Origin of the sequence: Streptomyces beijiangensis (assembly GCF_017315755.1) — a bacterium.
GTDB lineage: Bacteria > Actinomycetota > Actinomycetes > Streptomycetales > Streptomycetaceae > Streptomyces > Streptomyces beijiangensis.
On the sequence record NZ_JAFLRJ010000058.1, the window covers coordinates 1 to 42,711 of the forward strand.

Here is a 42,711-nt window from a genome sequence, read left to right on the forward strand (position 1 = left end):
CACCGGGGGCGCCCCGAAGCGCTGGGTGAAGCCCCACCCGCCGGGCGTGGCCTCGGCGTCGCCTTGGGGCGGTTCCCAGGGGGCGCGGGTGCGCTGAGCGGGGATGTCGTCGCGCGCGGGCGGCGGTGGGTCCTCCGGCGTCGCGGAAGCCCCGCTCACGGTGTCCGCGGCCGAGTCGAAGCGGTCGTCCAGGGTGTCGCCGCCGGTGGCGGGGCCGGTGTCGGTGGTGGCGTCGGGTGCGTCCTCGTACAGCTTGCTCCACCAGTCGTCCTCGGTGGCCGCATGCCTGTCCCCCTGCTGACTCATGCCCCTATTGTCCATCGATGGGCGGGGATTGGTACAGGGTGCGGGGAATTGACCGCCCGGCTGCACTCCCCCCACAGAAGAGCAGCCGGGCGGCGTTCGAGGGGTGACGCGTGCGGCGCGGGGCGCACGGTTCTCCGCAGAAGGACGCATACGGGGGCGAACAGAACCGGCTTACGTCAACGGTCTGTTGCATCGATGTGATCACCCTGGCAGAACCGGTCCCCGAGCAGCGATGATGTGCCGCGGCGGAAAACCGCCGTGGCACAGATCCGCCATTCCGACGTGAACGGAACGAGGTGCACCTTGCTCGGCGCCATAGGTCTCGACGACCTTCAGGAGACCGTCTACCGCGCGCTGGTGAATCTGGGCGCGGCCGAAGTCCCCGATCTCGCCCGTCGCCTCTCGCTCCCCGATTCCGATACGGAACGCGCGCTGCGCCGCCTGGAGCAGCACGGCCTCGCCGCCCAGTCCTCCGGGCGCACGGGCCGCTGGGTCGCCGCCCCGCCCGGGGTCGGTCTCGGCGCGCTGCTCACCCAGCAGCGTCACGAGCTGGACCAGGCGGAGCTGGCCGCGGCGCTGCTGGCCGAGGAGTACCGGTCGGAGGCCACCGCGCCCGCCGCCCTGGATCTGGTGGAAGTGGTCACCGGCGCCAGCGCGATCGCCCAGCGCTTCCTGCAGATGCAGCTCGGCGCGGCCGAGGAGATCTGCGGTCTGGTGACAGGGCCTCCGATCGCGGTCGCCTCGGACGAGAACGACGAGGCGGAGGAGCTGGCGACGACGCGCGGTGTGGTCTACCGGCTCGTCTTCGAGCGCGAGGTGCTCGAACTGCCCAATGCGATAGGCGAGTTGGCGGAGGCCTTGCGCCGCGGCGAGAGGCTCAGGGTGGCCGACCGGGTTCCGACAAAGCTGATCGTGGCGGACCGTTCACTGGCGATGGTCCCGATGACCGTGCACGAAGGTGTGGAACCGACGGCGATCGTCGTCCATGCGAGCGGGCTGCTCGACTCGCTGATCGGCCTCTTCGACTCGGTGTGGCGCGACGCGCTGCCGCTGCGGCTCGGTGAGGGCGGACAGGTCGTGGACGAGGAGTCGGGCGGCCCCGACTCGACCGATCTGGAGATCCTGTCGCTGCTGCTGGCCGGCATGACCGACGCGAGCGTCGCCAAACAGCTGGACCTGGGGCTGCGGACCGTACAGCGCAGGGTCAAAGGGCTGATGGAGCTGACGGAGGTCACCACCCGGCTCCAGCTGGGCTGGCACGCGTACGAAAAGGGCTGGGTGGCCCGGACCTGACCCCGGACCCGGACCCGGGGCCGGGCCCCGGCCCCGGACAATGGCCCGCCGGGCGCCCCACCCCCCACGGGAAGGACGCCCGGCGGACCGCTCGTGGCTAGCGCAACCCGTAAGCGCCCACCACGGTCTGGGTGACCGCGTTGCCTGCCGCGTCGGTCAGTTCGGTCTTCAGCGTGACGGTCTTCGTGATGTCGGCGCCCGCGTGATTCACGGTCGCCACCCACTTGCCGCCCTGCTTCGCGACCTTGGCCTCGGTCCAGGTCTTGCCCTCGTCGTACGAGTACGAGAGTGCGCCCTTGACCAGGGCACCCGGGGTGTAGCCCGCGTGACCCGTGGCGCTCAGCGTGATCTTCTGGCCGTCCTTCGCCGGGATGGTCTTCAGACCGTCCTCGGGCAGCTGGTAGACCGGGAAGAGGAGCGGAATGCCCTGCGAGTAGACGTTCTCGTCACGGTGCGAACGGAACGACCAGGTGGTGGACGTTCCGGTGGAACGCTGCCAGACCTTGGCCGGCTGCCCGAAACGCTCGGTGAAGAGGGTCAGTTCGTAGGCGCTGTCCTCGGCGGGAACCGTGAACACCCCGAACGGGTAGGGGCTGTCGCCGATCTGCTCGCCGTCGCGCTTCAGCACCATGCCGCCGATGTCGCCGAACCCACCGGCGATCCCGTCGTGCTCGCTGTCGCGCCAGAAGCCGGGGGCGACACCGATCAGGTTGTCCTGACGCTCACCGACCAGGGTCTCCTTGCCCGTGGCGGCGTCGTGCGGAGTGCCGGGGGCGACGACCCCTCCGTACCAGCTCTCCGTGACCTTCTGGCCTGCCTTGTACGTACGTTCCGGCGACACGATGGTCTCGCCGAAGGGGAGGCTGGAGGAGACCATCTGCGACCAGGCGGTCGAGCCCGGGGTGTAGTACTCGGTGCGGGTGCCCGGAGCCGGGACCCAGGCGAAGCCGGACACGTCCACGGGGGCCCCGTACGAGGGGGTGGCCTGGACGTAGTCGGAGTAGTCGGCCGCCACGCCCATGGCGCGGTAGTCGGCCTCGTTCCTGCCGAGCTTCCTGTCCTCGACCCGATAGGTGCGGTCGGAGGTGATCCGGCCGTCCTCGGGGAAGGCCAGGTTGTAGACGTACGGGCTCTTGGCGGTCGCCTTCCAGCGCAGCGTCACCGCACCGGTGGCGAGCTTGGCGATCAGCGCCTTGGCCTCGGTGGCCTCGACGGCCAGGGCGGGCAGCGGCGGAGCGCCGAAGAAGCTGGTGGCGGGCTGCCAGTTGCCTGCGGCCGCGCGGTGGGCGATGACGGCCTTGGCGCCCGCGTTCTTCGCGAGCTGAGCGACGGTCTGGAGGTTGGTGTCGTCGTCCGGGACCTCGACCAGGGCGATCTTCCCCTGCACACCGGCCGTGGCGAGCTCATCGGCCGTGCCCTTGCCTGCGTTCACCAGGGCTGCGGAGCCCGTGCCGTCCAGGTTGACCGAGCCCGTGCTCGCGGTGACCGGGTGGAGCGTGGGGCCGCCGACCGCCGAGAGGGACGAGATCTGCGGGGCGTACATGCTCCAGTAGCTGCCGAACTCGAACTTGCCGTTGCGGGCGTCCCCTTGGACGTCGGCGTAGTAGTCCTTGATGATCCCGGTCCCGGTGAGGGAGCCGGAGTGCAGCCAGTTCGGGTCCCAGGTGCGGCCGAAGGCGAGCGTGATGTTCTGGGCCTCGGACGGGCGGTCGGTCTTCACCGACAGCTGGTGGGCCTTGCGGGCGTCGAGGACGACGGTGGTGTCCTTGGTCAGCTTGAGCTGCGGACGGCCCACGAAGGAGACCGACTTGGGCAGTGCGCCCGTGGCGTCGGCCGTGTCGGGCGAGACGACGAAGGAGGAGAGGTAGTACTCGCCGGGGTGCACCTCGTACACCTGGTCGGCGGAGCCGTCGTTGTACCGGCGCTCACCGGTGCTGTCGTCGAGGCCGATCACGTCGACCGAGGAGGCGCCGGCCGCCGGCTTGCCGGTCCGGTCGATGACCTTGACCCGCAGGGTGACGGTCGTCGGCTGGACGTACAGGGCGAACGGCGTCGAGACGCTGACGCCCTTGGCGGTGGCCACGACACGGCCGGTGACGTCGCCGTACTGGCCGCCGGTCAGGCGCGCGGTCGGGTCGATACGCAGCGGGACCTTGACCGTGGCGCCGGCCGGGACAGTGACGGAGCTCTTGCCCAGCGAGGCGACGGACGACCGCACGGTGGTGCCGTCGTTGCCGGTCACCCGCTTCACCGCGAGGTTCAGCTTCACCGGCGTGGTGCCGGTGTTGGTGTAGGGGACCTCGACGGACGTCTTGTCGCTCTTGTCCTGGGGCCAGTTGAACGTGCCGCCCTGGACGGCGGGGGCGCCGAGGATCTGCTCGTCGATGGCGGCCTTCACATCGAGGCGGCCACCGCCGGTCTGCCGTACGTCGCCGGGAATGTCGGTCTGCGCGGAGGAGACCAGGGCCGCCTTGATCTGCTGGGCGGTCCACGCGGGGTGGCGCTGCTTCAGGATGGCGGCGGCGCCCGCGACGTGCGGGGTGGCCATCGACGTGCCGGACATGGACTGGTACGCGTACACGCCGCGGCCGCCCATGTTGGCCGCGGAGATGGCGACGCCGGGGGCGGCGATCTCGGGCTTGAGGGTGTGGGCGTTCAGGACCGGGCCGCGGCTGGAGAAGGACGCGGTGGCGTCTTCACTGTCGACGGCGCCGACGGTCAGCACGCTGGGGGCGCAGCCGGGCGAGGAGACGGTGTTGTTGTACGGGCCCGAGTTGCCGGCCGCGATGACGAACAGCGTGTCCTTGCTCTGGGCGAGCTGCTCGGTGGCGGCGCTCATCGGGTCGGTGCAGTCGAGCTCGCTCGGGTTGCCGAGGCTCATGGAGACGACGTCGGCCTTCTGGTCGACCGCCCACTGCATGCCGGCGATGATCCAGGAGTCCTGGCCCTCGCCGCTGTCGTTGAGGACCTTGCCGATGAGCAGGTCGGTACCGGGTGCGACGCCCTTCTCCACGCCGCCCTTGCTGGCCGCGCCCGAACCGCCGACGGTGGAGGCCGTGTGGGTGCCGTGGCCCTGGCGGTCCTCGGTGGTGGCGGAGTCGGTGAAGTTCTTGGAGTCGGTGACCCGGCCCTTGAGGTCGGGGTGCTCGAAGTCCGCGCCGGTGTCCAGGACGGCGACCTTGGTGCCCTTGCCGGTGAAGCCGGCGGCCCACGCCTGCGGGGCGTTGACCTGCTTCGTCGACTGGTCGAGCAGCGATTTGGCCTTGCCGTCGAGCCACAGCTTCTTGAGCGTGGAGACGGAGCGGGAGCGCGACGTGGTGATGTCCGCCCAGAAGTCGGCCGCCTTGGTCTTGTCGGCCTTGAGCGCGACGCCGCCGATCGAGTCGAGGACGAGTCCGCGCTGTGCGCCGCGCGGGGCGACGGGGGCGCTGCGGGCGACGTCGACGGAGCTGTTGTACGTGGCGATCAGCGGGATGGACTTGGCGTGCGCGTCGTCGTATCCCTGGGCGATGAGCCCGGTGACGTTGAAGAGCTGCTCGTCGACCTTGCCCGCGGCGATCGCGGCGGCCGCACCCTCGGGGTAGACGTACAGGTCCTTGCCGCTCTGCCGGGTCTCGACCAGCGGCCGGGTGCCGTCCTCCCGGGGCAGGGCGGTGGCGCTGCTGCGGCCCGAACTGCCCTTGGTCACCAGCACCTTGTCGCCGGTGACCAGTGTGACGGTGACGGGTTTGCCCTGCTTCTCCTGTGCGGCGTCGCTTCCGACCAGTGGTCTCTTCCCGGTCGCGTCGTCCTGCGGCGTGGCCGCTGACGGCGTGACCGCGGTGGCAGCCAGGACCGCGGCGATGGCCGCTCCCAAGGCTGTACGCGGTATCCGGCGCATCGTTCTCCCCAAGTCATTGCGGAAAATTGGGCACAAAGGCCCGTATTCCAGGTGCTGTTGGTGCTGCGGTGGCGCCACAGTGGCAGAGGGACGGCCGGTACGGAGAAGATGATCCTGGCGGGTATGCGCCGTGTCTGTTTCTCGCCGCGGCCCGCGGCGGAGCTGCGGTACGAAGGAGGGCGGCCGGGGTGCTGAAAGTGGTGGGGCTCGACGAGGGGCGCGAGTCGGCGTACCGCGCACTGGTGGTGCTGGGCTCGGCCGATGTGCCCGATCTGGCCCGGCGGCTGGCGCTCTCCGAGGCCGATACGGAACATGCGCTGCGCGGTCTGGAGCGGCAGCGCCTCGCCGCCAGGACGTCCGCCCGCTCCCGCCGCTGGGTGGCGGCGCCGCCGGAGGCCGCGCTGGGCGCGCTGCTCGCCCGGCAACGGCGCGAGCTGCAGCAGGCGGAGCGGGCGGCCGCGCTGCTCGCGGCGGAGTACCGGGGGGACCCGGCGGCGCCCGATGTGCACGATCAGGTCGAGGTGGTGACGGGTGCGAGCGCGGTCGCGCACCGCTTCCATCAGCTGCAGCAGGGCGCGGCACGGGAGGTGTGCGCGCTGGTCACGGCCCGCCCGGACGTGGTGACGGGCACGGAGAACGACTCGGAGGAGCCGGCCACCGTGCGCGGTGTCTCCTACCGGGTGGTCGTCGAGCGCGCGCTGCTCGCCACGCAGGGCGGTCGGGCCGAGCTGATGGCGGCGCTGAGCCGCGGGGAACAGGTGCGGGTCGTCGACCGCGTACCGACGAAACTGGTGATCGCGGACGGCAGCCGCGCCCTGCTGCCGCTGCTGGGGCGGAGCGCGGATCCGGCGGTGATGGTGAGCCGTGCGAGCGGGCTGCTCGAAGCGCTCATGGGGCTCTTCGAGTCGGTGTGGCGCGAGGCGCAGCCGCTGCGCATCGGACCGGACGGGCACACGCCCCGTGAGGTGACCGCCCGGCCGGACGCCACGGACCTGGAGATCCTCACGCTGCTGCTCGACGGGATGACCGATGTCAGCGTCGCCAAGCAGCTGGGCCTGGTCGAGCGGACGGTGCAGCGCAGGGTCAAGGGGCTGATGGAGCTGATCGGCGTCACCAGCCGGCTCCAGCTGGGCTGGCACGCGTACGACAGGGGCTGGGCGGCGGGCCGCCCCCGCTGAACCTGCGAGCACGCCGGACCTCCGGCACCCTTGGCAGATGAGTGTGTGGCAGCTCTTCGGCGTGGGCCTGGTGATGCTGCTCGGCCTGCTGGGCGTGCTGGCCCCCGGTGTGCCGGGCCCTGCGATGGTCTGGGCTGCCGTCGCCTGGTGGGCGCTGACCGACACCTCTCCGCTCGCCTGGGGCGTGCTGGCCGGTGCGACCGCCGTACTGCTGCTGAACCGGGCCCTGCGACCGCTCCTGCCCGCCCGCCGCCCCGCCGCCTCGGGAGCGCCACAGCGGATGCGGGCCGTCGGGACACCGGAGCGGGTGGAGCTCTACGCCTGCCTGCTGGTCGTGGGGGCATGGCTGGGCGCGCTCCTCTGGGGCTGACCGGCCGGCCTCGGAGACGAGGGCCCATAAGTCCCACACATCGGATCTCTCCCTAAGTATTGACGCTCTCTGACCTCTTGCCTACCTTCCATCCTGGGATTGCTCGGATGAATACATGGTTACGAGCCGCCAGGAGGCGCCGTGGAAAACGCACCAGTACCGTCCAGACGAACCGTTCTCGCCACCAGTACGGCGATCGGCGGCGCACTCCTGGCGGGTGGTGCCACAGCCGTCCCCGCCCAGGCCGTCCCCGCGCAGACCGCCGCGGCGCAGGAGCGGACCGGCGGACCCACCGCGGTCCGGTCGTCCGACGACAGCTGGCGCACGGTGCTCGCCGACGCCGATCTGCGCTGGCAGAAGATGCCGAAGACCTGGTACGAGGGCCCGTACCTCGGCAACGGCTACCTCGGTTCCGGCATCTACGCCGAGCCGGGCAGGAACGCCGTCCGCTTCAACGTCCAGCACTCCGAGGTCCAGGACCACCGCCCCGAATTCGGCTCCCTCTTCGGCCTGGCGCGGTTGCCCATCGGCTATTTCACCCTGGAGCCCGTCGGCACCATCACCGCACTCGACTGGCGCCTGGGCCTGCGCGACGCGGAGCTCACCGGCACCCTCACCACCGACAAGGGCACCCTCACGCTCCGCGCCCTGGTCCACAACTCGCTGTCCGTGATGGCCGTCGAGATCACCCCGAGCGAGGGCGAGAAGGACTTCCGCTGGGTCTTCCACCCGGCCGTCGCGATCAGTCCTCGCGCCGCCTCCAAGCCGCTGCCTGCCGGTTACGCGGCCAATCCCCCGGCCGTGGTCGAGGAGCACGACGGCGTGAGCGCGGCGGTCCAGTCGCTGCTCTCCGGCGGCCAGCACGTCACCGCCTGGCGCGAGCGGACGCGCGGGACCACGCGCACGCTGTACGTCACCGTCGCGCACTCCTTCCCGAAGACCACCGCCCGCGACCGCGCCGTGAAACTGGTGCGGGGTGCGGCCTCGGTCTCGTACGACCTTCACACCATGACCCACCGCGCCTGGTGGCACCGCTACTACCGCAAGAGCTTCCTCTCGGTGCCCGACGCACGGCTGCAGCGCTTCTACTGGATCCAGCTCTACAAGATCGCCTCGGCCGCCCGCGCGGACGCCCCGGTGATGGCCACCTCAGGACCCTGGCTGGAGCCGACGCCCTGGCCCGGCACCTGGTGGAACCTCAACGCGCAGCTCGAGTACTGGATGATCCACGGCTCCAACCACCTCGAACTCGACGCGCTGACCCGCTCGATCAGTGAGTACCGCCAGACGCTCGTCGAGACCACCGACCCCCGCTACCGCGCCGACTCGGCAGGCATCACCCGCACGACCGACATGACGCTCAACGCCGGTGGCCCGCTTGACGGTTCGACCTTCCCGCTGGGAATCCCCGGGCAGGCCACCCCCGTCCCCGAAGTCGGCTGTCTCACCTGGGCGCTGCACAACGTCTGGCTCAGCTACCGCCACACCATGGACGAGTCGATCCTGCGCGACACCGTCTTCCCGCTGCTGCGCAGGACCGTCAACTACTACCTGCACTTCCTGCAGCCGGGCGCGGACGGCAGGCTGCACCTCCCGCTCACCTACTCCCCCGAGTACGGCACCACGCCCGACTGCAACTTCGACCTGATGCTGCTGAACTGGGGTTGCCGCACCCTGCTCGAATCGGCCGAAACCCTCGGCATCAAGGACCCGTTGACGGCGCGCTGGCAGGAGGTGCTGGCCAGGCTCACCCCGTATCCGACCGGCCCCGACGGCCTGATGATCGGCGCGGGCACCCCTCTCGCCATCTCGCACCGGCACTTCTCGCATCTGCTCGCCGTCTATCCGCTGTACGAGATGACCGGCCGGACCGCCGACGAAATCGCCCTGATCGAGCGGTCGTTGAGCCACTGGGTCGGCTTCACCGGCGCTCTCCAGGGCTACACGTACACCGGCGCCTCGTCGATCTCCTCGCTGCTCGGCAAGGGCGAGGACGCGCTGAACTACCTCGGCGAGCTGATGACCAAGTACATCCAGCCCAACACCATGTACAAGGAGTCGGGCCCGGTCATCGAGACCCCGCTGGCCGCCGCGCAGTCGCTGCACGACATGCTCTGCCAGTCCTGGGGAGGAACCGTCCGCGTCTTCCCCGCGGTCCCCGCGGCCTGGGCCGAGCTGACGCTGCACGACTTCCGCACCCAGGGCGCCTTCCTGCTCAGTGCCGTACGGGAGAAGGGTGCGACCCGGTGGGTCAGCCTGACCAGCGAGGCGGGTGCGCCCTGTGTCGTACGCCATGGCATCGCGGGAGCGGTCGACGTCCGCGACCGGCACGGCAAGCGGCTGCGTTACGAGGACCTGGGCGACGCCACCGTCCGTATCCCGCTGCGCAAGGGCGAGTCCGCGCTCATCACCGCGGCGGGCGACCGCCCCGATCTCACGATCAGGCCCGTGGAGCCGAACGCGCCGGCGGCGGCCTGGGGACTGCCCGCCTGAAGTCCTAGGACCGATCTCCGATGCGCGGGGACGGGTACGCGCGCGATGCTGGGCCCATGAGCGAATTCAGCGAGGCGGAGCGCGCGTACCTGAAGTCCCAGCGGCTGGGGCGGCTGGCGACCGTGGACCCCAAGGGTCAGCCGCAGGCCAATCCGGTCGGATTCTTCCCGCAGGACGACGGCACGATCCTGATCGGCGGTTACGCGCTCGGGACGACGAAGAAGTGGCGCAACCTCCAGTCGAACCCGAAGGCGTCGCTGGTCGTCGACGACGTGGTGAGCCTGAAGCCGTGGACCGTGCGCGGGGTGGAGATCCGCGGCGAGGCGGAGCTGCTGAGCGGTCCCCACGACCTGGGACCGCACTTCAGCGAGGAGCTCATCCGTATCCACCCCGCCAAGATCCACAGCTGGGGTCTCGACTGAGATTCAGATGCTGTACGGCGTACGACCGCCAGGGCCGCCACGCCTCGTCGTCGGGGCCTCCCGCGGGTGCCACGTCGGGGTCGCCGAGGGCGCGCATCCGGATCAGCGCGGCGGTCTCGGAGCTCACCCCGTCGAGGGCGAGCAGGGCCTGCTCGGTCTCGTCGCGGTCTGCCCCGGGGTCCAGCCGTACGCCTTCGAGCAGTCCGAGTTCCGCCGCCTCCGGGAAGAGACGGGTGAGCCCGCCGCAGGGGTGGTCGATGACTTTCCCGTACGTCTCCACCAACTGCCCGGCGGCCTCGCGGCCCACGATCGCCCGTACCGCGAACTCCTCCGGGTCGGCGGTGCCCGGCGACCGCAGCCCAGGCCGCGCCGCCACGAGCGGGGCGAGCCGGGGGTCGGCGCCGAGGCGCTCGTCGATGGCGTACGGATCGGCGTCGAGGTCGAAGAGCCGGCGCAGACGCTGCACGGCGGTGGTGAGGTCACGCAGATCGAAGAGGTGGATGCGGGCGTCGAGCCAGCGACCGCCGGACTTCTCGTCGACGGCCGCGATGCCCGAGCCGTACGGCAGCCGCAGAGTGCGCCGGTAGGTACGGGCGCCGGGTGCGCCGACAACCTCCTCGACGCGGTCGATCGCCTCCCCGGCCAGCAGGTCGAAGGCCTCGCGCCGGGCATAGGCCCCGCGATAGGCCAGCCGCAAAGGGATGCCTGCGGAGACGCGCCCGCCCGCCCCCACCGCTTCCCGGACCTGGGGGCTTCCGGACCCCCGCTTGTCCTCAATCGCCGGACGGGCTTGGTTTCCCCTCAGCTCCGTAGGCGTGCTCGCGTAGATCTGGCGGATCGTGTCGTTGAACTGGCGCACACTCGCGAAGCCCGCCGCGAACGCGATCTCCGTGACGGGCAGCGCCGTGGTCTGGAGCAGCAGCCGTGCGGTGTGCGCGCGCTGGGCCCGCGCCAGGGCGACGGGACCGGCGCCGACCTCCGCCGTCAGCTGCCGCTGCACCTGTCGGGCGCTGTACCCGAGCCGCCCGGCGAGCCCCGGCACACCCTCCCGGTCGACGACCCCGTCACCGATCATGCGCATCGCACGCCCGACGGTGTCGGCCCGTACGTTCCAGGCCGCCGACCCCGGCACCGCGTCGGGCCGGCAGCGGCGGCAGGCCCGGAAGCCGGAGCCCTGGGCCGCCGCCGCGGTCGGGTAGAAGCGGACGTTCTTGCGCTTGGGGGTCACCGCGGGACAGCTCGGCCGGCAGTAGATCCCCGTGGTCTTCACGGCGAAGAAGAACTCCCCGTCGAAGCGCGCGTCGCGGCTGCTCACCGCCTCGTAACTGGTCTCGTCGTCCATCACGAGTCCAGTGTGCGGCAGCGCACGCGCCCCGGCTGGCGGGATTCGGACACCGCGTTACGGCTTGCGGACCTTGCCGCGCTTGGCCTCCATGTTGGCCCGCCCCTCCGCGCCCCTGGCCTTCCAGGTCTTGCGCATCTCGGCCCGCATCCGGGCGTCGGTCTTGGCGACGATGCGCCGGTTCTCGCGCATCAGCTTGCGGTAGCTCTCCATCCGCCGCACGGACAGCGAGCCGTCCTCGAGCGCGGCGAGCACCGCACACCCCGGCTCCGCCTCATGGGCGCAGTCGTGGAACCGGCATTCGGCGGCGAACGCCTCGATCTCGGAGAAGACCTGTCCGACCCCGGTCTCGGCATCCCACAATCCGACGCCACGCAGCCCCGGGGTGTCGATGAGCACTCCCCCGCCGGGCATCACGAGGAGGTTGCGGGTGGTGGTGGTGTGCCGGCCCTTGCCGTCGACGTCCCTGGTGGCCTGCACCTCCATGACCTCCGCGCCGAGCAGGGCGTTGGCGAGCGTGGACTTGCCGGCGCCGGAGACGCCGAGCAGCACGCTCGTACCTCCGGCGACGACCGCGGCGAGCACGTCGACCCCGTCACCGGTGGCCGAACTGACGGGCAGTACCTGCACACCGGGTGCCGTGTTCTCGACGTCCTCGACGAGGTACGAGAGCCCGGTGGCGTCCGGCACGAGGTCGGCCTTGGTCAGGACGACGAGCGGCTGGGCGCCGGACTCCCAGGCCAGGGCGAGGAAGCGTTCGATGCGCCCGAGGTCGAGCTCGACGGCGAGCGAGACCGCGATGATGGCGTGGTCGACGTTGGCCGCGAGGATCTGCCCCTCGGAGCGCTTGGACGAGGTGGAGCGCACAAAGGCGGTACGCCGCGGAAGCAGCGTCCGTACGTACCGCGGATCACCGGCAGGATCGACGGCGACCCAGTCACCGGTGCACACGACCTTCATCGGATCGCGCGGCACCACGAACTCGGTGTCGGCCCGCATCACGCCGTCGGCGGTGACGACATCGCACAGACCACGGTCGACCCGTACGACACGACCGGCCACCAGGCCCTGTTGGTCGTACGGAGCGAACTCGGCGGCCCAGCCCTCGTCCCACCCGTAGAGGGCGAGAGGGTGCTGAGCAGTGGAAACAGAAGACGAGTTGAACGAAGCGTTGAACAACGCGGGAAACCCTTCAAAGGGAGGTCCCGGCGAAGAAAAGGTGTCAGCCGGAGACCACAGGGATGAAAACGATGATGAACTCCTGAACGCGGGCAGCGCCCACCGCGGTGACAGTCATCAATGTCCTCACCTCCTGCTTCCTCGACGAATGAGCAGAACGATAACCCTGCCCCACGACACCGCGCCACCGAATAAATCCGGGACCTTTCGCACGACCCGCGGAGAGGGCCCCCGCGTTGCTCACCGGGGGCCCTCTCCGCCGCGAAGCTCCTCCGCCGCTACTGCTGCAGCGTGAAGGTGTCGACGTCGAAGAGTGAGCCCGATCCCCCGCTGAAGGTGAGGAACACCGGGCCGCTCGGCGTACCCGTCAGCGCGGTCGACACCGTCGCGAACGTCTCCCAGCCCCCGGTGTTCGGTACGGAGACCGACCCCACGACCGGGCCGCTCGCGGAGCCCGAGCGGATCTGGAGGGTGCCGCCCGCTCCGGCGGAGGAGACCCGTGCGGAGAACGTACGGGCTCCGGTGAGGGAGGCCTGCGCGTAGCCCGCCCAGTCGCCGTTCTCGATGTAGCCCAGCGTCCTGCCGCCGCTCGCCGGGGCGTGATCGGCGGCCTGGACGCCTTGGGACGACGTGTACGACTCGCCCTCGTACGTCGTGGCGGGAGCGGACGGACCGAGCTCCTTGATCCGGATGTCACGGAAGGAGATGTCGTCCCCGGCCGCGTGGTTCTGGATCCCGATGTATCCCTGCTGGAGGGAGCGAACGGGGTCCGTGTTGGTGAAGTCGTTGATCCTCACCCCGTTGAGGAAGACCTGGAGCCGCTCCCCCTCCACCCGGATCTCGTACGTGTTCCAGCTCCCCGGCGGGTTCAGCGCGCCGTCCCTGGCGGCCGTGTCCGCGGACTTGAAGCCGTAGACGGAGCCGGTGGTGCGGTCCGCGGAGTCGGTGGCGTCGATCTGGATCTCGTACCCCTGCTGGACCGCCGAGTTGGGATCTCCGGATGCCGGGAAGCCCACGAACACACCGGAGTTGTCGTCGCCCGGCATCCGCCAGTCCAGCTTCAGCGAGTACGACGCGTACTGCTTCGCCTGGTACCAGTACAGCCCCATGCCGCCCTGCGCGGACAGGGTCGCGTCGGCGGAGACGAATCCGCCGGGGCCGGCCTGCGACCAGCCCGCGGTCGAGCCGTCGTACAGAGGTGTGTAGCCCGTCTCGGCCCGGCAGTCGGCCTTGGCGAAGCCGGCCGCGTACCGGATGCCGCCGAGCAGGAGCGTGCGGAACGCGGGGTCCGCGTAGGACTCCTGGGTGTGGCCGAGTCCCGTGTAGAAGGAGCGGCCGGTGCCCTGCGGGTGGCACCAGGTGATCGGGTGGTCGCCCGCCATCTCGCCGCCGGAGTAGCTGCCCTCGTCGAGGCTCTGCAGGACGTGGGCGGTGGACCGCGGGTTGGTGCGGTAGTTGTACCACTCGTCGGTACGGCTCCAGGTCGGGCCCAGGTGCGAGGTGGCAGCGTGCGCGCGGTCCTCGGTTTTCACGGTGGCCTGCTGGATGGCCGGGTGGCTCTTGAACCAGGCGCCGACGAGCTGCTGGTAGTAGGGCCAGTCGTACTCGGTGTCGGCGGCGGCGTGGACGCCGAGGAATCCGCCGCCTCCGTCGACGTATCCCTGGAGGGCCGTCTGCTGGGCCGCGTCGAGGACATCACCGGTGGTGGAGAGGAAGACGACGGCCTTGAAGCGCGCCAGATTCAACGCGGTGAAGGCTGCGGAGTCCTCGGTGGCGGTGACCGTGAAGCTGTTGGCGGCTCCCAGGTCGCGGATGGCCTGGGTGGCGACCGGGATGGAGTCGTGACGGAAGCCCGCGGTCTTGCTGAAGACGAGCACCTGGTAGGCGGGGTCGGCGGCCTGGGCCTGCGGGGCGGGGCTCAGCATCGTCCCGGCGACGCCGAGAGCGAGGGCGAGCGCCGCCACGGCGCTGCGTGGTCGTGCGCGTAAGCGGTGGAACAGATGGGACATCACTGCCTCCTTCTTCGGAGTCACTTGGTGAGGGTCAGGGTGTCGATGTCGAACAGGGATCCCGAGCCGCCGGTGAAGGTGAGGAACAGCGCCCCGGAGGAGGCCGTTCCGGTCAGCGGGGCGGAGACGGTGGCGAAGGTTTCCCAGCCCCCGGTACCGGCCACCGCGACCGAGCCCAGGACCGCGCCGGTGGCGGATCCGGAGCGGATCGTGACCGTGCCGCCCGCCCCGGCCGAAGAGACCTTCGCGGAGAAGGTCTTGGTGCCGGCGGTGGCCACGGAGGCGTATCCGGCCCAGTCGCCGTTCTCGATGTAACCGAGGGTCTTGCCACCGCTCGCCGGGGCGTGGTCGGCGATCTGGACGCCCTGGGAGGAGGAGTACGACTCTCCCTCCACGGTCTGGCCCGCGCTCGCCGTGGTGAAAGTGAAGGTGTCGAGGTCGAAGAGGTTGCCCTGGCCCGTCGGCCCCTTGAAGACGAGGAACAGTTCGGTGGTGCCGGACGGCGCCCCGGTCAGGTTCGCGCTCACGTCGGCGAAGTTCTCCCAGCCGCCCGTCGGCGCCACGGTCGCGGTGCCGAGCAGCGTGCCCGTCGCCGAGCCCGCGCGCACCTCGAGGGTGCCGCCCGCACCGCCGGATGAGACCCGGGCAGTGATCTTGTTCGCGTTGCCGAGCACATACGGCTTGAAGGAGATCCAGTCGCCGTTGTCGGTGAATCCGACCGTGTTCCCGCCTTCCGCGGTCCCGTGCGCCGCGACCTGGACGCCGGACTGGGCGGAGAAGTGCTCGCCCTGCCGGTGGCGCGGCTGGAGGATGGCGGTGCTGTGGGTGGTCAGCCCGGCGCCGTCGGTGTACTCGGCGTCGAAGACCCCGTAGATGTTGGCGGCGCTGTCGTGTTCGCCGTCGGCCGGCACGGCGATGCTGCCGGAGCAGCCGGAGGTCTGGGTGATCTGGTGGCGGTGCTGGTCGTGGCCGAGAAGATAGGTGACCTTGACCTTGGAGCAGTCGACGGTCCCGTCCTCCGGGTCACTGGCGGTGACCTGGAAGGGAACGGTGTCGCCGAAGGAGAACAGCTGACCGTCCGTGGGACTCTGCAGGGTGACGGTGGGCGCGGTGTTGCCGGAGGTCACCACGAGGCTCGCTGTGCCGGTCAGGCCTTCCGGGTCCTTGACGGTGAGCGTCGGGTGGAAGGTGCCCTTGACGGTGTAGGTGTGGCTCGGGTTGGCGGAGGTGGATCCGGTGCCGTCGCCGAAGTCCCATGCGTACGTGAGGGACTTGCCCTCCGGGTCGGAACTGCCCGCCGAGGAGAACGCGACCGTCAGGGGCACACCGCCGGAGACCTTGTCGGCCGCGGCCTTGGCGATGGGGTTGCGGTTGCTGCCCGCGAGGTACTCGATGCGGTACAGGGCCTGGTTGTTGGCGCCCGTTCCGTAGTCGAGGACGTAGAGGGCGCCGTCGGGCCCGAAGGCCTCGTCCATGACCTGGGTGCCCGTCCAGGGGAAGTCCTCGATGACTCCGGGCGATCCGTCGGCCTTGACCTCGATCGCCTTGATCCATTTGCGGCCGTACTCGCCCGCGAAGAAGCGGCCGTCGAGCGACTGCGGGAACTTCACCGCGGAGTTGAGATTCGCGTCGTACCGGTAGACGGGTCCGCCCATGGGCGACTCGGAGCCGCTGCCGAACTCGGGCGGCGAGCCCGCGTCTCCGGCGTATCTGATCCAGGCGGACTTGGCCGGCGGCAGGGTGGACTGCCCGGTGTTACGGAAGGAGTTGTTGGCGGCGCCGCCCGCGCAGTTGTACTTGCCCGCCGATGGGCCGCTCGGGAAGGTGTACTCGCCGTAGGTCTCGTTGGCCGTGTTCGTGCCGGTGCAGTACGGCCAGCCGTAGTTGCCGGGGGCGGTGATCCGGTCGAACTCGACCTGCCCGCTGGGGCCGCGGGAGGCGTCGGTGGAGCCCGCGTCGGGGCCGTAGTCGCCGAGATAGACGGTGCCGGTGGCCTTGTCGACGGACATCCGGAACGGGTTGCGGAAGCCCATCGCGTAGATCTCGGAGCGCGTGTTGGCCGTCCCCGGGGCGAACAGGTTGCCTGCGGGGACGGTGTAGCCGCCGGCGGCTGTCGGTTTGATGCGCAGGACCTTGCCCCGCAGGTCGTTGGTGTTGCCGGCGCTGCGCTGGGCGTCGAACTGCGGGTTGCGGTCGGTGCGTTCGTCGAGGGGCGCGTAACCGGCCGAGTCGAACGGGTTGGTGTCGTCGCCGGTGGTCAGGTACAGATTCCCGGCGGCGTCGAAGTCGATGTCACCGCCGACGTGGCAGCACTGCCCCCGGTCGTTGGCGACCTCCAGGACGACCTTCTCGCTCGCCATGTCGAGCGTGCCGTCGGTCTTCAGGGTGAAGCGGGAGAGGTTCAGGTGCCCTTTCCAGGGCGCGAAGTCGGTGGCGGTGCCGGTGGTCGGCGCGTCTCCGGCGGGGGTGGTGAGCTTGGGCGAGTAGTAAAGGTAGAGGTAGCGGTTGGCGGCGAAACCGGGGTCCGCGGCCACACCCTGGAGCCCCTCTTCGTCATGGGTGTAGACGTCCAGCTTGCCTGCGGTCCTGGTGTTGCCTGCGGCGTCGGTGTACCGGAGCATGCCGTCGCGGGCCGTATGGACGACCGCACGGTCGGGCAGTACCGCGAGCGACATCGCTTCGCCCAACTCGGCGGATCCGACAGCGAGTTGCACCTGCTGGTAGTCGCCCGGCGGAATGACGGCGGCGGCCCGCGTCACGGGCTGGGCGGCGGCGGGCCCGGCGATGGTCCCGCCGCCCACCAGCAGGCCGAGGGCGACGAGCCACCGGGCCAGTCTGCGTCTGGAGCGGGTCGGTCGTAAGAGTTCCGACATGAGCTTCCTTCCTGACCGTGCGAGGGGGGAAGCGCGCCGGATGAGGGCATGACAAACATCGCTCTGGCGCGCCCCTGGGGGAAACTCCCTCCGGGGCGACGTCCCGTCACCTCGGAGAGGCCGTGCCGAACCGTGCGGAGGTTCTCGATACGTGCGATACGTGCGATCCGTGCGAGTTCCGCATGCTGGCAACGCGCCATTAATTTGTCAATGGCCTACACAAATCAGGGAGTTGACGCCCCTGGGTGCCCCCGCCCGGGGCGTCGCAGTCAGCTGTGGCGCCTGGCCACCGTGAGCAGGACGACCGAGTCCTCCAGGGCTTCGAGCCCATGGACGGCGTCCGGAACGGGCAGCAGGTCATAGGGGCTGCCTTCCCAGGACTGGTCCCCGGCGGTGAGCCGGACCCGCCCTCGGACGACCAGAACGGTCGCGTCACCGGGGTTCTGGTGGTCGGAGAGCGACGTGCCCGCGCCGAGCGCGATGAGGGTCTGGCCCAGCGTGCGCCCGTGTCCGCCGTAGACGGTCCTGGCGCTGCGGCCCGCGTGCGCATCGGGTGCGGCGGCCAGCAGCTCGTCGGCGAGGGGGCCCAGGGAGGCGATGTCCATGCACTCCACCGTAGGTGCGTCACCCCGGTACCGCGCGGTCAGCCCGCCCGGGTGGTGCGCATCTTCCCGTACGCGTAGACACAGCCGGCCAGCGCCAGGTCGGAGAGCAGCATGAAGCCGATGGAGTACGAGCCCTTCGCGCTGTAGATGGCGCCCATCAGCAGCGGCGGGACGAAGCCGCCCAGGCCGCCCATCGCCCCGACGATGCCGGTGACGCTGCCCACCTGCGGCTGCGGCGTCACCTGGGAGACCAGCGCGAAGACACTGCCGCTCGCCGTGCCGAGCCCTGCCGCCATCCCCAGGAAACAGATCGTGCCCATCGGGCTCAGCGTCGGGTCGAAGGCCTGGACGATCGCGAGGAGGGCGACCAGGGCAAGGGCCCAGGCGGTCACGACCGCGGGGTGGACCCGGTCCGCCAGCCAGCCGCCGATCGGCCGGAAGGCCACGGTGACCAGGGCGAAGCCGGCCGCCCTGGTGCCTGCTTCGGTGGGACTCAGGTCGTACCAGGTCTTCAGGTACGTCGGCAGATAGACGCCGAAGGCGACGATGCCGCCGAAGCCGATCGCGTACAGCACGGAGAGCTCCCAGGTCACGCGCAGCCGCCCGGCCTCACCGAGCCGGGTGCCCAGGGAGGTGGTCGGCACCGGCCGGTCCGGGCGGTCGGTGATCGTCACGGCGGCGAGCACCGCGAAGGCCGCGAGCGCGATGGCGACGATGAGGAAGGGGAGGGTCTCGCCGTGCTTGGCGATGCGCGGGGTGAAGTACCCGGACAGCGCCACACCGCCCATGCCCATGCCGAACACACCCAGCGCGAAGCCCCGCCGGGCGGGCGGAAACCACGAGTTGACGAGCGGGATGCCGATCGCGAAGGTCGTACCGCCCAGGCCGAGCAGAAATCCGACCGCCAGCATGGCCCCGTAGGAATGACGGGCCGGAATCAGCAGCAGGACGGGCACGATGGTCAGCGCGGAGACCAGCGGGAACATCAGCCGCGCCCCGTACCGGTCGGTCAGCGCACCCACCGGAATCCGGCCGAGTGAACCGACGATCACCGGGATGGCGACGAGCAGCGACTGCTGGACGGAACTCAGCCCGAGCCTGTCCTTGAAGTCGCTGCCGAGCGGCGCCACCAGATCCCACGCCCAGAAGGTCAGTGTGAAGCCGAGTGTCGCCACGGCAAGATTGCGATACGCGGCCGCCGGCGGCTTACCGTCAGCCGCCGGAGTGCCGACGATCATGGCCCCAGGACAGCATGGGGCCGATACCGTCGCAACTTCATGCACCTGCGCCCCCGGTCGGCGCATCCGGCTGAACTGATCTCCGTGGCCGCTCATACTCGGATGCGTGGACTTCAGGGTGAAAACCTTTGCGGCCGAGGCGAGCCTCCGGCTGGGTGGCGTTCTGGAGGCGCTCGGGTTCACCGGCCCCGAGGATGTGCCCAGTCGCGACCGGTATCCGCTGCAGATCACCGTGCGGTACCGCCGATCCGATGCGGTGGTCGAGACGCGCCTGACTCTGGGGTACATGGGTGAGCATGACGTCCACACCTCATTGCTGTGGATCGATGACGACTGCAAGGTCGAGGTCGGCACCACGACGGCCCACACCGGCTACCAGATGCGCCGCGGACTCGACATACACGCGCGGGCCGTTCCTGCCCTGCTCCAGGCCGGTCCGCCCTGATGTACGGGGCGGACCGGCACCGGAGTGCTGCGGGGACGGTTACGGCGTGACGACGCTGCCGCCGAACGTCACCGCGAGGTGGCCGTCCGCCGCGAAGGACCAGCCCAGGGCGCCCGCGTACGCGGAGCACCGGGATCCATTCGTACCCGACCAGAACTGGTTCGAGCTGTCGGCGTTGCCGACGGTCTTGTCGTTCGATCCGCTGACGTCGAAACGGCACGAGGTGTTGGTCCGGAACACCGAAGTACCGGCGTCGAACGAGAAGTTGCGCTCGGCGTTGTCGATGCCCACGTTGTTCGAGATGGCCATCGTGCCGGGGTTGCTGTTGTACGTGAATCCGTGGTGGCCGTTGCCGTACGCGATGCTGTGCTGGACGGCGTGGTTGACCGCGATGTCGTCGCCGCCGAGCTTGTAGCCGTTGCGGTCGCCGTTGGAGTTCACGGTGCCGTCGGAGAGCGTGCCGTTGTTGTACGACAGGGAGTACTCGATGGTCACCGGGCCGATCGCGCCCGTGTCGGTCTTGGTGTAGAGGTCCCAGCCGTCATCGATGTTGTTGTGGGAGACGTCGTACCGGAAGACGTTCCCCGTGCCGGTGGTGAGCTTCGCGGCGAACCCGTCGGCGTCCTCGCCGTCGGAGTCGGCGTTGTCGTGCGACTCGGCGCTCACGATCAGGTTGTTGGACGGCCACTGGGAGCTGGGGGTGGTGGAGGCGATCCGGCCGAGCTGCAGCCCCGAGTCGTGGTTGAAGCGCGTCACCGTGCGCTCGACGACGTTGTTGCTGCCGCCGACGTAGATCCCGTTGTCACCGGCGTGCTCGACGACGAGGCCGTAGAGGTGCCAGTACGAGGCGTTCAGCTGGAGTCCGCGGTTGGTCGAACTCTCGCTCTGCGCCGAGAAGTTCAGCACCGGGGTCTCGCCCGGATAGGCGGACAGGGTGGTGCGGGCGCCGGAGGTTCCGTCGCTGCCGACCGGGACGGTGACGGTCGAGGAGTAGCTGTACGTTCCGCCGCGCACGTAGATCGTCCCGCCGGGAGCGACGCGGCTGATCGCGGACGGGAGCGTCGTGGGGGCGGCCTGCGTTCCGGCCGCGCTGTCGATGCCGTTCGTGGCCACGTACAGAGCGGTGGACGCCGGGGGCGTGACAGCGCCCGTATCGGCGTCGAGGTAGTCGATGTTGGGCAGGCCCGCGGCGGCGGTCGGGCTGAAGCGGATGGTGTTGCTGCCCGAACTCACCGGCACCGACAGCGTCTTCGTCGTCCACGTCCCCCACGCGCCCGTGCTCTCGAACGACACCGCCGTTGCCGACCCGCCGTTCACGGTGAGGGTCGCGGGGCGTGCGGCGGTGGTCCCGTTGGCGAAGCGGGCCTTCAGTGTCGCCGTGCCCGCGGTGGCGGCGTTCACGGTGAACTGCGCGGAGGCGCCCACCGCGTTGGTGGCGTTGCAGAACCCGGTGCCGGAGTAGCCGGTCCAGTCGGAGTCGATGGTGCCGGTGCACACGGCCGGGGAACTCTCGGCCTCGAAGCGGACGGACGCGGCCTGCGCCGTGGCGCCTGGCAGTGCGAGAAGCGCACCGGCTAACAGACCGGCGCAGGCGATGGCGGCTCTCAGTCTCATCGTTCTCCTCCATTGTGACTGGTTCGACTACATGAACAAGCGGCGTGGAATGGCGTCCCATCCGGAGCTAGAAAGCGCTATCTTTGGACGCTAAATGGTCGCCATGATCACGTCAATGGTTATGTACATGATCGATGTTCATCATCATGAACTTTTGACCTGGAGAACGCGGTTCACATCTCGAACCGGTAGCCCATGCCCGGCGCGGTGATCAGATGCCGCGGATGCGACGGGTCCGCTTCGAGCTTGCGCCGCAACTGGGCCATGTAGACGCGGAGATAGTTGCTCTGCGTCCGGTAGCCGGGCCCCCAGACCTCCTCAAGGAGCCGGCGCTGGCTGACCAGCCGGCCGCGGTTGCGGACGAGTACCTCGACCAGGTGCCACTCGGTCGGGGTGAGCCGGACGTCCCTGCCGCCGCGCCTGGCCTTCTTCGCGTACAGGTCGAGCGTGAAGCCCTGGGTGGTGACGATTCCCCCGCCCTCATCGGGGCGCGTGCCGGGCCCGGTGCGGCGGGTGGCCACGCGCAGGCGGGCGAGCAGCTCGTCCATACTGAAGGGCTTGGTGATGTAGTCGTCGGCGCCGGCGTCCAGCGCCGCGACCTTCTCGTCGGACGTACTGCGCGCGGAGACCACCAGGACGGGCGCCCGGGACCAGCGGCGCAGCGTCTTCAGTACGTCGAGGCCGTCCATATCGGGCAGCCCGAGGTCGAGCAGCACGGCATCGGGTGGATTCTCGGCAGCCAGGGCCAGCGCGGTCTCCCCGTCGGGCGCGGCATCCACGACGTACTTCCGCGCCCTGAGATTGATCTCGAGCGCCCGTACGAGCTGTGGTTCGTCCTCCACCACCAGCACCCGGGTCATCGGTGTGCCGCCTTTCTGTCGTGCGGAGGGGCGGGAGCCGGCGGGCAGGACGAACCCTGGCCGCCGGCTTCCGCCCCTCGCTGTAAAGCGGTCACTTCTGGGTGAGTTCCCGCAGTGCGACGTTGAGTTCGAGGACGTTGACCGTCGGCTCGCTCATAAAGCCGAGGAGGCGGCCGCTGGTGTGGTCGGCGACGAGCTTGTCGACCTGGTCCACCGTGAGGTGGTTGAGTGCGGCGATCCGGTGGATCTGGATCTTCGCGTACTGGGGAGAGATCGCCGGGTCGAGACCCGAGCCCGAGGACGTGACGGCGTCGGCCGGGACGTCCGAGGGCTTGACCGTGTAGCCGTTGACCGAGTTGTCCTTGACGACGGCGGCCTTGGCGTCGGTGACCCACTTGATCAGGTCGGCGTTGTCACCGGAGCGGTTCGTGGCGCCGGACAGGATCAGCGTGTACTGGGTGTTGACGCTGTTGGAGCCGAGGCCGTTGGAGGGACGCGGCTGGAACCACTTGAGGTCGGGCGCGGGGGTCTCCTCGCCCTTCTTCAGCGGGAGGTTGTACGTCTGCCCGATGAGTGAGGAGCCGACGACCTTGCCGTTCTCCTTGATCTCGGAGCCGTTGGCCTTGTTGCCGAAGGCGGCCTGGGCGATCCCGGTCACGACGAGCGGGTAGATCACGCCGCACACGACGGTCATGACGAGCAGGGCTCGGAGCCCGGCCCAGAGCAACCTGCCTGCGCTGCTTACGGAGTTGTTCATGGCTGATCAGCACGCTTTCTGAAAGTCACAGCCCGGGGATGAGGGAGATGAGGAGGTCGATGATCTTGATGCCGACGAACGGTGCGACCAGGCCGCCGATCCCGTAGATCGTGAGGTTGCGGCGGAGCATCTTGTCGGCGCTGGTCGGCTTGTACTGCACGCCCTTCAGGGCCAGCGGCACCAGCGCGATGATGATCAGCGCGTTGAAGATGACGGCGGAGAGGATCGCCGACTCCGGGCTGGCCAGGTGCATGATGTTCAGTTTGTCCAGGCCCGGGTAGACCACCGCGAACATCGCCGGGATGATCGCGAAGTACTTGGCGACGTCGTTGGCGATCGAGAAGGTCGTCAACGCGCCCCGGGTGATGAGGAGTTGCTTGCCGATCTCGACGATCTCGATGAGCTTGGTCGGGTTCGAGTCGAGGTCGACCATGTTGCCGGCCTCCTTCGCGGCCGACGTGCCCGTGTTCATCGCGACACCGACGTCCGCCTGGGCGAGGGCAGGCGCGTCGTTCGTACCGTCGCCGGTCATCGCGACGAGCTTGCCGCCCGCCTGCTCGCGCTTGATCAGCGCCATCTTGTCCTCGGGGGTGGCCTCGGCGAGGAAGTCGTCCACGCCCGCCTCCTCCGCGATCGCCTTGGCGGTCAGCGGGTTGTCACCCGTGATCATGACGGTCTTGATGCCCATGCGGCGCAGCTCGTCGAACCGCTCGCGCATGCCCTCCTTGACGACGTCCTTGAGGTGGATGACCCCGAGGACGCGCGCTCCCCGCTCGTCGTTGACGGCGACCAGCAGCGGGGTGCCGCCTGCCTGCGAGATGGTGCTGGAGAGGGTGTCGGCGTCCTCGGAGACCGTGCCGCCCTGCTCCTTGACCCAGGCGACGACCGAACCGGTCGCCCCCTTGCGGACCTTGCGCCCGTCCACGTCCACACCCGACATCCGGGTCTGCGCGGTGAACTCGATCCATTCGGCCTGCGTCAGCTCGCCCTGGTGGCGCTCGCGCAGTCCGTACTTCTCCTTCGCCAGTACGACGATGGAGCGGCCCTCCGGGGTCTCGTCGGAGAGCGAGGAGAGCTGGGCGGCGTCGGCGACCTCCGCCTCGGTGGTGCCACTGACGGGCACGAACTCCGAGGCCTGGCGGTTGCCGAGGGTGATGGTGCCGGTCTTGTCGAGCAGCAGTGTCGACACGTCGCCCGCGGCCTCGACCGCCCGGCCGGACATGGCCAGGACGTTGCGCTGGACCAGGCGGTCCATGCCCGCGATGCCGATCGCGGAGAGCAGCGCCCCGATCGTTGTCGGGATCAGGCAGACGAGGAGCGCGGTGAGCACGATCATCGACTGCTCCGCGCCGGCGTACGTCGCGAAGGGCTGCAGCGTGACGACCGCGAGCAGGAAGACGATGGTGAGCGAGGCGAGCAGGATGTTCAGCGCGATCTCGTTCGGCGTCTTCTGCCGGGCCGCGCCCTCGACCAGGGCGATCATGCGGTCGATGAAGGTCTCGCCGGGCTTCGTCGTGATCTTGATGACGATCCGGTCGGACAGCACCTTCGTACCGCCGGTGACGGCACAGCGGTCGCCGCCCGACTCCCGGATGACGGGGGCCGATTCACCGGTGATGGCCGATTCGTCGACCGAAGCGACGCCCTCGACGACGTCACCGTCGCCGGGAATGATGTCGCCCGCCTCGCAGACCACCAGGTCGCCGATGGTCAGCGCGGTGCCGGGCACCTGCTCCTCGACACCGCCCTTCATACGGCGGGCGACGGTGTCGGTCTTGGCCTTGCGCAGCGTTTCGGCCTGCGCCTTGCCGCGCCCCTCTGCCACCGCCTCCGCCAGGTTGGCGAAGATCGTGGTCAGCCAGAGCCAGCCGGCGATCGCCCAGCCGAACCAGCTGCCCGGGTCCTTGATCGCGAAGATCGTGGTCAGTACGGAACCGACCTCGACGACGAACATCACGGGGGACTTGACCATCACCCGCGGGTCGAGCTTCCTGACCGCGTCAGGGAAGGACTTGATCAGCTGCTTCGGGTCGAACAGGCCGCCGCCGACACGGCCGGCTTCCGGCTTGTGCCCGGTGGGCGCGTCCTGGTGGGGAGCACGGGCCGGAGTGAGGGTACTCATGACGCCAGCCCTTCAGCGAGCGGTCCCAGCGCGAGCGCGGGGAAGTAGGTCAGTCCTGCGACGATCAGGATGGTGCCGACGAGGAGCCCGCTGAACAGCGGCTTCTCGGTACGGAGGGTGCCCGCGGTCTCGGGGACCGGCTTCTGCTCGGCGAGCGAGCCCGCCAGCGCCAGGACGAACACCATCGGCAGGAATCTGCCGAGGAGCATCGCGAGACCGATCGTGGTGTTGAACCACTGGGTGTCGGCGTTCAGCCCGGCGAAGGCCGAACCGTTGTTGTTGGCGCCCGAGGTGTAGGCGTACAGGATCTCGGAGAAGCCGTGCGCGCCCGAGTTGGTCATCGAGTTGCCGGGGGTGGGCAGCGCCATCGCCGCGGCGGTGAAGCAGAGCACCAGCGCCGGGGTGATGAGGATGTAGCAGGCCGCGAACTTGATCTGGCGGGTGCCGATCTTCTTGCCCAGGTACTCGGGTGTACGGCCGACCATCAGACCCGCGATGAACACCGCGATGATCGCCATGATCAGCATTCCGTAGAGCCCGGACCCGGTACCACCGGGTGCGATCTCGCCGAGCTGCATGCCGAGCATCGTGATGCCGCCGCCGAAGCCGGTGAAAGAGGAGTGGAAGGAGTTGACCGCGCCGGTCGAGGTGAGTGTGGTGGCGACCGAGAAGATCGACGATCCGGCGATGCCGAACCGGTTCTCCTTGCCCTCCATCGCGCCGCCGGCGATGTCGAAGGCCGGGCCTCCGTGGTGGAACTCGGTCCACATCATCAGGGCGGTGAAGCCGACCCAGATCGTCACCATCGTCGCCAGGATCGCGTAACCCTGCTTGATGGAGCCGACCATGCGCCCGAAGGTGCGGGTCAGGGCGAACGGGATGACGAGGATCAGGAAGATCTCGAAGAGGTTCGAGAAGCCGCTCGGGTTCTCGAAGGGGTGGGCGGAGTTGGCGTTGAAGTAACCGCCGCCGTTGGTGCCCAGCTCCTTGATGGCCTCCTGCGAGGCGACCGCGCCGCCGTTCCACTGCTGCGAACCCCCCAGGCTGTGCTCATTCAAAAACTGGCCGACGTCGTGGATGCCGGAGAAGTTCTGGATGGCGCCGCACGCGACCAGCACGACAGCGGCGATGGCCGCGATCGGGATGAGGATGCGGACGGTGCCGCGCACCAGGTCGGCCCAGAAGTTGCCGAGCTCACCGGTGCGGGAGCGGGCGAAGCCGCGTACCAGAGCCACCGCTACGGCGATCCCCACGGACGCCGAGAGGAAGTTCTGCACGGCCAGGCCGCCGGTCTGTACGACGTGGCCCATGGCCTGCTCGCCGTAGTACGACTGCCAGTTGGTGTTGGAGACGAAGGACGCGGCGGTGTTGAACGCCTGGTCCGGGTCGATCGAGGAGAAGCCGAGCGAGCCGGGGAGCGAGCCCTGGACGCGCTGCAGCAGGTAGAGGAAGAGAACGCTCACGAACGAGAAGGCGAGGACACCGCGCAGATAGGCGGGCCAGCGCATCTCGGTGGTGGGATCGGCACCGATGGCCTTGTAGATCCACTTCTCGACCCGGAGGTGCTTGGTCGAGGAGTAGACGCCGGCCATGTAGTCGCCGAGCGGACGATAGGCCAGTCCGAGCGCCACTGCGAGCGCGAGGAACTGGAGCACACCAGCGAGGACAGGAGACATGTCGGGGCTCAGAACCTCTCCGGGTACACGAGGGCGAGGACGAGGTAACCCAGCAGGGCGACGGCCACAACGAGGCCGACGATGTTCTCGGCAGTCACAGCTTTGCCACCCCCTTGGCGATGAGCGCCACCAGCGCGAAGACCGCGATCGTGATGACGACGAAGGCCAGGTCGGCCATCGTGAGCTCCTGAAGAAGTGCGGATGTGAACGGACACCTTGAGGAAACCGCCTCATACGACTTTTGCGCGTTCCGTTGACGGCCCCCTTACGGCCAGGGGTGCCGCCTTGACGCGACTCTTACGCGGAGGGCTCCCGGGCCCCTGCCGGAAGGGACAGCGCAGGCCGCCGCGCCACGGCCCGATCACGGTGGTGTCAGGGAGCCGTATGACCCGCGACAAGAAGGGCCGGTGGCGCATCAGCAAGCCGTCAAGGCAGGGTGCCGGCCGCATCGGGGCCGCCTACCGTCCCGGTACATGGGACGACGGACCACCCGCATCGCGGCGGGGAACAGCGCAGCTCCACGGCCCGCGGCCGGCCCGGTGGTCCACGACGCCGGCTGGGCGGGCGACGCCCGTGCGGCGGTCGGCTGCGCGGTGCTGCTGCTCGTGCTGCTGCTGGCCATAGACACCGGCGCGGGCACGCTCAGCGTTCCGCGCGGCGCCCTGTGGACCGGTCTGGCCGCCCTGCTGTTCGCCGTGCTCTGGCCTGCCCGGGTGTCGGTGAGCCGGGGTCGTCTGGTGTCGCGCGGTCTGCTGAGCCGGTCCGGGGTACGTACCGACCGGCTGGTGTCGGTCCGCTGGTCCGACGGCGTCGCCCAGCGCCTGGTCCTGCGGGACGCCGACGGCAACCGGGCAGAGATCGACCCGAAGGTCCTGGTCGCCAATCCCCCGCTGTGGCGCGTACTGGACGACGACTCCCGCACCAGCGCCGACCGCGGCTCGCTGCGCTGCGGAGAGACGGCGCTGCGGCAGATCGCGGCGCGCGTCGACCGCGAGACGGCCCGCACGGTGTTCAGGATCTCCGGCCTCGAGTAGCCACCGCCGTCGAGTGTCCGCGCGACACTCTCGGCCGACGGTGCGAGATGCATCACTTTCAGGACTTTGGTCCCATTCACCCCTGCCATACGTCCCGGTCTGTGCTGTCTACTGGGCCGCATGCCTCAGCACGTCTCGATCGTTCAGCAGGTAGGCCTGGCCGTCCTCCTCCTGGCGACCGTGGCCTGGATCATCGGCCTGGTCCGCATCCTGCGCCGGGACCGCTTCGCGGTCTCGGTCTGGCGCACCAGGCAGCCGCTGCGCACCGTTCCCGTACAGCGCGGGCACTCCGGTGAGCGGGTAGAACTCACGCCCGCCGAGCGGGATGCCTTCGCCGGTCTGGTGCGTCAGCTGGCCGAAGACCGCTCGTAACACCGCGTAAGGGCAAGGGAGTTCAGCGCGGAGTCGTACCGGGCGACCACGACGCGGGCGATCCGCGGGTGGTCGGCGATCGGCCCGCTCACGGCCCAGGCGCCGGACTGCGCGAGCGCGTCCGTGAAGCGGCCGGGCGCGAGCAGATGCGTGGCGACAGCGATGCGCCGGTGGCCTGCGGCGCGCAGCTGGGCGATCGCCAGGGGCACGGTCGGCTCGGCGGCGGAGCAGTACGCGGGCCGTACGGGGACGGACCCGCGCTCGGCGTGGAGAAGCGTCCGCAGCTGCCGTACGGCGGCCTTCGCACCGTCCTTTCCTCCCGGCCTCGACGACCCGGCCGCGGCGAGGACGACCGCGTCGGCGCGTGCCCCGGCCCGGCACTCGGCCTCGCGCAGCCGCCCGTAGAGGGCGAGGGCGACATCCTGCTCGCCGCTGAGCCCTTCGGTCAGTACGCAGTCGATACCGCTCCCTGCGGCTTCGACCACGGCGGGGATGTCCACGGTCCGGTGGAATCCGTCCCCGAGCAGCAGCGGCACGACGACGGCCCGGGTGTGCCCTGAGCCGGCGACCCGGCCGAGCGCGGTGGCGAGCGAGGGCCCCTGGTGGTCGAGGTGGCCTACCACGGGCCTGACATCGCGCAGCCCTTCGACGTTACGGGTGAGCCGTCCCACGGTGGCGGCCGCCGCGGGGGCGGCGCTGCCGTGGACGGCGAGTACCAGTGCGGGCGGATCGGGGTTGAGCACGGCCGACTCCTGGGGTGCGGAAGCAGTGGAGCGGGCCGCCGCCTGTCGGGGAGCAGTCCACCCTTCGACGCTACGCGGGCGGCGGACGCGCCGAGGGCTCCGGACGCCCCCTCCCGCAGGGCCACAGGTCCTGTGCACAGGGGTCCTTCACCGGCCGGGTTCCGCTTCCCGTACGCCTAACGTCGGAGGCCGGGACCCATATCGACCGACGACGGAGCGTGCCCCCATGGTCCAGACCCTTGTGCTGATCGGCCACGGAATGGTGGGGCAGCGCCTCCTCGAAGCCCTGGCCGAGCGCGGCGCGCTCATCGATCCTGCCGCCCCCGGCGGGCCCGGCTGGGAGGTCGTCGTCCTCGCCGAGGAGGACCGCCCCGCGTACGACCGCGTGCACCTCTCCTCCGCCTTCACCGGCACCGACCCCGGCGAACTCGCCCTCGCCGCACCGGGGTTCATGGAGGAGCACGGCATCGACCTCCGGCTCGGCGATCCCGCCGAGACCGTCGACCGCGGAGCCCGTACCGTCACCACCACCTCGGGTGCCACCGTCGCGTACGACGCGCTGGTCGTCGCCACCGGCTCGTACCCCTTCGTGCCGCCGGTCCCCGGCGCCGACGCCCGGGGCTGCTTCACCTACCGGACGCTGTACGACGTCGAGGCGCTCACCTCCTACTCCGCGGACGAGGACCGCCGCACCGGCATCGTCGTCGGCGGCGGCCTCCTCGGCCTCGAAGCCGCGGGCGCCCTGCGCACCCTCGGGCTGAAGACCCACGTGGTGGAGTTCGCGCCGCGCCTGATGCCGCTGCAGGTCGACGACGGCGGCGCGGCCGCGCTCCGCGCGACCATCGAGTCGATGGGCGTCGCCGTGCACACCGGAGTCGGTGCGCAGGAGGTCGACCTCGACAGCGCCGGAGCGGCCCGTGGGCTGCGGCTCAACAACGGTGAGCACATCGAGGCGGATCTGGTCGTCTTCTCCGCGGGCGTACGGCCCCGCGACCGCCTCGCGCGCGAGTGCGGACTCGCGGTGGGCGACCGGGGCGGGGTGGTCGTCGACGCGCACTGCCGCACCAGCGACCCGTACATCTACGCCATCGGCGAGTGCGCGCAGACCGTCGACGGACGGGTCTACGGGCTGGTCGCGCCCGGCTACCAGATGGCCGAAGTGGCCGCCGAATCCCTGGCGGGCGCGGGCGCGTTGACGTTCACGGGCGCGGACACCTCCACCAAACTGAAGCTGATGGGCGCCGACGTGGCGTCCTTCGGCGACCCCTTCGCCGAAGCGGACCAGACCTCGGGAGCCGTCGCGGTCGTCTTCTCCGACGAGCGCGAGGGCGTCTACAAGAAGCTGCTGCTCGGCCCGGACGGTGCGCTGCTCGGCGGGATCCTGGTCGGCGACGCGGATGCGTACGGCTCGCTGAAGCCGCACGCGGGCCGCCAACTCCCGGGTCCTGCCGAGGCGTACGTGCTGCCCGCGAACGGCGCCGAAGTGCCGGGCGCCGACTCGCTCCCCGACGACGCCGTGCTCTGCAGCTGCCACAACGTGACCAAGGGCGCGGTACGGGCGGCCGTCGCCGAGAACGGGCTCACCGACCTCGGCGGCATCAAGAAGTGCACCAAGGCCGGCACCGGCTGCGGCGGCTGCGCCGGCACCCTGCAGGCGGTGCTCGACGCGGAGCTCCTGGCCGCCGGGATCGAGAAGCCCAAGGGCCTGTGCGAGCACTTCGCCCTGTCCCGGTCGGAGATCTATGCCGCCGTACGCGACGAGCGCATCCGCTCCTTCACCGAACTCCTGGAGAAGTACGGCAGCGGCGAGGGCTGCGCCGTCTGCAAGCCCGTCGTCGGCAATGTGCTCGGCACGCTCGGCCCCGAGCTCGGTCTGACCCACATCCTCGACGGCGAGCAGGCCACGCTGCAGGACTCCAACGACCTCTATCTCGCCAACCTCCAGAAGGACGGCACCTATTCGGTCGTCCCGCGCATCCCCGGCGGTGAGATCTCCCCCGAGTCGCTGATCGTGATCGGCGAGGTCGCGCGCGACTACGGCCTCTACACCAAGATCACCGGCGGCCAGCGGATCGATCTGTTCGGCGCCCGCGCCGCACAACTGCCGGACATCTGGCGGCGGTTGGTCGATGCGGGCATGGAGTCGGGGCATGCGTACGGCAAGTCGCTCCGTACGGTGAAGTCCTGCGTCGGGTCGAAGTTCTGCCGCTTCGGCCAGGGCGACTCGGTCCAGCTCGCGATCGACATCGAGCTGCGCTACCGCGGGCTCAGGTCCCCGCACAAGGTCAAGGGCGGCGTCTCGGGCTGTCTGCGCGAGTGCGCCGAGGCGCGCGGCAAGGACATCGGGGTCATCGCGACGGCCAACGGCTGGAACCTGTACGTGTGCGGGAACGGCGGCACCACCCCGCGCCACGCCGAGCTGCTCGCCGCCGACCTGGACGCGGCCGCGCTCTTCCGGCTGATGGACCGCTTCCTCATGTACTACGTACGCACGGCGGAGCGCCTGGAGCGCACCTCGGCGTGGCTGGAGCGGACAGGGGGCGGCATGGAACACCTCAGGTCCGTACTGATCGAGGACTCGCTGGGACTCTGCGCCGATCTTGAGGCGCAGATGGACCGCCATGTCGCCGCGTACCAGGACGAGTGGGCGGCCGTCCTGGCGGACCCGGAGAAGCTGCGCCGCTTCGCGCCGTTCACTTCCGCACCGGACGACGGGGTCTCCTTCACGGAAGACCTGGAGCCGGGCCGCGGGCGGGCCGCCGTGCTGCCCGACGGCTCCGCGGCGGCCCTCTTCAAGGACCGCGAGGGGCGGGTGTACGCGGTGGGCAACCGGGACCCGTACTCGGGCGCCGATGTCATCGCCGACGGGATCATGGGCTCCCTGGACGGGGCCCCGGTCGTCGCCTCCCCCATGCACAAGCAGGTCTTCGACCTCCGTACCGGCGTCAGCGTGGACGACCCCGACGTGGCGCTCACGGTCCATGAGCTGTGAGCCGGGTCCCGAACGTCCGGCGGACGAGGGGACCTAGGCCACCGGGAGAGCCGACCAACGCCTCTGATCTCTCCCTTATGTCCCCGTCCACCCTGGGAGAGCAAGGATCTTCTCCTCACCATCAGGACGATGCCATGAGCCCAGCCGTACAGGAAGCGACCGCCGCCACCGGACAGTCGAACGACCTCGACCCCGACCAGTACAGGCCGGGCCGAACGATCACCGACTGGGAGCCGGAGAACGAACTCTTCTGGCAGTCGCACGGCAGGCGCGTCGCGCTGCGCAACCTCTGGATCGCCGTCCCGGCCCTGCTGGTCGCCTTCGTGGTGTGGCAGGTCTGGAGCGTCACCGCCACGAACCTCACGGACGTCGGCTTCGGCTTCTCCACCTCGCAGCTCTTCTGGCTGACCGCGATCCCCGGTCTGACCGGCGGCACGGCCCGGATCTTCTACACCTTCCTCGGCCCGAAGATCGGCCAGCGGACCTTCACCGCGCTCTCCACGATCGTGCTGATCGTCCCGCTGATCTGGCTGGGCTTCGCGATCCAGGACACCTCCACTCCGTACAGCGTGATGGCGATGATCGCCGCGCTCTGTGGCATCGGCGGCGCGAACTTCTCCTCCTCGCTCGCCAACATCGGCTTCTTCTTCCCCAAGCGCGAGAAGGGCAACGCCACCGGCATCAACGGCGGCCTCGGCAACCTCGGCGTCTCCGTCGTCCAGCTGCTCACCCCGATCGTCATCACCAGCTCGGTGATCGCCATCGGCTCGGGCCAGCACAACGCCAAGACCGGCAACGAGGTCTACCTCCAGAACGCCGCGTTCCTCTGGGTCCCCGTCCTGATCATCCTGGCGGCCTGCGCCTGGTTCGGCCAGAACAACCTCAAGACGGCATCCACCTCCTTCGCCCAGCAGAAGATCATCTTCAAGCGCAAGCACAACTGGCTGATGACCTGGCTGTACGTGGGGACCTTCGGCTCCTTCATCGGCTTCGCCGCGGCCCTGCCGATGCTGATCAAGACCACCTTCCCTGACTACCCGGTGGCCACATACGCCTGGATGGGCCCTGCCCTCGGCGCGCTCGCCCGCTGGGCGGGCGGCTGGGTCGCCGACAAGCTGGGTGGCGCCCGCGTCACGCTCCTGTCGTTCGTCGGCATGGCGGCCTCCATCATCGGCGTCATCAACTTCCTGCCCACCGGCGGCGGTTCGGGCAATTTCTGGGGATTCTTCCTCTGCTTCCTGTCGGCGTTCTTCTTCTCGGGCATCGGCAACGGCTCGACGTTCCGTCAGATCCCGGTGATTTTCCGCAACCAGCACCTCAAGGGCCTGACGGAGGGCACCCCGGAGTACGCGAAGGCGCTGAAGCAGACGGAGATGGAGTCCGGCGCGGTCACCGGGTTCACCGCCGCCATCGCGGCATACGGCTTCTTCTTCATCCCCGCTCTTTTCGCCAACTTCGCGGTGACCAGCGCGATGTGGGGCTTCGTGGGCTTCTATGTGAGCTGCATGGCCGTGACTTGGTGGTTCTACGCGCGGCGCGGCGCGGCGTCCCCCAGCTGACCGACCGCCCTCTCCCCCTACGGCCGCCCGGCTCTGAGCCGGGCGGCCGTAGGGCCTATAGGCTCAATTCGTGACGTCTGATCAGCACACACAGGAGCAATACGCCGTCCTCGCCGTCGCCTCCTCGGCCGGGGGCATCAGGGCGCTCGGGGTGCTGCTCGGCGCCCTCGACGCGGAGCTGCCGGTGCCGGTGCTGATCGTGCAGCATCTCGACCGGCGCCACCGGACCTTCATCGCCGAAGTCCTCTCCCGCCGGTCGGCGCTCCCCGTCACACTGGCCGGGGACCACGAGAGGATCGAGGCGGGCAAGGTCTACGTGGCGCCGCCCGACCACCATCTGCTCGTCGCCCCCGACGGGGTCCTGTCCTTGTCGCACACCGATCCCGTCCATTTCGTACGCCCCTCCGCAGACCTCCTTTTCGAGTCGGTCGCCGCCGCGTACGGGCCCCGCGCCATCGCCTGCGTACTCACCGGTACGGGGGTCGACGGCGCACAGGGTGCGGACACGGTGAAGTCGCGCGGCGGGACGGTGATCGCGCAGGAGCCGCTGACAGCGGAATTCAAGGGAATGCCGCAAGCCGCAGTGGCCACGGGGGCCGTCGACTTCGTGCTACCACTTGAGGACATCGCCGCGGCGATCCGCGGACTGGTCGACAACAAGAGGCACTCATGAACGACCCGGCCGGCACCGCGACCGATCAGGAGCTTGAGGAGCTGCTGGGCTTCCTCCGGGATGCGCGCGGCTTCGACTTCACGGGCTACAAGCGCTCCACTCTCGGCCGGCGCATCCGCAGGCGGATGAACGAGGCCGGGGCCCAGGGCTTCGCGGACTACCGCGACCGTCTTGAGACCGATGCGGAGGAGTTCCGCACCCTCTTCAACTCGATCCTCATCAACGTCACTTCGATCTTCCGGGACGCGGACGCCTGGACACTCCTGCGGCGCGAGGTGGTGCCCGAGGTAGTCGCCAGAGCCGGCGAGGACAACGAGATCCGGGTGTGGAGCGCGGGCTGCTCCAGCGGCGAGGAGGCGTTCTCGCTGGCCATCATGTTCGCGGAGGTGCTGGGGATCGAGGCGTATCTGGAGCGCGTGAAGATCTACGCGACGGACGTGGACGAGGAGGCGCTGCGCGACGCCCGTGCCGGGCAGTACACAGCGAAGGCCCTGGAGCCGCTCTCCGCCGAACTGCGCGACAAGTACTTCACCCCGACCGGCTCGACGTACACCTTCCGCGCCGAGCTCCGCCGCCGGGTGGTCTTCGGCCGGCACGACATCACCCGCGACGCACCGATCTCCCGGCTCGACCTCCTGGTCTGCCGCAACACCCTGATGTACTTCAACGTCGAGGCACAGACGCACATCGTCGACCGCTTCCACTTCGCCCTGCGTGAGGGCGGCTATCTCTTCCTCGGCAAGGCCGAGATGCTGCTCAACGACGCGGAGCGGTTCGATTCGGTCAGCATCCGCCAGCGCATCTTCCGGCGCAGGCCCGGCGGAGGCACGCTGCCGCACCCCGCATCCCGGCCGAAGATCGGCACCGGCGTCGGGGCGGAGCCGAAGACGGTCGCGCACACCCGTCAGCTGCGTGATCTGATCCTCGATGCGGCTCCCGGCGCCATGATCGCCGTGGACGAGGACGGCATCATCGTGATGATCAACAGTCAGGCACGCTCCCGGTTCGGGCTCACCGGCCACGATGTGGGCCGCCCGCTCCAGGATCTGGAGGTCTCCTACCGGCCCGTCGACCTCCGTTCGCTGATCGAGCAGGCCGCGGACGAGCGCCGTGCCGTGCGGATGAGTGGCACCGAGCGGCACACCGACCGCGACGACACGCAGTACTTCGACGTCCTGGTGCAGCCGGTACTCGGCGGCCACAGCAGCCCGGTCGCCATCAGCATCACCTTCACCGATGTCACGCACGCCACACTGCTCCGGGCCGAGGTCAAGCGCGTACGGGAGGATCTGGAAACGGCGTACGAGGTGCTCCAGTCGACCAACGAGGAGCTGGAGGCGACCAACGAAGAACTCCAGTCCAGCATCGAGGAGCTGGAGACGACCAACGAAGAACTCCAGTCGACCAACGAGGAGCTGGAGACGACCAACGAGGAACTCCAGTCGGGGCACGAAGAGCTGGAGGCCATGAACGACGAGATGCGCATCCGCACCTCGGATCTCGACGAGGCCAGGGCGTTCCTGGAAGGGGTGGTGAGCAGTGTCGCGGCGGGCGTGGTGGTGCTGTCCGGCACCCTGAAGGTACGCAGCTGGAACCCGGGTGCCACCGATCTGTGGGGGCTGCGCTCCGAGGAGGTGCTCAATGAGGATTTCCTCGGGCTGGATTTCGGGCTGCCGACGGCTCAGCTGAACGTGGTCATCCAGGAGTGCATCGTCTCAGGCAAGCGCGAGGGGCCTGTGGTGATTCCCGCCGTCAACCGCATCGGACGGACCATCGACTGCGCGGTCACCTGCTCGCCCTTCGACGGTCATCACGGAGGGGTTGTCCTGCTTATGGAGGACTTGGCAGGAAAGAGCACCGACTGACGTTTCCGCCGTATCCTCTGAACATGGCCGCGAAGCAAGGGAGTTCGGGACAGGCGACCGGGCGGGCCGGCAGCGCCTGGCTGCATGCTGCCCGGGCGGGCCGGCGGGCCGTGCAGCAGGGCATTCTGGCGGATCAGCACGAGCGGCTGGCCGCACTGACGGCAGACCGGCGGACGTTCCACGAGTCGATGGCGTCGATACATCGCGGTACCGAGAGGCGCCACCTCGCCGCGGCACAACTGCACGACGCGCGCGCCCGCCGCATGAGCGACTGGCCCCAGGACCGCGCCGCGCCGCCCCTGGGCCTTGCCGAGGTCGCCGAGACCTGCGAGACCCCCAGTGCGGCACTCGCCCTGATCGGCGCCGACCACCGCCAGCTCGCGGTCTCGTCTTCGGACCAACTCTCCCGTTCCGCGCTGGACTTGGAGTACATCCTGGGTCTCGGACCCGCCACGGACGCGGCGAAGTGGATCTGCACGGTGTCCGCGTCCGGGCCGGCCGTCGACGGCCTCTGGCCCGGTTACGGATCCGAGCTCGCCGCACTGGGTGCGCTCTCGGTCATCGCCGTGCCGCTGACGTCCGAGGGCATCTGCATCGGTACGCTCGCCGTCTTCGACCCTCCTCCCGACCTCGCCGGCTCCGGGATCCTCGCCTGGGTCGCGGACGCCCTGACCGACGGACTGCAGCTCGGTCCCGACGCAAATCCGGAGCTGTACGAGACGGCCGACCTACGGCCCGTCGTGAACCAGGCCGCCGGGTTACTGTCCGAGCGGATCCCCTGCCCGATCGGAGACGCACTGTCGCTCATCAGGGCACGGGCCTATGCCGAAGCCACCTCACCCGAAACGATCGCCCGGCGGATCGTCTCCGGCGAACTGAAGATCAACTGAATCGAGGGGAAGCCCCCATGTCCACGCCGGATATGCGGCTGGCCGACGCGTTCGTAGCGCTGGCCGGCACGCCGGACGACTCGTACGACGTCGCACGTCATCTCAGCGTGCTCACGGGACACAGCGTGGCTCTGCTCGGGGTCGGCGCCGTCGGGGCAGTGCTCCGCGCCGGCGATCAGGGTGCCGTCCGCGTTTCCGCTTCCGATCCGCGTGTCACACAGCTGGAGACGGGCGCGGTCGACCGGTGCGAGGGGCCCGGTCACGACTGCTGTCGCACCGGAGCACTGCCCGAGACCGTGCTTGACACGGCGCCAGCCCATCAGCGGTGGCCGCACTACACGCCGCGGGCGCTTGCCCTCGGCTACACCCGGGTCGCCGCACTGCCGCTGACGGTGCGCGAGGAGACAGTCGGCGCTCTCGTACTGCTCCATTCCCGGAGCACCCCGCTGACGCCGGTCGAACTGGCCCTGGGCCGCTCGCTCGCCACGGCCGCCGCGACAGCACTCGTACGGGAACGTGAACTGACCCGGAGCCGGGTCCTCACCTCCCAGTTGGAGCTGGCGCTGACCAGCAGGATCGTCATCGAACAAGCCAAGGGAGTGCTCGCGAACCGTATGACACTCTCCATGGACCAGGCTTTCGACGTCCTGCGCAGCCATGCGCGGTCACACCGGGTCAAACTCGCCGACGTGGCGCTGGACGTGGTGGAGGGGCGGCTCAACATCGCGGATCCGCACGCCGCCTAGGAAGAAGGGCTTCCCTCCGCGAGCGCCGCGATCTGCACGCGGGAGGAGAAGCCGAGCTTGGCCAGTATGTGCTCGACGTGCGCGTCGGCCGTGCGCTTGGAGATGACGAGCCGCTCCGAGATCTCCCGGTTGGTCATGCCCTGGGCGACCAGGGCGGCGACCTCGCGCTCGCGCCGGGTGAGGTTGTCCGCCGATGCGGTGTCCGATGCCTGGGGCAGCGCTGCCGTCGGGGTCGCGGCGCCCGCCAATGCCAGCTCGACGGCGCGGTCCAGGGGGAGTTCGGCGCCCTGGGCGAAGAGGCGTGCGTACTCCTGATCGCCCAGCTCGGTCCGTACGGCGGTCTCGATACGGGTGTGGTCGTCGAGGTACATCGCGACGCCCACCATCGGTGATCCGACATTGCGCCACAGCGCTCCGGCCGCGCCGAGCAGCCAGGCCGCGGTGCTCGGGCGGCCCAGCTCCGCCGCACCCCACGCCATGAGCTCCATGCTGTTGGCCGCGCCGAAGAGCTCGCGGACCTCGCGGCTCGTGGTGAGCCCGGCCCTGGCCAGCCCGATGCACTCGGCCGGCTCGCCGCGCGTCCAGGCCGCCATGGCCTCGAAGATCAGGATCTGACCGCTGGCGAGACACTCGCCGGAGTCCTCGCCGATCAGCAGGCGTGCCTTCGCGGCCTCGAAGACCGCCGCTTCGGGCTCACGCAGCAGCGCGTGCATGTACGCCTTCTGGTAGCGGTAGATGAGCAGGTACTTGCGGTCGTCGAGGCGGGTGAGGAGGTCCAGGGCCTCGGACATCATCACCGACCCCGCCCCCGCGTCGCCGAAGAGCCAGGTGACCGCGCCGACGTACGCCGTCGCCAGCGCGAAGTCCCCTTCGACACCGGCCTGCAGAGCGACCTTCCTGGTCTCCTCGAAGTCCGCGAGCGCCGACTCCAGATCCCCCTGGGTGAGCGCGACGAGGCCGCCCCAGAGCAGCGCGGCCGAGCGCTCCGCGCAGGCTGCGGGCTCCGCGTCGAGCCCCTTGCCGAGCCAGTAGCGGCCTTCCTTGGAGAGCCCTGCCGTGATCCAGAAGGGCCAGAGCAAGGCAGCCATCAGCAGGGCGGGTCTGATGCCGTCGGGGCGGGAGAGCGAGTAGTCGAGTGCGCTGCGCAGATCGGCCACGTCCTGGGTCAACTGCCAGTACAGCGGCACCTGTTCGGCGGTGAGAATCATGTCCTGGAAGTGCAGGACGCGTGCCAGGAAGTGGTCCCTGTGCAAGCGGCGGCAGCGCTCCTGCTCGCCCTCTGTCGCGGCGCACTGGTCGGATCCGTACTCCCTGATGGTGTCCAGGAGCCGGTAGTGCGAGCCGTCCTCGCTGTCGCGCAACACCACCGACTTGTCGACGAGCCCGATCAGATGCTCGATGATCTCGTCGCGCGGCAGGCCCTCGCCGGAGCAGACCTCCTCGACGGCCGTCAGGTCGAAGGAGCCCGCGAAGACGGAGAGGCGTGCCCATAGGAGGCGTTCCTCGGGCGAGCAGAGCTCATGGCTCCAGTCGATGGCGGTACGGAGCGTCTGGTGGCGCGGGAGGGCCGCGCTGCGCCGTCCGCCGGTGAGGACCCGGAAGCGGTGCTCCAGGCGGGCGGTCAGCTGGTCGAGGGGGATCGCCCGCAGTCGTACGGTCGCCAGCTCGATGGCCAGCGGGATGCCGTCGAGGCGGCGGCAGAGCGCCAGGACGTCGGCGCGGTTGCCCGCGTCGACGGTGAATCCGGGGACGACGGCGGCCGCGCGCTGGGCGAACAGGGCCTCGGCGTCGTCCTGCTGGAGCGGCTGGATGCCCAGGGTGTGCTCGCCGGGGACGTCGAGCGGCTGGCGGCTCGTGGCGAGGACGGTGACGCCCGGAGCCTCGCGCAGCAGGAGGTCGGCGAGGAGGGCACAGGCGTCGAGGAGGTGTTCGCAGGTGTCGACGACCAGCAGCAGGCGGCGCTCCTGGAGGTGCTCGATGACGATGTCGAGCAGCGGCCTGCCGGACTGCTCGGGCAGGCCGAGTGCGCCGGCGATGGTGTGCGGGAGCAGTTCGGGGTCGTGCAGGGCGGAGAGCTCGACGAGGACGACTCCGTCGGCGTATTCACCCTTGAGAGCGAGTGCGGTACGCAGCGCGAGTCTGCTCTTGCCGACGCCGCCGGGGCCGACGAGGGTGATGAGCCGGTTGCGGATCACCAGCTCGCGCACCTGGGCGAGTTCGGACGAGCGGCCCACGAAGCCGGTCACCTCGGCGGGAAGCTCGCCGGTGCGCCTGCTGTAGCCCAGTGCGCCTAGTGCCATTTCGCTCCCCGCGGTTCGCCGCCGTACGTGTCGCTGCTCTCAGCGTACGGGCTGCCGGGCAGATGGCGTCTGTGATCGCTCAAGCCAACTCGGCTCGCCCGGCGGCCGGATCACTGCTTCGGCGGCCGGCGAGGTCAAATCCCCATCAAGTAATGCTGAGGACTCCTGCAAGCCGCGTAACTCCGGGGGCTGCCGGGACGGTTGTGCCGGGCATGAATCTCCTGCGCAAGATCCGGACCACCGGGCGGGTGGCCGAGGACGCCCCGCCCCGGCCGCCTGCCGGTGACTTCCCCGACTTCGCCGGGTCGGTCCAGGTGCGCTGCGTGGACGCCGGTTCGTGCAACGGGTGCGAGATCGAGATCGCGGCCGCCTTCGGTCCTGTGTACGACGCCGAGCGGTACGGGGCGCGCCTGGTGGCCTCCCCGCGCCACGCGGATGTCGCCCTGGTGACCGGGCCCGTGACCCGCAACATGGCCGTGCCCCTGCGCCGTACCGTCGAGGCGATGCCCGAGCCGCGCGCCGTCGTGGCGATCGGCGACTGCGCGATCGGCTGCGGGGAGTTCGCCGGGGGGTACGGGGTCGAGGGCGCGGTCGCCGATGTGGTGGACGTGGACCTCTCCGTACCGGGCTGCCCGCCCCGGCCCGAGGCGGTCGTGGCGGCCCTGCGCACCGTGACCGGCCGGTGAACCGGCCGGGCGCGGCGGTCTGCTCGACCGTGACGGCTGCGGTCGGGGCGGCGGGACTCGTCGGCGGGGTCTCCGCCCTCGGCGGGAGTTCCTGGTCGGCGGAGGTGACCTGGCTGCTTCCGCTCGGCGGGGTGGAGCTGGCGCTCGACCCGCTGGGCGGGCTCTTCATGGCCGTCTCCGGGGCGGTGGCGCTCGCGGTCGCCGTGTACGGCATCGGGTGGCCGGGAACCTCGGCGGCCCTGCCGGGCTTCGCGCTCGCTCTGGTCCTGGTGCCCGCCGCGGCCTCCGTTTCGGCATTCCTGCTGCTGTGGGAGCTGATGGCGCTCACCTCGCTGCTCCTTGTGCTCACCGAGCACCGGGAGCGCCGGGCCGTTCGGGAAGCGGCTGTCTGGTACGCGGTGATGACCCAGCTCGGCTTCGTGCTGCTCCTCGCCGGGCTCGCGCTCTTCGCCTCCCGGGCGGGCGGGGAGAGCTTCGCGGCGCTGCGGGCCGGGGCGGACGGGGCACCTGGCGCGGTCAAGGGGGTGGTGTTCGTCCTCACCGCGGCGGCCTTCATGTCGAAGTCGGGCCTGGTGCCGCTGCACGGCTGGCTGCCGCGCGCGTACGGGGAGGCCCCGGGACCCGTGGCCGCGCTGATGAGCGCGGCGATGGTGAACATGGGCGTCTACGGCCTGGTGCGCGTCGGCTTCGACCTCCTCGGCGGCGGGCCCGCCTGGTGGTGGCTGCTGGTGGTCACGGCCGCCGGGGTGTCGGCGGTATACGGAATCCTGCAGGCGGCGATGGCCTCCGATCTCAAGCGGCTCCTCGCGTACTCGTCGACGGAGAACATGGGGCTCGCCCTCCTCGGGGTCGGCGCGGCCGGGCTCTTCGCCGCGGCCGGGGACCGGCAGCCGGCCGGGCTCGCGCTGGCCGCCGCCCTGCTCCATGTGGTCAACCACTCCGCTTTCAAGGGGCTGTTGTTCTGTGCGGCCGGGGCGGTGGTGCGTGCGACGGGCGGTGTACGGGACCTGGACGCGCTGGGCGGGCTGCGGGCCCGTATGCCGGTCACGGCGGGGTTCTTCGCGCTGGCCGCGCTGGGGGCGGTGGCGCTGCCGCCGGGCAACGGCTTCGTGAGCGAGTGGCTGCTGCTGCAGGCGCTGATCCACGGTTTCGCCGTGCCGGGGGTCGCCACCGCGATCGTGCTGCCGCTCGCCGTCGCCGTGATCGCGCTGTCGGCGGGTCTTGCGGCCGCCGTGTTCGTCAAGGCGCTCGGGGTCGGGTTCTTCGCCCGGCCGCGCAGCGCACAGGCGGCGGCCGCCGTGGAGAGCCCGCCGCAGCTGCTCGCCGGGATGGGGATCTTCGGCGCCGCGTGCGTCGGACTCGCCCTGGCGCCAGGGATGTTGAGCGACGGACTGAACCGGGCGGTGGCCGTGGTGGCCCCGGCGGGGGGACCGCTGAAGGGAGGCGGGGTGGACCTGGAACTGGAGTCGGTGTCGGCCGCCCTCTCGCCGGTGGCGGTGGTGTTCGCGCTCGCCTCGGTGCTGGTGGCGTGCGCCTGGACCGTACAGCTCCTCGCGCGGCGCCGACGCCGTACCCGCGCCAAGCTCTGGGACTGCGGCGGAGGCGCTCCGACACCGCGCATGGCCTACACGGCGACCTCGTTCGCCGAGCCCCTTCAGCGCGTCTTCGACCAGGTGCTCGCACCGGAACAGGACGTGGACGTGACCGCGGTGCCGGGCTCCGCCTATCTCGTGGAGCGCATCCGTTTCCGGCGGCGCGTGCCGGACCGGATCGAACACCGGTTGTACCAGCCGGTGCTGGATGCACTGGAACGAGCCGGTCGCTCATCCAGGCGGCTGGCGACCGGCAGCGTCCATCTCTATCTGGGGTACGGCTTCTTCGGCTTGATCACGCTGTTGGTGGCACTGGTGGTGGGCTGTTGAATCCTCCCCTGCCCGCGAGGGAGGGGATTCCTGGCTCACATCGGCCGCGGGCCCACGGCCCGTCAGCTCTTACACGATCAACACCAGCCGGGTTGAAACCAGCCCGGTTACATGAAGGTTTGGAAGGTACAGCTGTGCCAGCTTGGTTCTCGCTCAACACGGCGACGATCCTACCAGCCGGAGTTGGGGCGGTTGCCGCACAAGTGACCGTAGTCTCGCTGGGCGCACCGCTGCTCACCGGGCTGATGCGGCAGGTACGGGCCCGCC

The 42,711-nt window shown here is 70.0% G+C and carries 31 protein-coding genes and 1 pseudogene; 16 read left to right on the top strand and 16 right to left on the bottom strand.

Going from position 1 to position 42,711, the window contains the following annotated elements; translation table 11 throughout:
- Nucleotides 1-306: pseudogene (locus J0695_RS06605) on the bottom strand (hypothetical protein); the annotation flags it as partial.
- Nucleotides 307-609: 303 nt separating this feature from the next.
- Between J0695_RS06605 and J0695_RS06610 the strand changes: the two are divergent.
- Nucleotides 610-1,599, top strand: a complete 990-nt coding sequence (locus J0695_RS06610; protein ID WP_206960922.1) for a helix-turn-helix domain-containing protein — start codon at nt 610-612, stop codon at nt 1,597-1,599.
- 97 nt (nt 1,600-1,696) lie between these two features.
- On the opposite strand, the gene J0695_RS06615 is transcribed toward J0695_RS06610, so the two are convergent.
- Nucleotides 1,697-5,479: a S8 family peptidase gene (locus J0695_RS06615; RefSeq protein ID WP_206960896.1), complete on the bottom strand. Its 3,783-nt coding sequence runs from the start codon at nt 5,477-5,479 to the stop codon at nt 1,697-1,699.
- Between the two features lie 188 nt (nt 5,480-5,667).
- Here J0695_RS06615 and J0695_RS06620 point away from each other — a divergent pair, with 188 nt between their 5' ends.
- The 4 genes from J0695_RS06620 to J0695_RS06635 all read left to right on the top strand — a co-directional run bounded on the left by J0695_RS06620 (nt 5,668) and on the right by J0695_RS06635 (nt 9,942).
- Nucleotides 5,668-6,657: a LuxR C-terminal-related transcriptional regulator gene (locus J0695_RS06620; RefSeq protein ID WP_206960897.1), complete on the top strand. Its 990-nt coding sequence runs from the start codon at nt 5,668-5,670 to the stop codon at nt 6,655-6,657.
- Between the two features lie 37 nt (nt 6,658-6,694).
- Nucleotides 6,695-7,027, top strand: a complete 333-nt coding sequence (locus tag J0695_RS06625) for a DUF456 domain-containing protein (protein ID WP_206960898.1) — start codon at nt 6,695-6,697, stop codon at nt 7,025-7,027.
- Nucleotides 7,028-7,168: 141 nt separating this feature from the next.
- Nucleotides 7,169-9,520, top strand: a complete 2,352-nt coding sequence (locus J0695_RS06630) for a glycosyl hydrolase family 95 catalytic domain-containing protein (protein WP_206960899.1) — start codon at nt 7,169-7,171, stop codon at nt 9,518-9,520.
- Between the two features lie 56 nt (nt 9,521-9,576).
- Nucleotides 9,577-9,942, top strand: a complete 366-nt coding sequence (locus tag J0695_RS06635) for a PPOX class F420-dependent oxidoreductase (RefSeq protein ID WP_206960900.1) — start codon at nt 9,577-9,579, stop codon at nt 9,940-9,942.
- Here J0695_RS06635 and J0695_RS06640 read toward each other — a convergent pair.
- The 6 genes from J0695_RS06640 to J0695_RS06665 all read right to left on the bottom strand — a co-directional run bounded on the left by J0695_RS06640 (nt 9,896) and on the right by J0695_RS06665 (nt 19,188).
- On the bottom strand, nt 9,896-11,284 hold the full coding sequence (locus tag J0695_RS06640; RefSeq protein ID WP_206960923.1) for a bifunctional transcriptional activator/DNA repair enzyme AdaA: 1,389 nt from the start codon (nt 11,282-11,284) through the stop codon (nt 9,896-9,898). The genes J0695_RS06635 and J0695_RS06640 overlap by 47 nt on opposite strands.
- 57 nt (nt 11,285-11,341) lie before the next feature.
- Complete coding sequence (gene rsgA, locus J0695_RS06645) at nt 11,342-12,463, bottom strand: ribosome small subunit-dependent GTPase A (RefSeq protein WP_206960901.1); 1,122 nt, start codon at nt 12,461-12,463, stop codon at nt 11,342-11,344.
- A gap of 278 nt (nt 12,464-12,741) precedes the next feature.
- The gene (locus J0695_RS06650; RefSeq protein ID WP_206960902.1) at nt 12,742-14,472 is read right to left on the bottom strand and encodes a ThuA domain-containing protein; all 1,731 of its coding nucleotides are present in this window, start codon (nt 14,470-14,472) and stop codon (nt 12,742-12,744) included.
- A 20-nt stretch (nt 14,473-14,492) separates the two neighbouring features.
- Complete coding sequence (locus J0695_RS06655) at nt 14,493-17,345, bottom strand: carbohydrate-binding protein (RefSeq protein WP_206960903.1); 2,853 nt, start codon at nt 17,343-17,345, stop codon at nt 14,493-14,495.
- A 269-nt stretch (nt 17,346-17,614) separates the two neighbouring features.
- Nucleotides 17,615-17,950, bottom strand: a complete 336-nt coding sequence (locus J0695_RS06660) for a cupin domain-containing protein (protein WP_206960904.1) — start codon at nt 17,948-17,950, stop codon at nt 17,615-17,617.
- Between the two features lie 38 nt (nt 17,951-17,988).
- Entirely contained in the window at nt 17,989-19,188 is a 1,200-nt protein-coding gene (locus J0695_RS06665; protein ID WP_206960905.1) for an MFS transporter, read from the bottom strand.
- 106 nt (nt 19,189-19,294) lie between these two features.
- Between J0695_RS06665 and J0695_RS06670 the strand changes: the two genes are divergently transcribed.
- Complete coding sequence (locus J0695_RS06670; RefSeq protein WP_206960906.1) at nt 19,295-19,633, top strand: hypothetical protein; 339 nt, start codon at nt 19,295-19,297, stop codon at nt 19,631-19,633.
- Between the two features lie 39 nt (nt 19,634-19,672).
- Here the strand turns inward: J0695_RS06670 and J0695_RS06675 are convergent, their stop codons facing one another.
- From J0695_RS06675 to kdpF, 6 genes are all read right to left on the bottom strand, one after another.
- Nucleotides 19,673-21,247: a right-handed parallel beta-helix repeat-containing protein gene (locus J0695_RS06675; RefSeq protein WP_206960907.1), complete on the bottom strand. Its 1,575-nt coding sequence runs from the start codon at nt 21,245-21,247 to the stop codon at nt 19,673-19,675.
- Nucleotides 21,248-21,420: 173 nt separating this feature from the next.
- Nucleotides 21,421-22,107 (bottom strand): response regulator, encoded by a 687-nt coding sequence (locus J0695_RS06680; RefSeq protein WP_206960908.1) that lies wholly within the window; start codon nt 22,105-22,107, stop codon nt 21,421-21,423.
- 91 nt (nt 22,108-22,198) lie between these two features.
- Nucleotides 22,199-22,864, bottom strand: coding sequence for a potassium-transporting ATPase subunit C (locus J0695_RS06685; protein WP_206960909.1), 666 nt, complete (start codon nt 22,862-22,864; stop codon nt 22,199-22,201).
- A gap of 25 nt (nt 22,865-22,889) precedes the next feature.
- The gene (gene kdpB / locus J0695_RS06690; RefSeq protein WP_206960910.1) at nt 22,890-24,986 is read right to left on the bottom strand and encodes a potassium-transporting ATPase subunit KdpB; all 2,097 of its coding nucleotides are present in this window, start codon (nt 24,984-24,986) and stop codon (nt 22,890-22,892) included.
- Complete coding sequence (gene kdpA / locus J0695_RS06695; protein ID WP_206960911.1) at nt 24,983-26,662, bottom strand: potassium-transporting ATPase subunit KdpA; 1,680 nt, start codon at nt 26,660-26,662, stop codon at nt 24,983-24,985. The genes kdpB and kdpA overlap by 4 nt, the downstream gene beginning before the upstream one ends.
- Before the next feature lie 8 nt (nt 26,663-26,670).
- Nucleotides 26,671-26,760, bottom strand: a complete 90-nt coding sequence (gene kdpF / locus J0695_RS06700; protein ID WP_175264873.1) for a K(+)-transporting ATPase subunit F — start codon at nt 26,758-26,760, stop codon at nt 26,671-26,673.
- 375 nt (nt 26,761-27,135) lie between these two features.
- Here kdpF and J0695_RS06705 point away from each other — a divergent pair, with 375 nt between their 5' ends.
- Nucleotides 27,136-27,696, top strand: a complete 561-nt coding sequence (locus J0695_RS06705) for a hypothetical protein (protein ID WP_242552299.1) — start codon at nt 27,136-27,138, stop codon at nt 27,694-27,696.
- Between the two features lie 120 nt (nt 27,697-27,816).
- Nucleotides 27,817-28,068, top strand: a complete 252-nt coding sequence (locus tag J0695_RS06710) for a hypothetical protein (protein WP_206960912.1) — start codon at nt 27,817-27,819, stop codon at nt 28,066-28,068.
- Here J0695_RS06710 and J0695_RS06715 read toward each other — a convergent pair.
- The gene (locus J0695_RS06715; protein WP_206960913.1) at nt 28,044-28,811 is read right to left on the bottom strand and encodes a sirohydrochlorin chelatase; all 768 of its coding nucleotides are present in this window, start codon (nt 28,809-28,811) and stop codon (nt 28,044-28,046) included. The two genes, J0695_RS06710 and J0695_RS06715, sit on opposite strands and share 25 nt — an antisense overlap.
- 226 nt (nt 28,812-29,037) lie before the next feature.
- Here J0695_RS06715 and nirB point away from each other — a divergent pair, with 226 nt between their 5' ends.
- The 6 genes from nirB to J0695_RS06745 all read left to right on the top strand — a co-directional run bounded on the left by nirB (nt 29,038) and on the right by J0695_RS06745 (nt 37,536).
- Nucleotides 29,038-31,803: a nitrite reductase large subunit NirB gene (gene nirB, locus J0695_RS06720; protein ID WP_206960914.1), complete on the top strand. Its 2,766-nt coding sequence runs from the start codon at nt 29,038-29,040 to the stop codon at nt 31,801-31,803.
- Nucleotides 31,804-31,937: 134 nt separating this feature from the next.
- The gene (locus tag J0695_RS06725) at nt 31,938-33,362 is read left to right on the top strand and encodes a NarK family nitrate/nitrite MFS transporter (RefSeq protein WP_206960915.1); all 1,425 of its coding nucleotides are present in this window, start codon (nt 31,938-31,940) and stop codon (nt 33,360-33,362) included.
- A 70-nt stretch (nt 33,363-33,432) separates the two neighbouring features.
- Nucleotides 33,433-34,035: a chemotaxis protein CheB gene (locus tag J0695_RS06730; protein WP_206960916.1), complete on the top strand. Its 603-nt coding sequence runs from the start codon at nt 33,433-33,435 to the stop codon at nt 34,033-34,035.
- Complete coding sequence (locus J0695_RS06735) at nt 34,032-35,900, top strand: CheR family methyltransferase (protein ID WP_206960917.1); 1,869 nt, start codon at nt 34,032-34,034, stop codon at nt 35,898-35,900. Before J0695_RS06730 ends, J0695_RS06735 begins: the two co-directional genes overlap by 4 nt.
- A gap of 23 nt (nt 35,901-35,923) precedes the next feature.
- On the top strand, nt 35,924-36,790 hold the full coding sequence (locus tag J0695_RS06740; RefSeq protein ID WP_206960918.1) for a GAF domain-containing protein: 867 nt from the start codon (nt 35,924-35,926) through the stop codon (nt 36,788-36,790).
- Between the two features lie 17 nt (nt 36,791-36,807).
- On the top strand, nt 36,808-37,536 hold the full coding sequence (locus J0695_RS06745; protein WP_206960919.1) for a GAF and ANTAR domain-containing protein: 729 nt from the start codon (nt 36,808-36,810) through the stop codon (nt 37,534-37,536).
- On the opposite strand, the gene J0695_RS06750 is transcribed toward J0695_RS06745, so the two are convergent.
- The gene (locus tag J0695_RS06750; RefSeq protein WP_206960920.1) at nt 37,533-39,836 is read right to left on the bottom strand and encodes an ATP-binding protein; all 2,304 of its coding nucleotides are present in this window, start codon (nt 39,834-39,836) and stop codon (nt 37,533-37,535) included. The two genes, J0695_RS06745 and J0695_RS06750, sit on opposite strands and share 4 nt — an antisense overlap.
- Before the next feature lie 212 nt (nt 39,837-40,048).
- Here J0695_RS06750 and J0695_RS06755 point away from each other — a divergent pair, with 212 nt between their 5' ends.
- Entirely contained in the window at nt 40,049-40,522 is a 474-nt protein-coding gene (locus tag J0695_RS06755) for an NADH-quinone oxidoreductase subunit B family protein (protein WP_206960921.1), read from the top strand.
- On the top strand, nt 40,519-42,444 hold the full coding sequence (locus J0695_RS06760; protein WP_307798458.1) for a proton-conducting transporter transmembrane domain-containing protein: 1,926 nt from the start codon (nt 40,519-40,521) through the stop codon (nt 42,442-42,444). Before J0695_RS06755 ends, J0695_RS06760 begins: the two co-directional genes overlap by 4 nt.
- The last annotated feature ends 267 nt before the right edge of the window (nt 42,445-42,711 follow it).

Coding starts and splice junctions, on each gene's coding strand:
- J0695_RS06615 (WP_206960896.1), bottom strand. CDS start 5,479: ATGCGCCGGATACCGCGTACAGCCTTGGGAGCGGCCATCGCCGCGGTC.
- J0695_RS06625 (WP_206960898.1), top strand. CDS start 6,695: ATGAGTGTGTGGCAGCTCTTCGGCGTGGGCCTGGTGATGCTGCTCGGC.
- J0695_RS06635 (WP_206960900.1), top strand. CDS start 9,577: ATGAGCGAATTCAGCGAGGCGGAGCGCGCGTACCTGAAGTCCCAGCGG.
- J0695_RS06640 (WP_206960923.1), bottom strand. CDS start 11,284: ATGGACGACGAGACCAGTTACGAGGCGGTGAGCAGCCGCGACGCGCGC.
- J0695_RS06650 (WP_206960902.1), bottom strand. CDS start 14,472: ATGTCCCATCTGTTCCACCGCTTACGCGCACGACCACGCAGCGCCGTG.
- J0695_RS06655 (WP_206960903.1), bottom strand. CDS start 17,345: ATGTCGGAACTCTTACGACCGACCCGCTCCAGACGCAGACTGGCCCGG.
- J0695_RS06660 (WP_206960904.1), bottom strand. CDS start 17,950: ATGGACATCGCCTCCCTGGGCCCCCTCGCCGACGAGCTGCTGGCCGCC.
- J0695_RS06665 (WP_206960905.1), bottom strand. CDS start 19,188: ATGATCGTCGGCACTCCGGCGGCTGACGGTAAGCCGCCGGCGGCCGCG.
- J0695_RS06675 (WP_206960907.1), bottom strand. CDS start 21,247: ATGAGACTGAGAGCCGCCATCGCCTGCGCCGGTCTGTTAGCCGGTGCG.
- J0695_RS06680 (WP_206960908.1), bottom strand. CDS start 22,107: ATGACCCGGGTGCTGGTGGTGGAGGACGAACCACAGCTCGTACGGGCG.
- J0695_RS06685 (WP_206960909.1), bottom strand. CDS start 22,864: ATGAACAACTCCGTAAGCAGCGCAGGCAGGTTGCTCTGGGCCGGGCTC.
- kdpB (WP_206960910.1), bottom strand. CDS start 24,986: ATGAGTACCCTCACTCCGGCCCGTGCTCCCCACCAGGACGCGCCCACC.
- kdpA (WP_206960911.1), bottom strand. CDS start 26,662: ATGTCTCCTGTCCTCGCTGGTGTGCTCCAGTTCCTCGCGCTCGCAGTG.
- J0695_RS06705 (WP_242552299.1), top strand. CDS start 27,136: ATGGGACGACGGACCACCCGCATCGCGGCGGGGAACAGCGCAGCTCCA.
- J0695_RS06710 (WP_206960912.1), top strand. CDS start 27,817: ATGCCTCAGCACGTCTCGATCGTTCAGCAGGTAGGCCTGGCCGTCCTC.
- nirB (WP_206960914.1), top strand. CDS start 29,038: ATGGTCCAGACCCTTGTGCTGATCGGCCACGGAATGGTGGGGCAGCGC.
- J0695_RS06725 (WP_206960915.1), top strand. CDS start 31,938: ATGAGCCCAGCCGTACAGGAAGCGACCGCCGCCACCGGACAGTCGAAC.
- J0695_RS06735 (WP_206960917.1), top strand. CDS start 34,032: ATGAACGACCCGGCCGGCACCGCGACCGATCAGGAGCTTGAGGAGCTG.
- J0695_RS06740 (WP_206960918.1), top strand. CDS start 35,924: ATGGCCGCGAAGCAAGGGAGTTCGGGACAGGCGACCGGGCGGGCCGGC.
- J0695_RS06745 (WP_206960919.1), top strand. CDS start 36,808: ATGTCCACGCCGGATATGCGGCTGGCCGACGCGTTCGTAGCGCTGGCC.
- J0695_RS06750 (WP_206960920.1), bottom strand. CDS start 39,836: ATGGCACTAGGCGCACTGGGCTACAGCAGGCGCACCGGCGAGCTTCCC.
- J0695_RS06755 (WP_206960921.1), top strand. CDS start 40,049: ATGAATCTCCTGCGCAAGATCCGGACCACCGGGCGGGTGGCCGAGGAC.